Below are 55,520 nucleotides of genomic sequence, written 5' to 3'. Positions count from 1 at the left end.
ATGTGATGGCGACCCGGGTCGCGCGCCTGGCCTCCTGGTGCGTGTCCTGGCCGGAGCTGCGCCACGAGGGCGACGCCGACTACTACAAGGCACGCGTGGACAAGGCGGTCGCGAAGCGGACCGCCCAGGCCTCGGCTCCGGTCGAGAAGAACAAGCCGCGGCCGCCAGTCGAGTGCGCGATACCGCTGCGGGCCTACCGGGGCGTCGGCGGATGGTACGTCGCCGAGGTCGCGCTCGCGCAGGGATGGGAGCTGCGGCCGACGGACGTGCGCAAGGAAGTCCGGTTGTGGTGGTCGGCCGCCTCGAAGGCCGCATGAGTTCGTTCCCGGGGATTTGCCCAGCCGTGTGAAGGCTGGTGAAGATCTCGGGGTGACCCTGACAAGACCCGTCGCCGTCCTTGTGCTGACGGCACTGGCCGCGCTGATCCCTCTGCTCGGGCCGTCCACCGCGCTGCACGGCACCGGGGAGGCCGCGGCGCCCGGCGCGGGTGGCACGGCCCTGCTGCGCACGGCGCTGTTCGCGGCCCTGTGCGTACCGCTCGGCGAACTGTTCGTGAACCGGCTGGCGCGTTCCGTGCCGGGTGCGTTCGTGAACGGGCCGGCGCGTTCCGTGCCGGGTGCGGAGGACGCCGCCGGCCGGCCGGTCGTGCCGCGGAGCTGGTCAGCGTTTGCGGCCGTCGCGGGCTTCGTCGCCGCCCTCGGGCTCGCCTCGGTCGTGGCGACGGGCTATCTCGTCCCCGACAGCCTGTCGGACATCGACGTCGGCGGGCTCTACGCGTCCCGGGACGGCAAGCTGGCCCTGCTGGAGGTCAACGCGTTCCTCGTGGCCGGGCTGTGTGCCGTCTCGAGCCGGCCGGCCACGCAGCTGTGGCCGCTGGGCGCCGTGGTCGTCGCCGAGGCCCTGCGGGCGCACCCCGCGACCGAGCACACCTCGCTGACCGGCTCCGGGCTGACGCTCCTCCACCTGACCTGTGCGGCACTGTGGACGGGCGGCCTGCTGCACGCGCTGCGGTCCCTGCGGCTGTGGCACGGCCGGTACGGCACACAGGCGGGCGCGGCCCTGCTGGGTCTCTACGCGCGCGTGGCAACCGTTCTGCTCGCCGTCATCACCGCGACGGGCGTGTGGAGTTCGCTGCGCCGGATGCCGCCGGAGACGGTCCTGGAGCAGCTGACGACGACGGCGTACGGGCGGACCCTGCTCGCCAAGGTGCTCCTCGTGGCCGCCGTCGTCGCCCTCGCCCTGTGGGCCCGGCGGCGGCTGCTCCGGGCGGCCGACCCGCTGACCGCCTGTGCGCCGGCGCGGGCGGAGGTGGTCGCGCTGGGCCTGGTGGTCGCCGTGTCCGGGCTGCTGACGGCCCTTCCGCTCCCGATCCGCTGGTGACCCCTCGGCCGCTGAGCCTCAGACGGCGCGCATCTCTCCGTACGTCGCGGCCGGTGCCCTGCGCGCGTTGAGTGCCCCGAGCGTGCCGCCGGCCAGCAGAGCCTGGGCGGCGACGTACGTGAGCATGATCCAGAAGTCCGGCGCGGGCGGCTGCGGCCAGTCGGCGACGCCGGTCGCGATCAGTGTGTCGGACAGCAGGAAGAGCGCGCCTCCGAGTCCGGTGAAGAGGCCGAGCCGGAGGGCCGCGCGGTACGCCATGGCCGTGAGCAGGAGGCTGTACCCGGCGACGGGCAGGCGCAGGTCCGCGGGCAGGTCCGGCCACAGCAGCGCGACGGTCGTGACGAGGGCGGTGGCGTAGCCCAGGGCCAGGAGGGCCGCACGCGCGCGTGGGACCGCGTACCGGCTGCCGTGCCGTGCGAAGAGGACGAGGTAGCAGACGTGGCCCGCCGCGAAGCAGCCCATGCCGGCGAGGAAGGCCGGCTCGGCGTCGGACAGCAGCAGCACGTCCCCGCCCCAGCCGAACAGCAGGGCGGCCACGAGGGGCCGGGGCGCCCGGCGCAGGACGGCCCAGAGCGCCAGGAGCGGCATCAGCAGCGGCTTGGCGACGGCGTGCCCGGCGTCGAAGCCGGCCGCGAGTGAGGCGAGGTCGACGACGACGGCGAGACCGAAGGCGCCGAGGAAGAGCCGGGAGTGGCTCACGCCGACGCGCTCTCGGTGGTCGTACGGGTTGTGGACACCGGCGCCGCGGCCGGCGCGGGCCCCCACCCCGGCCCCCGGAACACGCGCCCCGCGCGCTCACGCCAGTCGCGCGCCGCCTTCAAGTCCTTCGCGATGGACACGTACTCGTGCGTCGCCACCTTCAGCGGGTTGTACGTGTCGATGTTCTTGGTCAGTCCGTACACGGGCCGCACGGTCTCGGCGACGAAGGACCCGAACAGCCGGTCCCAGACGATGAGGATGCCGCCGAAGTTGCGGTCGAGGTAACCGCCCTGGGAGGCGTGGTGGACCCGGTGGTGCGACGGGGTGTTGAACACGAACTCGAACCAGCGGGGCATCTTGTCGATCCGCTCGGTGTGGATCCAGAACTGGTAGACGAGGTTCGCGGAGGAGCAGAACGCCAGCGCGGCCGGGTGGACTCCGGCGGCGATGAGGGGGACGTAGAACGGCCACACCGTCAGGGACGTCCAGGGCTGGCGCAGCGCGGTGGTGAGGTTGAACTTCCGGCTGGAGTGGTGGACGACGTGGCAGGCCCACAGGATGCGGATGACGTGGTGGCCGCGGTGGGACCAGTAGTAGAAGAAGTCCTGCGCGAGCAGCATCAGCGGGACGGTCCACCACAGGACGGGCACGCGCAGGGGCGTGAGTTCGTAGAGGGCCGTGTAGACGGCGACGATCGGGATCTTCCAGACGAAGTCGAAGACGAGACTGCCGAGCCCCATGCCGACGCTCGTCGCGGCGTCCTTCGCCTCGTAGCCCGCAGCGTCCTCGTCGGGGTGGAGGCGGTAGCTGACCACCTCGACCACGGTGAGCAGCACAAATGCGGGTATCGACCACAGCACGACATCGGGCAGGTTCGGCATGCCTGAACCGTAGGGCGGCCGTCCCGTCCCGGCCAGACGTTGTTACCGACAAGTATTACCGACGGTACGCGCTTGCTTCTTGGCGATCTCCACCAAACGATGCGGCACGAAGGCTCCTGAGCCTCGGTCAGACGTACGCCTCACGAACGGACAGACCGGACAAGGCGCCTGAGGGGGTATCGGAAGGGCGGAGCGCGCGCACCTGGCGGACGGCGGTGTCAGTCGCGGCCCGTATCCTCAGTGACCATGCTGGAAGACCTGACGACCGCAGCGTTCTCTCCCACGGCGTGGCCGGCCGCGTATCCCAAGGGGTACGCGGTCGTTGACGTGGAGACCACGGGCCTCGCCCGGGACGACCGCATCATCTCGGCGGCCGTCTACCGGCTGGACGCGCGCGGCGAGGTCGAGGACCACTGGTACACGACGGTCAACCCGGAGCGCGACCCCGGCCCCGTGTGGATCCACGGACTGACGAGCGAGGCGCTCGAGGGCGCGCCCCTCTTCCAGGACATCGCCGAGGAGTTCACGGCCCGGCTCGAGGGGCGGGTGCTCGTCGCGCACAACGCCGTCTTCGACTGGCAGATGATCGCCCGGGAGTACGCGCGCGCGAAGTGCGAGGCGCCGGTGCGGCAGCGGCTGTGCACCATCGCGCTCTCCAAGGAACTGGGGCTTCCGCTGCCCAACCACAAGCTGGAGTCGCTCGCCGCGCACTTCGGCGTCGTCCAGCGGCAGGCGCACCACGCGCTGGACGACGCGCGCGTGCTGGCGGAGGCGTTCCGCCCCAGCCTCAGGGCCGCGGCGGCGAGCGGCGTACGGCTGCCGCTGCACGAGTGCCGGCCGCTGACGGAGTGGTCGGACCGCCCCGCCACGCCCCGCATCGGACAGCAGGCCGGACCGCGCGGCTACGGCGGCTACCGCCAGAGCAGTTGGCGCCCCTCCCGGAAGCGCCCGGCCTGCCCCTACCCCAACCCGGGGCGCTACGAGACGGGCGGGCGGCTCAAGCAGGGCATGCGGGTCGCCTTCTCCGGCGACACCTCGACCGAGCGGGAGCTGCTGGAGGACCGGGCGACCGAGGCCGGGCTGCATGTGGCCACCAGCCTGTCCCGGCTGACCAGCCTGCTCGTCACGAACGATCCGGACTCGGGCTCGTCCAAGGTGGTCAAGGCCCGGCAGTTCGGCACGCCGATCGTGGACGAGGCGGCGTTCGGGCAACTCCTCGCGGATGTGGAGCCGGCGGCGGAGGGGTGACCGTACGACAGGCGGGACCGTACGGGAGGGGGGACCGTACGAAGAGGCGACCGTACGGACGGGTGATTGGCGGGCGACTCGCCCGGCGGCCACTCGCCCCGGCCGGGGCGACGGCTCACCCTGTGGCGCATGGCGACCTGTGAGGTATGTGGCAATCAGTACGGAATGACCTTCGAGGTGCACGCACAGGGGGCGGTGCACGTCTTCGACTGCTTCGCCTGCGCGATCCACCGCATGGCCCCCATCTGCGAGCACTGCCGGGTCCAGATCATCGGCCAGGGCGTCGAGGTCGAGGGCCACTGGTTCTGCGGAGCCCACTGCGCCCGCGCGGAGGGAAAGGTGGGAATTGTCGACAAGGTCTGAACCCGTACCCGCCTGAATGCACCCCACGACCGAGTTGTACGGTCGTGGGGTGTACCGCTTCCTGATGTCCCGGCAGTGGGTGATCCTGACGCTGATCGCCCTGCTTCTCATCCCCACGATGATCAGGCTGGGCATCTGGCAGATGCATCGCTACGAGGAGCGCACCGCCCGGAACCAGCTGGTCACCGACGCGCTGGCGGCCGAGCCGGTGCCCGTGGAGAAGCTCACCGCGCCCGGGCACACCGTCACCAGCACCGAGCGGTACCGGACCGTGACCGCGAAGGGCCGCTTCGACACGGAGGACGAGGTCGTCGTCCGCCGCCGCACCAACTCCGACGACGAGGTCGGCTACCACGTGCTGACGCCGTTCGTCCTCGACGACGGCAAGGTCCTGCTGGTCAACCGAGGCTGGATCCCCTCGGACGGCCCGAGCCAGACCACGTTCCCGAAGGTCCCCGCCCCGCCGGACGGCGAGGTGACCGTCGAGGGGCGGCTGATGCCGAGTGAGACGACCGCGGCCAGCGGGATCAAGGACCTCAAGGGCCTGCCGGACCGGCAGATCATGCTGATCAACAGCGAGCAGGAGGCCCGGCGCCTGGACGCGCAGGTGCTCGGCGGCTACATCGCGCAGACGGCGCCCGAGCCCAAGGGCGACGTCCCCGAGCTGCTCGGCGACCCCGGCAAGGAGGACGCGGCGCTGAACTACGCGTACGCCATCCAGTGGTGGTTGTTCTCCGCCGCCGTCCCGGTCGGCTGGGTGGTCCTGGCCCGCCGCGAGGCCCGCGACCGGGCGCAGGCGGCAGGCCGGGAAGCCGACGCGAGTGAGACGGAGCCGGCGGCGGTGTGACCTCCGCCGGCCTCCCCCGGCCGCGTCAGCAGCAGCGACCCTGCCGGCACTCCTCCCGGTGCGACCGGTTCAGTACCTCCGTCAGTTCCCGCACGTACCAGCGCACCGCCCGTGCCCAGCGCACCGCCCTCACGTACGGGCTCCCGCCAGCGGCTCGTCCGGCACATCCGGCACGTCGAGGCGGGACTCGACGTACGGCGCCTCGGTGACCGGAGTCGAGCCCGGGGCCCGTATCGCCCGTACGCAGACCACCGCCGCGTTGCCGATCACGACGGCGACCAGCAGCAGGAACAGGGCGATCAGCACCCCGTCGACCGTGGAGTTGGTGACCACGGTGTGCATGTCGCCGAGGTTCTTGGCGGGCGGCAGCACCTGACCGGCGTCGAGGGCGTCGGCGTACCGCGCGCGCTGGGCGAAGAAGCCGATCTTCGGGTCGGCTGAGAAGATCTTCTGCCAGCCCGCGGTGAAGGTGATGGCGACGACCCAGGCGAGCGGAACGCCCGTGACCCACGCCCAGCGCAGCCGGCCGGACTTGATCAGGATCGTGGTGCAGACGGCGAGGGCGATGGCGGCGAGGAGCTGGTTCGCGATGCCGAAGAGCGGGAAGAGCTGGTTGATCCCGCCGAGCGGGTCGGTGGCGCCGGTGTAGAGGAAGTAGCCCCAGGCCGCCACGACGAGGGCGCTGCACACCCAGATGCCCGGCTTCCAGTTGACCCGGCCGACCGGCTTCCACACGTTGCCGAGCATGTCCTGGAGCATGAAGCGGCCGACGCGGGTGCCCGCGTCCACCGTCGTCAGGATGAACAGCGCCTCGAACATGATGGCGAAGTGGTACCAGAAGGCCTTCATCCCGGCGCCGCCGAAGACCCCGGAGAAGATCTCCGACATGCCGACGGCCAGGGTCGGGGCCCCTCCGGAGCGGGCGATCAGCGTCTGTTCCTCCACGGCCTTGGCGGCCTGGGTGAGCTGGTCGGGGGTGATGGTGAAGCCGAGACCGGCGACGGCGTGGGAGGCCGACTCGGCGGTCGTGCCGAGGAGGGCCGCCGGGGCGTTCATGGCGTAGTAGAGGCCCGGTTCCAGGGTCGCCGCGGCGATCAGCGCCATGATCGCGACGAACGACTCCATCAGCATGGCGCCGTAGCCGATCATCCGGACCTGGGACTCCTTCCGGATCAGCTTCGGGGTGGTCCCGGAGGAGACCAGCGCGTGGAAGCCGGACAGCGCGCCGCAGGCGATGGTGATGAAGAGGAAGGGGAACAGCGCCCCGGCGAAGACGGGCCCTGCGCCCGACGAGGCGAAGTCGCTCACCGCGTCCGTGCGCAGGACCGGCGCCGCGACGACCACGCCGACCGCGAGGAGGGCGATGGTACCGATCTTCATGAAGGTGGACAGGTAATCGCGCGGCGCGAGCAGCATCCACACCGGCAGGACGGAGGCGACGAAGCCGTAGCCGACGAGGCAGAACACCAGGGTCGTGGGACTGAGCGTGAAGGCGGAGGCCAGCGAGGATTCCTGGATCCAGCTGCCGCCGACGATGGCGAGCAGCAGCAGGACCACGCCGATCAGGCTGGTCTCGACGACCCGGCCCGGGCGGATGACGTGCAGCCAGAAGCCCATGAACAGGGCGATGGGGATGGTCATCGCGACGGAGAAGGTGCCCCAGGGGCTGTGGGCGAGGGCGTTGACGACGACCAGCGCCAGGACCCCCAGCAGGATGATCATGATGGCGAACACGGCGATCAGGGCGGCGGCGCCGCCGGCCCGGCCGATCTCGTCGCGGGCCATCTGCCCGAGCGACGTGCCGTCCCGGCGCATCGACAGGAACAGCACGACCATGTCCTGCACCGCGCCCGCGAAGATCACCCCCGCCACGATCCACAGGGTCCCCGGCAGGTAGCCCATCTGGGCCGCGAGCACCGGCCCCACCAGTGGTCCGGCGCCGGCGATGGCGGCGAAGTGGTGCCCGAGCAGCACCCGGCGGTCGGTGGGGTGGTAGTCGACACCGTCCTCGAGTCGTTCGGCGGGGGTGGCCCGGCGGTCGTCCGGCTGCAGGACGCGTCGGGCGATGAACCGGGAGTAGAAGCGGTAGGCGATGGCATACGACCCGAGTGCGGCGATCACCAGCCAGACCGCGGAGATTCGCTCGCCGCGGGCCAGGGCGAGGACGCCCCAGGCGACCGCGCCGAGGAGGGAGACGGCCGTCCAGAGCAGAATCGGCCGCTTTCTGAACTTTTCCTGCCTTTCTGGGCTGGATTCCGGCACTCCTGGTCCGGATTCGGGCAGGGCTGATGCGGGCATGGCGGCTCCTCACCTCGACGGGTGTGCACAACGGGGGTGCGGTTCAGGGAGTGCGGATCAGCGGTGTCGATCCGTCAGCGCGTACGCCGCGAGCAGGCACAGGCCGCAGCCCGGCACCCACGCGAGCTGGTACCAGTAGAAGAACGGCGTCCCCGCGAGCCGCGGACCGGCACCGGCGTACAGCGGAACCCACAGCAACCCGGCCGCGGGTGCGAGCAGCAGCAGGGCGACGGCGACGCGCCGTAGCCGGGGGTGCCCGGTGCGTGCCATGACCTGTGCTCCTCTCCCGCTCGCTGTCGGTCTGTGCAAGAGTTGCGCACTCGCCGGAAGTGGTTGACAGCACGTTCGAGAAAGATTTCCCGCCGGTTTCCTGTCCTCCGGACGGGCCGTCCGCGCAACTCTCGCGCGAGGGCACAGGCACACCAAGGACGGTGACCCATGGCTGACGGCGCCATGACCGCGACGTTCCTCGCCGTGATCGGCGGGGCGTCGCTGCTCGCCGTCACCGCGCGGCGGCTGCGCCCGGTCGACCGGCTGCCCTCCCTGGAGGGCTGGGCCCTGGCCGACCGCTCCCTCGGCCCCGGCTGGACCTGGCTGCTGCTGGGCGGCACGATCTTCACCGCGTACACCTTCACCGCCGTCCCCGGACTGGCCTACGGCAACGGCGCGCCCGCCTTCTTCGCCGTGCCGTACACGGTGATCGTCTGCCCGCTCGCCTTCGTGCTGCTGAGCCGGCTGTGGAGCGTGGCCCGGCGGCACGGCTACATCACCGCCGCCGACTTCGTGCGCGGCCGGTACGGGTCGCCGCCGCTGGCCCTGGTGGTGGCGCTGACCGGGATCCTCGCCACGATGCCGTACCTGGCGCTGCAACTGCTGGGCATCAGGGCGGTCCTGACGGCCGGGGGCGTGTACCCGCGGGGCGCTGCCGGGGACCTGGTGCTGGTCGGGCTGTTCGCGGGGCTCGCGGTGGCGACGTACCGGCACGGGCTGCGGGCGCCGACGGTCATCTCCGCGCTGAAGGCGGTGGCGGTGTTCGTCTCCCTCACCGCGGTGACCTGGCTGGTCCTGGCACGGCTGGGCGGACCGGGCCCGGTCTTCGAGGGCGCGGCGCAGCGGCTGGGCGGCCCGGCGCTGTTGTTGTCCCCCGCGCAGCAGCCGGCCTATGCCTCGCTCGCCCTCGGCTCCGCCCTCGCGCTGCTGATGTACCCGCACGTGCTCACCGCCGGTTTCGCCGCCGACGGGCCGCGCACCCTGCGCAAGGTCTCGGTGGCGCTGCCCGCCTGGACCGGGCTGCTCGCGCTGTTCGGGTTCCTCGGCATCGCCGCCCTGGCGGCGGGGGTGCGGGCGCCGCGCGGCGGTGCCGAGGCGGCCGTGCCGATGCTGGTGGACCGGCTGATGCCGGCGCCGCTGGCGGGCCTGGTGTTCGCCGCGATCACCGTGGGGGCGCTCGTCCCGGCGGCGGTGATGTCGATCGCCGCGGCCACCAGTTTCGTCCGCAACGTGTACGTCGAGTACGTCCATCCGACGGCCACGCCGAAGCGGCAGGTGCGCATCGCCAAGGCGGTCTCGCTCACCGCGAAGGTGGGGGCCGTGGCGTTCGTGTTCGGGCTGCGCGACCAGGACGCCGTCAACCTCCAGTTGCTCGGCGGCGTGTGGATCCTGCAGATCTTCCCGGCCGTCGCCGTCGGGCTGTTCACCGGGTGGCCGCACCCGCGGGCGCTGCTCGCCGGGTGGGCCGTGGGCATGGCGTCGGGGACGTACCTGGTGGTGCGCGAGGGGTTCTCCCCGATCGTGCCGCTCGGCACGGGCGCCCGGCCGCTGGAGATCTACGCCGGGCTCGCCGCCCTGCTGCTCAACCTGACCGTCGTGGTGGCCGGCACCGCGATGCTGACCCGCCTCGGTGTCCCGCGGGCCGCCGACACGACCGACCTGCCGTCCCGCCTGACCGTCCGGCGACGCCCGGAGACCGGAGCGAAGAACCCGTGAGACGCAGACAGAACCCCACACTGCCACCGGCACCGGCACCGGCACCGGCACCGGCCGAGCCCCTCGCTCCCCCGGCCGGCGACTCCGCCGACCCGGAGCGCGAGGCAGGTGTCGCCCATCTCTTCGAGCTGCACTACTCCTCGATGCTGCGCCTGGCCGTGCTGCTCGGCGCCGACGACCCGGAGAACGTGGTGGCCGAGGCGTACTACCAGATCTACCGCAAGTGGCGGCGGCTGCGGGACGCGGCCGCGGCGGAGGCGTATCTGCGCTCCACCGTCTGCAATCTGACGCGGATGCGGATCCGGCATCTCCAAGTCGCCCGCAGACACGAGGAGAACACGCCGGACGACACGGTCGCCTCCGCCGAGCACGCCGCGCTGCTGCGGGACGACCAGCGCGTGCTGATCGACGCGCTCCAGCAGCTGCCGCCCCGGCAGCGCGAGGCGCTGGTGCTGCGGCACTGGCTCGGTCTCAAGGAGAGCGAGATAGCCGCCGCGATGGGCATATCCGGCGGTTCGGTCAAGACGCACACGGCGCGCGGCATCGCCGCCCTGACCCAGGCGATGGAGGCCCGGCGATGACGCATCGAGACGCGACTCCGTCGCACGGCACCAGTGGCGACCGGGCCGGTCACGGCCGCACCGAGGAGGAACTCCGGGAGGCACTTCGAGTGCTGGCGGGCGGGGTGCTTCCGGATCCCGACGCGTATCGCACGGCACGCGGTGAGTGGCTGCGGCGCGAGCGCCGGCGGCGGCTCGTGCTCGCCGTGCTGATCGCAGTCGTCTTCACACTGGCCACCCTGATCGGCCTGTGGGTGCTCAACCAGGCCCCGTCGGATCCGGGGGTGATTTTCTCGGGCACGCGCGCTCCCGTCGCCGACGGCACGTCACTCCCCCGGCTCTCGCCCTGATTGCCGCGCCGACTTGCCGGGAACCCGCACTCCGTGGACCCGAGCATCGAGGACTACGCACTCATCGGCGACGAGCAGACCGCCGCGCTGGTCGGCACGGACGGATCCGTGGACTGGCTCTGCCTGCCCCGCTTCGACTCGGCCGCCTGCTTCGCCAAGCTGCTCGGCGACGAGGACAACGGCTACTGGCGCATCGCTCCCGTGGGGGCGGACCGGTGCACCCGGCGCGCCTACCGCCGCGACACCCTCGTCCTTGACACCGAGTGGGAGACCGGGCGGGGGACGGTCCGCGTCACCGACCTGATGCCCCAGCGCGACCGGGCACCCGACCTCGTGCGCGTCGTCGAGGGCCTGGACGGCGAGGTGACGCTCCACAGCGTCCTCAAGCTGCGCTTCGACTACGGCTCGATCATCCCCTGGGTACGCCGGGCCGACGGCCACCGCGTCGCCGTCGCCGGACCCGACTCGACCTGGCTGCGCAGCGAACCGGAGGTGCGCAGCTGGGGCGAGGACTTCGGGACCCACGCGGAGTTCACGGTCCGCAAGGGCGAGAAGGTCGCGTTCGTCCTCACCTGGCACCCCTCCCACGAGGAACGCCCGCCGCTCGTCGACCCGTACGAGTCGCTGCGGCACAGCGTCGAGGACTGGCAGGCCTGGGCGGCGCGCTGCCGCTACGACGGACCGTACCGGGACGCCGTCGTCCGCTCCCTGATCACCCTCAAGGCGCTCACCTACGCCCCGACCGGGGGCATCGTCGCCGCCGCGACCACCTCACTGCCCGAGGAGCCGGGCGGGGTGCGCAACTGGGACTACCGCTACTGCTGGCTGCGCGACTCCACTCTCACCCTGGGCGCGCTGCTGGCCGCGGGCTACCAGGAGGAGGCGGAGGCCTGGCGGAACTGGCTGCTGCGCGCTGTCGCCGGTGACCCGGCGGACCTCCAGATCATGTACGGCGTGGCGGGCGAGCGGCGGCTGCCCGAGTTCGAGCTGCCGTGGCTGTCCGGCTTCGCCGGGTCCGCCCCCGTGAGGATCGGGAACGACGCCGTGAACCAGCTCCAGCTGGACGTCTACGGCGAGGTCATGGACTCCCTGTCGCTGGCCCGCGAATCGGGCCTGTCCGCCCAGCCGGACGTGTGGGCGTTGCAGACGGCCCTGATGGACTTCCTGCGCGTCCACTGGCGGCAGCCGGACGAGGGTCTGTGGGAGGTGCGCGGCGGACGGCGCCAGTTCGTGCACTCGAAGGTGATGGTGTGGGTCGCCGCCGACCGTGCCGTACGCACCCTGGAGCGCCATCCGGAGCTGGACGGCGACCTGGACGGCTGGCGCGCGCTGCGCGACGACGTGCACCGCGAGGTGTGCGACAAGGGCTACGACCCCGAGCGCAACACGTTCACGCAGTCCTACGGATCGCGCGAACTGGACGCCGCGCTGCTGCTCATCCCGCGCGTCGGCTTCCTGCCGCCCGACGATCCCCGGGTGATCGGCACCATCGACGCGGTGCGCAAGGAGCTGGACCACGGCGGCTTCCTGCGCCGCTACAGCACCACCGACTCGGACCAGACGGAGATCGACGGACTGCCCGGCTCCGAGGGCACCTTCCTGGTGTGCTCGTTCTGGCTCGCGGACGCCCTGCACATGACGGGCCGGACGAAGGAGGCCCGGGAGCTGTTCGAGCGGCTGGTGGGACTCGCCAACGACGTCGGCCTGCTGTCCGAGGAGTTCGACCCGGTCACCGGCCGGCAGCTCGGCAACGTCCCGCAGGCGTTCAGCCACATCGGCCTGGTGAACACCGCCATGGCCCTGTTCGGTGAGGACGGGGCAGGATAGGGAGCATGGATCTTGGACTGAAGGACCGGGTGTACGTCGTCACAGGGGCCACGCGCGGCCTCGGCAACGCCACCGCGCGCCAGCTCGTCGCGGACGGGGCGAAGGTGGTCGTCTCGGGGCGGGACGAGAAGAACGTCGCCGAGGCGGCGGCCGGGCTGGGCCCGAACGCGGTCGGGGTGGCCGTCGACAACGCCGACCCCGACGCGCCGGCCATGCTGATCGGGGCCGCGCGGGAGCACTTCGGGCGCTTCAACGGTGTCCTCGTCAGCGTGGGCGGGCCTCCGGCCGGGTTCGTCTCGGACAACACGGACGAGCAGTGGCAGACGGCGTTCGAGTCGGTGTTCCTGGGTGCGGTGCGGCTGGCGCGCGCCGCCTCGGCCGAGTTGGAGGCCGGGGGTGTCATCGGGTTCGTGCTGTCCGGGTCGGTGTACGAGCCGATTCCCGGGCTGACGATCTCGAACGGGCTGCGGCCGGGGCTGGCCGGGTTCGCCAAGTCGCTGTCCGACGAACTGGGGCCGCGGGGAGTTCGCGTGGTCGGTTTGCTGCCCGGGCGCATCGACACGGACCGCGTGCGCGAGCTGGACGCGTTGTCGGCGGATCCCGAGGCGACCAGGGCGGCGTCGGAGTCGCGTATTCCGTTGCGGCGGTACGGGGCGCCCGAGGAGTTCGGGCGGGTGGCGGCGTTCCTGCTGTCTCCGGCGGCTTCCTATCTGACCGGGGTCATGGTGCCGGTGGACGGCGGGGCGCGGCACGGGTTCTGAGCGCCGTTCTCGTCTGCGGCTTCGTGGGGGGGCTCGTCGCGCAGTTCCCCGCGCCCCTGAGGACGTCAACTCACTCTCTCTGCATGGTGCCGGACGCCTCTCAGGCGTACCTCCGCCGGCAGTGACGCGAGGCCCGCCGATGATCTGGCGTGGGTCAGGGCTCCGGCCGTCAGGTCGTGCAGGACCGTGCCCGGGTCCACGTTCGGTTCCAGGGCGAGCCGTACGCGCGCCTCGGGGGCGCTGCGACGGCCCCTCAGATGGGCGTGGGCCCGGTCGACGCCGTCGATCCGGGCCGCCTCCTCGGTGAGGGCGTTCTCCAGAGCCCGGCCGCGCAGCAGGGCGCCCTCGCCGTCGCCGGTGTCCACCAGGACCTCGGCGAGTCGGCGCCGGCGCAGTACCGCGACCAGCCACCACAGGGCGAGCAGCATCAGTACGGCGAGGACGGCGATGACGACCGGCCACCACCAGCCGTCGTCCCTCCAGCGGGTGCGTTCGGCGTCGCTCAGCAGCACGTCGTGACGGCTGTGGTGGATCCACCAGGAGGGTGCCGGAGCGCCGAGGCCGACGGCCAGCACGGAGCCGCCCAGCACCAGCAGGACGAGGCCGACGAGCCCCAGGAACACGCGGTTGACGACCCTGAGCATCGCGGTCACTCCTTCCGGCCGGGCCGCCGCACGCGCACCGACAGCGCGGGCGGCCGGGAGAGTCCAAGTCCGCGGATCGCGTCGGTGAGCACGGCGTCCAAGTCGGTTCGTACGTCGTCCAGTTCACGGAAGTGGGACACGGCGCGGGCCTTCGCCCGCCTGCGGCGCACCCGCACCTGTGCCGACTGCACGCCGGCCACCTCCATGGCCCGGTCGCGCAACGCGGTCGCGGCGGCGTCCCGGTCCAGTCCGGCGCGTACGTCGGGGTGCGTCCGCCGCATCGGGAGCACGTGCCGCAGGCCGGGCGTGGCGGCCAGGGCCAGCAGCCAGAGCCCGAGAACGGCGGCGACCCCGGCCCCGACGAGCACCCAGGTGTCGTCGAGGGGCCGTTCGGCGAGCTGGCGGGCCAGCTCCCGGCGCCAGCTCATGACGGGCCGGTCGGCGCGCACGGAGGCGATGTCGTAGAGGAACAGTCCGGCGAGTCCGAGGAGCAGCAGGGCGACGATGCCCGCCGGGATGCGGCGTGCCGACCAGAAGCGGCCTTCGCGGCCGCCCTCGCTCTCGCTCTCGGGTACGGGCGGGGTTCCGTCCCCGGCCGCCTGTGCGGACCGGTCGGGTCCGGTGCCGGTCTCCCGCTTCTGGAGGACGGGCAGCCACTGGGTGGTGTTCTCGGGCTCGGGCGGTTCGGTGCCCCGGGGTCCGCTCATCGCGTCCTCCCCTGTACCGCGCCGGGACCGGCGGCCAGGTGCAGCCGCTCCACCTGGACGACGACCTCCGGCACCTGCATTCCCACCAGGGCGCCTACCCGTTCGACCACTCGGCGACGCACTTGGCGGCAGCGCGCGCCGACGTCGCACGGGTAGTCGAGTTCGACGTGGACCCGGACATGCGCGACCTCGTGACGGACGACGACGGTGGCGGACGGACGGTCGGCGTCGGGCGGCAGCGTTCCGACGGCTTCGAGGGCCGCCTGCGAGGCGATCTTCGCGACGACGCGGTCGGCGATCCGGGTGGCGCCCCGCTCCCCCGGCGGGACGACGGTCAGAGGTCTGTCGAGCTCACCGGCCCCCGCGCTCACGGCCGTCACCGCCGCCGTTCACGGGCACGGAAGAAGTCGCCGAAGTCCATGTCCCCCTCCAGGAACCGGCCGACGACGAATCCGACGGCGCCCAGCGCCGCCACCAGCAAGAAGGCCCCGAATCCGCCGAAATACCCGGCGAATGCCAGTGCCATGCCGGCGATCATGCCGACGACGGCCATGCTCATGCTGCGCTCCTCAGCTCCTCGGTCGCTGCGCTCTGCGGGGCGGGTGGCTCACTGGATCCGGCGCTCCGGTTCCTCTTCCTCCTCGTCCGGCAGCTTCACGTCGCTCACCGCGATGTTGACCTCGACGACCTCGAGACCCGTCATCCGCTCGACGGCGGTGATGACGTTCTCCCGTACGTCCCGGGCCACATCGGCGATCGCCACGCCGTAGACGACCACGATCTCCAGATCGAGGGCGGCCTGCACCTCGCCGACCTCGGCCTTCACCCCGCGCGTCACCGACTTCGCGCCGCCCGGCACACGGTCGCGCACGGCTCCGAAGGTGCGGGACAGGCCGCTGCCCATGGCGTGCACGCCGTCGACATCGCGTGCGGCGAGTCCGGCGATCTTCTCCACGACGCCGTCCGCGATGGTCGTCCGCCCCCGGGATCCGGGGTCTCCCCCGCCGCGCTTGGTCAGCGGACTCCTGCGCGCCGCCGACGTCTCGGTCTCCCCGCCCCGGTTCTCGGTCATGTCAGTCATCGCCGTGTGTCCTTTTCGGTTGTCGTCCTTCGACCACCGTAAGCACGGTTGCGTGGATACGCGCCTTTGATGCGGCAAGCTGGAGGAATGACGGCCGACCGGTGGACGCAGGCAGTGAGACATCAGCTGGGCCTCGGCAGGCTGCTGCCGCTGGGTGATGCGCGGGACGGCGCGTGGATCGCCGAGCGGGCGGCCGAGGCGGTGCTACGGCGCGCGGCGGGGGACGCTCCGGGCGTGCGCCTCGACACGCTCCGCGTCGCGCTCGCCGATCCGGCGGAGACCGGGAGTTCTGCCGTGCCGGCCCCGCCGAGCGGTCTGCCGCCCGGCCCGCTGCGGGTGACGGCGGAGTTCGCGGCCACGGCCTCGCAGCCGCTGCCGACGACGGCGTCCCTGCTGCGGGCGACGCTGGCGACGGCCGCGACGCAGCGGCTCGGTCTGACGGTGACGGAGGTGGATCTGCGCGTCACGGGCCTGCTGGACGAGGAGACGGAGCCGCCCGGGCCCGCCGCGCCGCTCCCCGAGCCGCCGCACGCCGCCGAGGCCGGGGGCGACGACGAGAGACGTGTCGCCGCCGCCGCGCTCAAGGTCCCGGGCGTACTCCGGCTGACCGGCGCGCTGGGCCACCCCGTGCACATCGAGGAACTCCCGGGTGACACCGCCCTGCCGCACCGCCACGTCCGACTGGAACTCGCGGTGCGGGAGGACCACCGTGCCCGGGACGTGGCCCGCGAGGTCCGCACAGCGGTGCGAGCGGCACTGCAGGACCACCCGACGGTGGCGGTCCTGGTGAGCGGGATCGGCTGAGCGGGCGTCACCCGGCGGCAACTCCCCGGGGGACGCCCGCGATCCGGAGTGATCCGGCCGGATCAGTCCCCGATGCCCGCGAGGTCTCGCAGGCGGCGGGCCTGGGACTGGCGTTCCGCGGTGCGCTGGTCCTCGAAGGTGCGGTCCTGGGCGCCGCGCAGCAGTGCCTTGGTCTCGACGACCGCGTCGCGGGGCGCGGCGAGCACGGCCGACACGAGGTCGCGGACCGTGTCGTCGAGCTGGTCGGCGGGCACGGCCACGTTGGCCAGCCCGGTGTTCACGGCCTCGTCGGCCGTGACGAAGCGCCCGGTCACGCAGATCTCCAGCGCGCGGGCGTATCCGACGAGTCCCACCAGCGGGTGCGTGCCCGTCAGGTCGGGCACGAGTCCGAGGCTGGTCTCGCGCATGGCGAACTGCACGTCGTCGGCGACGACGCGCAGATCGCAGGCGAGGGCGAGCTGGAAGCCCGCCCCGATGGCATGCCCCTGGACGGCGGCGACGGAGACGATGTCGCTGCGCCGCCACCAGGTGAACGCCTCCTGGTACTCGGCGATGGTCGCGTCCAGCTCGGCGTCACCGCCCCGCGCGAGGTCGATGAACGACGGTTCCCCGTCGAAGCCCTCGGGCGTGAACGCCTGCCGGTCGAGACCGGCCGAGAAGGACTTGCCCTCGGCCCGCAGCACCACGACACGGACGGAGCCCGGCAGCTGCCGCCCGGCCTCGGTCAGCGCCCGCCACAGAGCGGGGCTCTGCGCGTTGCGCTTGGCCGGGTTGGTCAGCGTCACCGTGGCGATCGCGTCGTCGACGGTGAGCCGTACGCCGTCCTTGTCGAGTACGGGAACGAGGTCCTTGTCGGGCGAAGCCATGGACGCCTCCGAGGTGTGCGGTCAGCTAAGTGACTGCACAGTAACCACCCGGTCGATCAGCCGACCGACCGGGTGGCCACCATCGGAGCCGAGGGGCCACCCGGGGATCAGGCCGTGGCCTTCTTGCCCCGCGTCGCCCCGCCACGCCCTCGCAGCGTGACACCCGACTCACTGAGCATGCGGTGCACGAAGCCATACGAGCGGCCGGTCTCCTCGGCCAACGCCCGGATGCTCGCACCGGCGTCGTACTTCTTCTTCAGGTCTGCCGCGAGCTTGTCGCGCGCGGCGCCGGTCACCCGGCTGCCCTTCTTCAGAGTCTCGGCCACCCGTGCCTCCTCATGGGAAGTGCGCTCTGGTCTCCTCATGATCACCCCTCCGGGCTCCGATGGCCACCCATTCGGCAAGGTCCGTGAGACAAGGTTGTGACGACGGGAGCGCGTCCCCACAAACGGAATACGGAATTCCGAGGAGTGGTGTCCGTACACCCGAACGGATTCCCACGGGAAAGGCCAGGTCAGAAAGGCGTCGCGGCCGAGCCCGGAAGAATCGGGGGCTCGGCCGCGAAATCGATGTAGGACACACCTCGGTACGAGGAGATCTCACACAGATGATGGATCACCGCTAGGCCGAATGATCCATACGCCGTTGATCACGCATTCGATCAAACCGCACTGACTCTCAGGCCAGGGCGACGAGGTCCGCGTAGTCGGCACCCCACAGGTCCTCGACGCCGTCCGGCAGCAGGATGATCCGCTCCGGCTGGAGCGCCTCGACGGCGCCCTCGTCGTGCGTGACGAGGACGACCGCGCCCTTGTAGGTGCGCAGCGCGCCGAGGATCTCCTCGCGGCTGGCCGGGTCGAGGTTGTTGGTCGGCTCGTCGAGGAGCAGCACGTTCGCCGAGGACACCACGAGCGTGGCGAGGGCGAGGCGGGTCTTCTCGCCGCCGGAGAGGACACCGGCGGGCTTGTCGACGTCGTCGCCGGAGAACAGGAACGAGCCGAGCGTCTTGCGGACCTCCACCAGGTCCAGGTCGGGGGCGGCCGAGCGCATGTTCTCCAGGACCGTGCGCTCCGGGTCGAGGGTCTCGTGCTCCTGCGCGTAGTAGCCGAGCTTCAGGCCGTGGCCGGGGACGACGGCGCCCGTGTCGGGCTGCTCGACGCCGCCCAGCAGCCGCAGCAAGGTGGTCTTGCCGGCGCCGTTGAGGCCGAGGATGACGACGCGGCTGCCCTTGTCGATGGCCAGATCGACGTCGGTGAAGATCTCCAGCGAGCCGTACGACTTCGACAGGCCCTCGGCCATCAGCGGGGTCTTGCCGCAGGGCGCGGGCTCGGGGAAGCGCAGCTTGGCGACCTTGTCGGACTTCCGCTCGGCCTCCAGGCCGGCCAGCAGCTTGTCCGCCCGGCGGGCCATGTTCTGCGCGGCGACGGTCTTGGTGGCCTTGGCCCGCATCTTGTCGGCCTGCGAATGCAGCGCGGAGGCCTTCTTCTCGGCGTTCTGCCGCTCGCGCTTGCGGCGCTTCTCGTCGGCCTCGCGCTGCTGCTGGTAGAGCTTCCAGCCCATGTTGTAGACGTCGATCTGGGCGCGGTTGGCGTCCAGGTAGAACACCTTGTTGACGACCGTCTCCACCAGGTCGACGTCGTGGGAGATCACGATGAAGCCGCCGCGGTAGGTCTTGAGGTAGTCGCGCAGCCAGATGATCGAGTCGGCGTCGAGGTGGTTCGTGGGCTCGTCGAGCAGCAGCGTGTCCGCGTCGGAGAACAGGATCCGGGCCAGCTCGATACGCCGGCGCTGACCGCCGGAGAGCGTGTGCAGGGGCTGGCCGAGCACCCGGTCGGGCAGGTTCAGCGCGGCGGCGATGGTGGCGGCCTCGGCCTCGGCGGCGTACCCGCCCTTGGTGAGGAACTCCGTCTCCTGCCGCTCGTACTGCTTGAGGGCCTTCTCGCGGGTGGCGCCCTGGCCGTTGGCGATGCGCTGCTCGTTGTCGCGCATCTTGCGGATCAGTACGTCGAGGCCGCGCGCGGAGAGGATGCGGTCGCGGGCGAGGATGTCGAGGTCGCCGGTGCGGGGGTCCTGCGGGAGGTAGCCGACCTCGCCGGAGCGTGTGATGGTGCCGCCGGCGGGCATGCCCTCCCCCGCCAGGCACTTGGTGAGGGTGGTCTTCCCCGCGCCGTTGCGGCCGACCAGGCCGATGCGGTCGCCCTTGGCGACGCGGAAGGTGGCGTTTTCGATGAGGACGCGGGCACCGGCGCGCAGCTCGATACCGGAGGCGGAGATCACGGACAGACTCCAGGGCGGATACGGGGGCGGGATGGGCGGCTGAGGACGTTCCCGCCGTCTAATGCGCGAGGAGAAAGGCCATGGGGGACAGTCTAACGGGGCGGTGCAACCACTTTTTCTGCGTGCGGGTGTTCGGTTCGTCTCGCCGTGCTCGTCTCGCCGGGTCGTTGTCAGTGGTGGGTGCCAGACTGGGCAGCAGAACCGGATCATCGGATTTCCGGCGACCGAGCACAAGGACCGAGCACAAGGGAGTGATCGGTATGGCAGGCACGTCCGGCGGGCGTCCGAGCATCTACCCCACACTGCTGTACGCCGACGCGAAGGCGGCCGTCCGGCAGCTCACGGAGGCCTTCGGCTTTACGGAGCTGTCCGTGTTCGAGGGCGAGGACGGCGCGGTGATGCACGCCGAACTGGTGCAGGGCAACGGCGCGGTGATGATCGGCAGCAAGGGCACCGGCAGCGTCTTCGACAAGGCGATGAAGGACGCGGGGACGACCGGGGTGTACGTCGTCGTGGACGACGTGGACGCGCACCACCGCCGCGCCGTGGACCACGGCGCGGAGATCCTGATGCCCCCGACGGACCAGGACTACGGCTCGCGGGACTACATGGCCCGGGACCTCGAGGGCAACGTGTGGAGTTTCGGGACGTACGCGCCGGAGATACCGGGCTGACGGCCCGCTCCGGCGCGTCCGGCTAACTGCCTCCGGTGTGCACCTGGAAGGCGGCCCGGCGTACGGCCTTGGCCAGGGCCGGGTCGGGGTGTGCCGCGGCGAGGGCGACCAGGACCTGCACGGTCCGCGGGTGCCCCACGGCGCGCACCTCGTCCAGCAGCATCGGGACGGTCGGCTGCACGGCGGACTCCAGGTGGCGCACGAGGAGAGGCGCCTCACCGTGGTCGGCGACGGCGGCGGCGGTGTCCACCCACAGCCAGGTCGCCTCCTCCCGGGTGAGGACCTCGTGGGCGTCCTCGGGGTCCGTCCCGTCGTGCTCGGCCAGCCACAGCAGCGCGTACGGCCTGAGCGTCGGCTCGTCCAGCACGGCGCGGACGTCCGGCTCGGCGGGGGCGCCGACCACGCGCAGCGCCTCGAAGGCGAGGCCGCGCAGCAGAGCGTCCTCGCCACGGGCCGCGGCCAGGAGCTCGGTGACGGCGCTGCCGACGGTGCGGGCGGCGAGCCAGGCCCGGTACTCGGCGCGGGCCGCGTTCGGGCGCAGCTGGGCGCAGCCGCGGAGCATGTCCTCGGCCGCCTGCTCGATGTTCCCGGCGGGGCTCTGCGCGGCGACGCAGATCTGCTCCAGCTTGACCCAGACGGCCCAGCTGCCGAGCGGGGTGAGCGTGGCGTGGCCGTCGCCGTAGGTGAGGGCTCCCACGGAGGCGAGGGCGCGCAGGGCCCAGTCGAGGAGCGGGGCGAGGGGGGCGTCGGTGGGCGCCGGTGCGGCCGGCGGCTCGGGCTGCGGGCCGTAGGGGATCTCGCAGCGTGCGGTGCGCAGCTCGGTGACGCGCTGCTCCAGGAGGTCGAGGAGCTGCTCCACGGGGACGGGCCCGGCGGACAGCTGGAGGAAGGAGAGCACCTGCGGCATGGCCGAGACGACCTCGGCGACGGCGGCGGGCTCGTGGTCCTCGGGTTCCGGACAGGCCAGCGACCAGGCGTCGAAGAGGGCGACCCAGCCCCGCAGGACGGCACTGTCGTCGCGGTCCCAGGCGCGCAGCCGCCAGCCGGGGCGGGCGCTGTCGCCGTGCACCTCGACGAGACCGGCGAGCCGGGCGGTGTCCCAGTCGGCCCTGACCTGATCCGGGGTCAGGCCCAGCTCCTGGGCGGCCCGTTCGGCGGTCGCGGCGGAGAGAGTGGCCTTGCCGTCGGCGGTGGCGCTGCCCCGGCCGGGGCCGAGCTCGGTGTCGGCCCAGCGGGCGACGCGGGCCGCGTCGGCGAGACCTGAGCGTGCCATTCTGGCCAGCTCCGCCGGTGCCGGGGTGCCCTCCGGGGGGCGCGGTGCGGGGCGGCGCGAGCGCCGCTGGTTCATCGCTCTGGGGGCGGCGGCCAGGGGTCGCGGGCGGACGAGTCGAAGCCTGGAGTCGCGCGGGATACGGGACGTCACGAGGGCAGTCTTCCGGTTGACGGTCCGAAAACCCAAACGGAATGTCACGGCGGGCGACGGGGATGGCCAACGCACGGGGTCCCGTGAGTGGTCGAGGGCCGCAAACAGGCCAGTGGTACGACGCTAAACGGAATCCTCGCGACCGGTCTGCGCGGAGTGGGGCGGGGTGTGGTTGCGACGGGGCGAAGGGGGCGTGAACGGGAGGTGTGGAGGCCGGTGTGCGCGGCCAGGGGTCAGATGAGAGGTGTCAGGAAGCGCCGCAAGGCTTCCTCGTAGCCTTGCGGGTCGGCGTTCCACATCGCCGAGTGGGGCGCGTTGCCGACGGTGCGGAAGGCGACCATGTCGGGGCGGGCGTCGGCGAGCCGGCGGGAGAGCTGCCAGGGGGCCACCGTGTCGTCGGGTCCGTGGAGGACGAGTGCCGGGACCCGGAGTGCGGCTGCGGGGGATGCGCCGGGGACGCGGTCGCCGTGCAGACCGGTGCGGCCCTGTGCGGCGCGGACCGCCAGGGGCAGCAGCGCGCCCGGGGTGCGGCGGGCCGCGGCGAGGGCGCGCAGGGTGGTCTCCCAGCTGAGCACCGGGGAGTCCAGGACGAGCCCGGAGACGCGGTCGCGCAGCCCCGACTGCGCGGCGGCGTGCAGGGCCATGGTGGCGCCGGTGGACCAGCCGTGCAGAACGACCTGGCGGGCGCCGGAGCGCACGGCGTAGCGGATCGCCGCGTCGAGGTCGCGCCACTCGGTCTCGCCGAGGTGGTTCAGGCCGTCGGGCGGGCGGGGTGCGCCCAGGTCGCCGCGGTAGGCGAGGGCGAGCACGGGGAAGTGGTTGCGGTGCAGGAACCCCATGACGTTCATGGCGAGTTCCCGGGTGGTGCCGAGGCCGTGCACGGCGATCACCCAGGTGTCCCGGGCGCCGGGCACGAACCAGGCGGGCAGGGGGCCGAGTTCGCCGGGGATGTCGACGTCGGCGTGTTCGATGCCGAGGGCGGCGCTCGGATTGCCGACGTAGACGTTCGGGGTGAGCCAGGCCCTGTCGCCGGGTTCCAGGGTGCCGTGCGTGACGCTCTCCAGGCGGCGTACGACGGTGTCGGCGGTGTCCGAGGCGCCGGCCAGGACGGGTCCGACGACCGCGTGGGAACCGTCGCCGGACAGGCCGTAGCGGCCGGGCCGCAGGGCGGCCAGGTCCCGGGTGAGGCTGATCTGCCCCGCGGCGGTGCCGTGCACGGTGAGCCGGGGCTCGGTGGGCAGGGGCCTGCCGGGAGACGCCTTGAGCGCGGCGTCACTGGCGAACCGTCCGGCGGCCACGGCGGCCGCACCGAACCCGATCACGGCGGTGACGGCAGCGGCCGTCGCTCTGGCAGTGCGCACAAGCTCCAGTGTCCCGGCGGACCGGGCGACGGACCAGTGGGCGGCAGCGGCGGGGTGACGGGCCCCGGGGGGGCAGCGCAGGGCCGGGCGGGCCGTACCGTGCGTCCGGGCGGACGTCAGCCGCGCTGCCCGTAGCCCCGCAGTCGTTCCTGGACCTCCGCCAGCTGCTCCTCCGACAGCAGGCTCGGGGACAGGCCCGGGACCGATGTGGCGGTCAGCCACAGGCGGCACATCCATTCCAGCTGGGCCGTGCGGTCGTAGGCCTGGTCCAGGGACGCGCCGTAGGTGACGGTGCCGTGGTTCTGGAGGAGGCAGCCGGAGCGGTCGGCGAGGGCGCGGAGCATGTTCTCGGCCAGCTCGGCGGTGCCGTACGTGGCGTACGGGGCGACCCGGACGGGTCCGCCGAGCGCGGCGGCCATGTAGTGGATCAGCGGCAGCTCGCTCACGAGCGTCGAGACGGCCGTCGCGTGCACGGCGTGGGTGTGGACGACGGCACGGGCGCCGGTCGTGCGGTAGACCGCGAGGTGCATGGGCAGCTCGCTGGTGGGGACGAGCGTGCCGAGGACCTGCCGGCCGTCGAGGCCGACGCCCGTCACGTCGTCCGGCTGCAGCCGGTCGTAGGGGACGCCCGAGGGCGTGACCAGGACCGTGTCCCCGACGCGCACCGAGACGTTCCCGGACGTGCCGACGACGAGCCCGTCGGAGACGGTCCGGCGGGCGGTCGTGACGAGTTCCTCCCAGGCGCGCGCCTCCTCGGGGTGCGCGCCTCTGCGCCGCGACTCCCCCACGTCTCGCGTGTCCCGCCCGTCGCCTCGCTGCTCAGCCATGCGCCGATCCTGCCAGGCGGTCCCTCAACGCGCCGCAGGGCGGGTCCACTTCAGGCCGGAGCCGTGTATACGAAAAGGTGCATACCACCCAGCCTCCAGGGCGGAACCCTGAGCATCGATTGCGGACACCCCTGCGCCCCTCTCAGTTCATCTTCCGTTCACTCGGGTTACCTACGGTCGACGAGCCAACGACCTCGAACGATTGCCTGGGTAAATGGAAAGCTTCTCGCTGATCCTCGCGATTGTGGTGGTAACCGCACTCGCGTTCGATTTCACGAACGGTTTCCACGACACCGCGAACGCGATGGCCACGACCATTTCCACGGGCGCCATGAGGCCCAAGGTCGCCGTCGCCATGTCCGCCGTCCTCAACCTGGTCGGCGCCTTCCTGTCGGTGGAAGTCGCCAACACGATCTCCAAGGGTCTCGTCGACGAGACCGGCATCCGTCCCGAGGTCATCTTCGCCGCCCTGGTCGGCGCGATCCTCTGGAACCTGCTGACCTGGCTGGTCGGCCTGCCGTCGAGTTCCTCGCACGCCCTGATGGGCGGGCTGATCGGCGCCACGATCGCCTCGGCGGGCGTCGGCGCGGTCCACGGCGACGTGCTGGTCACCAAGGTCCTGATCCCGGCGATCGCCGCCCCGCTGGTCGCGGGCATGGCGGCGATGCTCGCGACCCGGCTGACGTACTCCCTCGGCAAGAAGGCCGACGGCAAGGCCTCCGAGAAGGGCTACCGGGCCGGCCAGATCGCCTCCGCGGGTCTGGTCTCCCTGGCCCACGGCACCAACGACGCCCAGAAGACGATGGGTGTCATCACCCTCGCCCTGGTCGCCGGCGGCGCCGTCGCCCCCGACTCCGACCCGCCCATGTGGGTCATCCTCTCGGCGGGCATCGCCATCGCGCTCGGCACGTACCTGGGCGGCTGGCGCATCATCCGCACCATGGGCAAGGGCCTGACCGACCTCCAGCCGCAGCAGGGCTTCGCCGCCCAGACCAGCGCGGCCACGGTCATCCTGGCCTCCTCGCACATCGGCTTCTCCCTCTCCACCACCCACTCCGTCTCCGGCTCGGTGATGGGCGCGGGGCTCGGCCGCAAGGGCGGTGTCGTCCGCTGGTCGACGGCGACGCGGATGTTCGTCGCGTGGGGCCTGACGCTGCCGGCGGCGGCCCTGGTGGGCGCGCTCGCCGAGTACGTCACCGGCTTCGGCAGCTGGGGCACCGCGGTGGTGGCCGTCTTCCTCGTCGCCTCCAGCGCGGCGATCTGGAAGCTCTCGCGGCGTGAGGTCGTCGACCACACCAACGTCAACGACGCCGACGAGGCGGAGCCGGCCGGTGTGGTGACCACGGCGATGGCCGCGGTGACGCCGCCGCCGGCCGGCACGGCGACGGAGGACCCGGTGCCGTCGTTCCCGGCCCAGGCCGCCGCCGAGCGGACGCCCTCGACGACGACCACCGTCTGACCCCGCCGACCGGTAACAAGGAAGAGTCTCCGATATGAAGATCGACTGGGCGGCCCTCGGCTCCGTCTTCGGCGTCAGCCTCGTGGTCACCGTGGCCCTGGTGGGCCTGTTCACCCTCGGCATCACCGGCCTGTCCCGCCGCGAACGGGCGGTGGCCCAGGGCGGCTCCGCGGGCCTCGCGGTCACCGGCGCGTACGCGTGCTTCGCCGCGTGCGCGGCGGCTGTGGGATACGGGATCTATCTGATCGTGGCCTGACGGCCCGACCGCACGAGGTTCCCGCCGGGCGGGACAGGACTTCGGTCCTGTCCCGCCCGGTCGTCGTGTGCCAGGGGGTGGTGGTGTGGGCTTCTGCACACTCTCCCCTCGCAGGTCAACGGCAAGTTGACGGCTGAACCCGGCCGTGGTGGACTGCCGGGGCCATTAACGGCGGCAGGAGAGGAAGCCGGTGGAAGTCCGGCGCGGTCCCGCCACTGTCACCGGGGTAGCAATCCCCGGGAGCCAGGAACTCTCACCGCCGGTCTAGTCGAACCAGGGCGTGGACACCCTGAGTGAGGACATATCGCCATGCGCGGCTGCCGATCGAGGTTCAGTACCCCACCCCTGACCACTCCTGCGGCCGGCTGAGCCCATGGGTGCCGGTCGCGTCTTCGCGTACGGCGCCGCCGCCGGTCTGATCGGTGACCTGCTGCTCGGCGATCCCCGCCGGGGGCATCCGGTCGCCGTGTTCGGACGGGCCGCGGGCGCCGTGGAACGGGTGTTGTGGCGGGACCACCGGGGGTGGGGCGCCCTGCACACCGCGGTGTGCGCCGGAGGAGCCGTCGCGCTCGGGGGCGTCGCCGCGCGTGCCGTGCGGAACTCCGCCGTCGCCTCCGTCGCCCTGACCAGTGCCGCCACCTGGGCCGTGGTCGGGGGGACTTCACTCGCGCGGGAGGCACAGGCCATCGGGCGTGCCCTGGAGGCGGGGGACGTCGACGGCGCCCGGGCGCGGCTGCCGCATCTGTGCGGGCGGGATCCGCAGGCGCTCGACGCCGACGGGATCGCCCGGGCCGTGGTCGAGTCCGTCGCCGAGAACACCTCCGACGCGGTCGTGGGGGCGCTCGTGTGGGGGGCCGTCGGCGGTGTGCCGGGGCTCCTCGGGTTCCGGGCCGTCAACACCCTCGACGCCATGGTCGGGCACAAGTCGGCCCGGTACCGGCGCTATGGGTGGGCCTCCGCCCGGCTGGACGATCTCGCGGGCTGGCCGGGGGCCCGGCTGACCGCCGTGCTCGCGACCCTGGCAGGCGACGATCCACAGGGAGCCGTACAGGCCTGGCGGGCCGACGCCGCCAAGCATCCGAGCCCCAACGCCGGGCCCGTGGAGGCCTCGTTCGCGGGGGCGCTCGGGGTACGGCTGGGCGGGACCTTGTCGTACGGCGGGCGCGTCGAGCACCGGCCCGTGCTCAACACGGCCGGGCGCGCCGTCGCCACCCGGGACATCGAACGGGCCGTACGGCTGTCCAGGCGTGTCGGCTGGCTCGCGCTCGGCGTCTGTGTCGCCGCGCGCCGCATCGCGAAAGGGCGTACGTCATGACGGGCGGTGGGCTTCTGGTCGCCGGTACCACCTCCGACGCGGGCAAGAGCGTCGTGACCGCCGGGATCTGCCGATGGCTGGTGCGGCAGGGCGTCAAGGTCGCGCCCTTCAAAGCGCAGAACATGTCCCTCAACTCCTTCGTCACGAAGGAAGGCGCCGAGATCGGGCGGGCGCAGGCCATGCAGGCGCAGGCCTGCCGCGTCGAGCCGACCGCGCAGATGAACCCGGTGCTGCTCAAGCCCGGAGGCGAGAGCAGCAGCCAGGTCGTGCTGCTGGGCAAGCCGGTCGGGGAGCTCAGCGCACGCGGCTACCACGGCGGACGGCAGCAGAAGCTGCTCGGGACCGTGCTGGACTGCCTGGAGCAGTTGCGGGGCACGTATGACGCGGTGATCTGTGAGGGGGCGGGCAGTCCGGCCGAGATCAATCTGCGGCGGACCGACATCGTCAACATGGGGATCGCCCGGGGCGCCGGGCTCCCCGTGCTCGTCGTCGGCGACATCGACCGGGGCGGTGTGTTCGCCTCGTTCTTCGGGACGGTCGCGCTGCTGTCGCCCGAGGACCAGGAGTGCGTCGCCGGGTTCCTCGTCAACAAGTTCCGGGGGGACGTCTCCCTGCTGGAGCCGGGGCTCGACATGCTCCAGCGCCTCACCGGGCGGCGGACGTACGGCGTCCTGCCCTTCCGGCACGGGCTGGGGATCGACGAGGAGGACGGGCTGCGCGTCTCCCTGCGGGGGACGGTCCGGGAGTCCGTCGTCGCCCCGCCGGTCGGCGAGGACGTGCTGCGCGTCGCCGTGTGCGCCGTTCCGCTCATGTCCAACTTCACCGACGTCGACGCGCTGGCCGCCGAACCCGGTGTCGTCGTGCGGTTCGTGGACCGGCCGGAGGAACTCGCCGACGCCGACCTCGTCATCGTGCCCGGGACCCGGGGGACCGTCCGTGCGCTGGAGTGGCTGCGGGAGCGGGGGCTCGCCGAGGCCCTGGTCCGCAGGGCCGCCGAGCAGCGGCCCGTCCTCGGGATCTGCGGCGGTTTCCAGATCCTCGGCGAGCACATCGAGGACGACGTGGAGAGCCGCCGGGGTCATGTCGACGGGCTCGGGGTCCTGCCCGTGCGGGTGCGGTTCGCCCGCGAGAAGACCCTCACGCGGCCGGAGGGCGAGGCCCTCGGGGAGCGCGTCGAGGGGTACGAGATCCACCACGGGGTCGCCGACGTGACCGGAGGGAACCCCTTCTTGGACGGCTGCCGGGTCGGCCAGGCCTGGGGCACGCACTGGCACGGCTCGCTGGAGTCGGACGGGTTCCGGCGGGCCTTCCTGCGCGAGGTGGCGGCCGCCGCGGGGCGCCGCTTCGTGCCGGCGCCGGACACCTCGTTCGCCGCGCTGCGCGAGGAGCAGTTGGACCGGCTCGGCGACCTGATCGAACAGCACGCGGACACGGACGCGCTGTGGCGACTCATCGAGTCGGGCGCGCCGCGAGGACTGCCCTTCATTCCACCGGGAGCGCCCGCATGAGCACTGTGTTGTTGTTGTCGACCGCCGACACGGACCTGCTGGCGGCCCGGGCCGCCTCCGGTGCCTCGTACCGGATCGGCAACCCGACCCGCGTGGACGTCCAGGAGGAGCTTCCGGCCCTGCTCGACGGCGCGGACATCGCCGTCGTACGGCTGCTCGGCGGCAAGCGGGCCTGGGAGGACGGGCTCGCCGCGCTGAAGGCCTCCGGTGTCCCGACCGTGCTGCTGGGCGGCGAGGCGGTGCCCGACGCGGAGCTGATGGCCGAGTCGTCGGTGCCGGCCGGTGTCGTGGCGGAGGCGCTGAAGTACCTCGTGGAGGGCGGGCCGGACAACCTCACCGAGCTGGCGCGGTTCCTGTCCGACACCGTGCTGCTCACGGGCGAGGGTTTCGCCGCGCCGCAGCGGATGCCGGAGTACGGCGTCCGGGGCGAGCGCGCGCAGGTCGAGGGCCGGCCGACCGTCGGCGTGCTCTTCTACCGGGCGCACGAGCTGAGCGGCAACACCGCCTTCGTGGACACCCTGTGCGACGCGATCGAGGCGCGGGGCGCCAACGCGCTCCCCGTGTACTGCGGTTCCCTGCGCGGGGCCGACGCGGGGCTGTACGAGATCCTCGGCCGGGCGGACGCCCTCGTCGCCACCGTCCTCGCCGCCGGCGGCACCCACGCCTCGCAGGCCTCGGCGGGCGGTGACGAGGAATCCTGGGACATCGGCGCCCTCGCGGAGCTGAACGTCCCCGTGCTGCAAGGACTGTGCCTGACGACCTCACGGCGCGTCTGGGAGGCGTCGGACGCCGCCCTGTCCCCCATGGACGCCGCGATGCAGGTGGCGATCCCGGAGTTCGACGGGCGGCTGATCACCGTGCCGTTCTCGTTCAAGGAGCAGGGCGCGGACGACGTGCCCGTGTACGTCGCCGACCCGGAGCGGGCCGCGCGGGTCGCCGGGATCGCCGTACGGCACGCGCGGTTGAAGCACAAGGCGAACGCCGAGAAGAAGCTCGCGCTCGTCTTCACCGCGTACCCGACCAAGCACTCGCGGGTCGGCAACGCCGTCGGGCTGGACACCCCGGCCTCGGCGGTGCGGGTGCTGGACGCCCTCAGGGACGCCGGGTACGGCCTCACCGAGTACCCCGCGGGCGGCGACGAGCTGATCCACCGGCTCATCGCGGCCGGCGGGCACGACGTGGAGTGGCTGACGGACGAGCAGCTGGCCGCCGCGCCCGCGCGGGTGCCGCTGGCGGACTACCGGGCCTGGTTCGACCAGCTCGACCCGGAGCTGCGGGACGCCATGACCGAGGCGTGGGGCGAGCCGCCGGGCAGCCTCTACGTCGACGGGGACGACATCGTGCTGGCATCCCTGCAATTCGGGAACGTCGTGGTGATGATCCAGCCGCCGCGCGGCTTCGGGGAGAACCCGATCGCGATCTACCACGACCCGGACATGCCGCCCTCCCACCACTACCTGGCGGCCTACCGCTGGCTGGAGAACAGTTTCGGCGCGGACGCGATCGTGCACATGGGCAAGCACGGGACGCTGGAGTGGCTCCCCGGCAAGGGACTCGGGCTCAGCGCCGGGTGCGCCCCGGACGCCGTGCTCGGGGAACTGCCCCTGATCTACCCGTTCATCGTCAACGACCCCGGCGAGGGCACCCAGGCCAAGCGGCGCGGGCACGCCACGGTCGTCGACCACCTCGTGCCGCCGATGGCCCGCGCCGACACCTACGGCGACCTGGCCAAGCTGGAGCAGCTCCTGGACGAGTACGCGCTCGTCTCCGACCTGGACCCGGCGAAGGCCCCGGCCGTGCGCGCGCAGATCTGGACCCTCGTCAAGGCCGCCGAGCTGCACCACGACCTGCACGTCGACGAGCAGCCGGACGACGAGGCGTTCGACGAGTTCGTCATGCACATCGACGGCTATCTGTGCGAGATCAAGGACGTGCAGATCCGCGACGGCCTGCACGTCCTGGGCGGTGGCCCGGTCGGTGAGCCGCGCGTCAACCTCGTGCTGGCGGTGCTGCGCGCCTCGCAGGTGTGGGGCGGGCAGGCCGACGCGCTGCCGGGGCTCAGGGCGGCGCTGGCGGAGCACTTCGGGCTGGTGGAGAAGGAGCTGCTGGCCGAGCCGGGCGCTCCGCTGAAGGTGCCGGCGGAGCTGACGGGCCTGGTGGCGGGGCCGGCCCGCACCGCCGCCGACGCGATCGACCTGCTGGAGCAGCTCTGCCGGCGGATCGCGGAGGGCATGGAGGAGCGCGGCTGGGCGGTCGCCGAAGTTCCGGCGCTGGTCCGGGGGGTGCTCGGCGGGGAAGTCCCCGACGCGGTGGCGGTACTGGAGTTCGCCTGCACGGAGGTCGTGCCGCGTCTGGCCAGGACCACCGACGAGATCGGGCACATCCTGCGGGCGCTGGACGGCGGTTACGTCCCGGCGGGTCCCTCCGGTTCGCCGACCCGCGGCCTGGTCAACGTCCTGCCGACGGGACGCAACTTCTACTCCGTCGACCCCAAGGCGATTCCGTCCCGGCTGAGCTGGGAGGTCGGGCAGTCGCTCGCGGACTCGCTGGTGCAGCGGTACCTGACCGACACCGGTGAGTACCCGAAGTCCGTCGGCCTGACGGTGTGGGGCACCTCGGCCATGCGCACCCAGGGCGACGACATCGCCGAGATCCTGGCGCTGCTGGGCTGCCGGCCGGTGTGGGACGACGCCTCGCGCCGGGTGACCGGGTTCGAGGTGATCCCCCCGGAGGAGCTCGGCCGGCCGCGCATCGACGTGACGGTCCGCATCTCCGGCTTCTTCCGAGACGCGTTCCCGCACGTGGTCGGGCTGATCGACGACGCCGTACGCACGGTCGCCGAGCTGGACGAGCCCGCCGAGCAGAACTACGTCCGGGCGCACGCCGACGAGGACACCGCCGAGCACGGCGACCGGCGCCGGGCGACCGCCCGGATCTTCGGCTCCAAGCCGGGGGCGTACGGGGCCGGCCTGCTGCCACTGATCGACGCCCGCAACTGGCGCTCCGACGCGGACCTCGCCGAGGTGTACGCGGTGTGGGGCGGCTACGCCTACGGGCGGGGGCTCGACGGGCGGGCCGCGCGCGGGGACATGGAGACGGCGTTCCGGCGGATCGCGGTCGCCGCGAAGAACGTCGACACGCGGGAGCACGACCTCGTCGACGCCGACGACTACTTCCAGTACCACGGCGGCATGGTCGCCATGGTCCGCCATCTGACGGGCGCGAGCCCCGAGGCGTACGTAGGCGACTCGGCCACCCCGGACCAGGTGAAGACCCGCACGCTGGGCGAGGAGACCCACCGGGTGTTCCGCGCCCGGGTGGTCAACCCGCGCTGGATGGCGGCCATGCGGCGGCACGGCTACAAGGGTGCCTTCGAGATGGCCGCGACGGTGGACTACCTGTTCGGGTACGACGCCACGGCCGGGGTCGTGGACGACTGGATGTACGAGAAACTCAGCGCCGAGTACGTCTTCGACCCGGAGAACCGGGAGTTCATGAAGACGTCCAACCCGTGGGCGCTGCGCGGCATCACCGAGCGGCTGCTGGAGGCCGCCGACCGCGGACTGTGGGCGGAGCCGGACGCTCAGACGCTGGACCGGCTGCGTGCCACGTACCTGGAACTCGAAGGCGACTTGGAAGGTGACGACAAGTGAGCACCCCGTTCCCGTTCACGGCCGTGGTGGGCCAGGACGACCTGCGGCTGGCGCTGCTGCTGAACGCCGTGTCGCCGGCGGTCGGCGGTGTGCTGGTGCGCGGTGAGAAGGGCACCGCCAAGTCGACGGCCGTGCGGGCGCTGTCCGCGCTCATGCCTCAGGTGGACGTCGTCCCCGGCTGCCGCTTCTCCTGCGACCCCGCCTCCCCCGACGCCGCCTGCCCCGACGGGCCGCACGCTCCGGGAACCGCCGGCCAGGCCCGTCCGGCCCGGATGGTCGAACTGCCCGTCGGTGCCTCCGAGGACCGGCTGGTGGGCGCGCTGGACATCGAGCGGGCGCTGTCAGAAGGCGTGAAGGCCTTCGAGCCGGGCCTGCTGGCCGCCGCGCACCGCGGCATCCTCTACGTGGACGAGGTCAACCTCCTCCACGACCACCTGGTCGACCTGTTGCTGGACGCGGCGGCGATGGGCGCCTCATACGTGGAGCGCGAGGGCGTCTCCGTACGGCACGCGGCCCGCTTCCTGCTCGTCGGCACCATGAACCCCGAGGAGGGCGAGCTGCGGCCGCAGTTGCTCGACCGGTTCGGGCTGACCGTCGAGGTCGCGGCCTCGCGGGAGCCCGACCAGCGGGTCGAGGTCGTCCGGCGGCGGCTCGCCTACGACGCCGATCCCGACGGCTTCGCGACCCGGTGGGCGGACGAGGAGGCCGACGTACGGGCGCGGATCGTCGCGGCACGGGAGCTGCTGCCGTCCGTGCGGCTGGGCGACGCGGCGCTGCGGCAGATCGCGGCGACCTGCGCGGCCTTCGAGGTCGACGGCATGCGCGCCGACATCGTGATGGCCCGCACGGCGACGGCGCTGGCGGCCTGGGCGGGGCGTACGGACGTGCTCGCCGAGGACGTACGGCAGGCCGCGCTGCTCGCGCTGCCGCACCGCCGGCGGCGCAACCCCTTCGACGCACCCGGTCTTGACGAGGACAAGCTGGACGAGACGCTGGAGGAGTTCTCCGGGGACGACGACCCGGACCCGGATCCCGATCCCGATCCCGACCAGGGGCCGGACGGGCCCGGCGGGCAGCCGGAGCCCGAGGACGGGCCGCAGGGTGACGACACCGGCGCCACGCCCGAGGCCGGGGAGAACGGGCAGCCGCAGCCGTCGGGTGCCGGTGAGCAGTCGGCCGTACGGGCGGCCGAGCCGTTCCGTACCAAGGTGCTGAGCGTGCCCGGGATCGGCGAGGGCGCCGCCGGGCGGCGTTCGCGGGCGCGGACCGAGCACGGGCGCACGACCGGCTCCCGTCGGCCCCGGGGCACGCTCACCAAGCTGCACCTGGCGGCGACCGTGCAGGCCGCGGCGCCGCACCAGCGGGCGCGCGGACGGTCCGGGCCGGGTCTTGTCGTGCGCCGGGACGATCTGCGGCAGGCGACCCGCGAGGGGCGCGAGGGCAACCTCGTGCTGTTCGTCGTGGACGCCTCCGGGTCGATGGCGGCGCGGCAGCGGATGAGCGCCGTGAAGGGGGCCGTGCTGTCGCTGCTGCTGGACGCCTACCAGCGGCGGGACAAGGTGGGTCTGGTGACGTTCCGGGGTTCGGGCGCGGACGTCGCGCTGCCGCCGACCTCGTCCGTGGACGCGGCGGCGGCCCGGCTGGAGTCGCTGCCGACCGGCGGGCGGACGCCGCTCGCCGCCGGGCTGCTGCGCGCGCACGACGTGCTGCGGGTGGAGCGGCTGCGGGATCCGGCGCGGCGGCCGCTGGTCGTGCTGGTGACGGACGGGCGGGCCACCGGAGGTCCGGAGCCGGTCGCCCTGGCCGGGCGGGCGGCACGGCTGTTCGCGGCCGAGGGTGTCGCGTCCGTCGTCGTGGACTGCGAGTCGGGGCCGGTGCGGCTGGGGCTCGCCGGGCAGCTCGCCGGCGAACTGGGCGGCACCGCCGTCACGCTGGACGAGCTGCGGGCCGACTCGATCGCCGGGCTGGTCAGGGATGTACAGGGGAATTCGAGGAGGGCCGCGTAATGCCGCAGGGACAGCCGAGTGTGATTCCGGACGATGGTCTGACGACCCGGCAGCGCCGGAACCGGCCGCTGGTGGTCGTGCACACGGGCGTCGGCAAGGGCAAGTCGACGGCCGCCTTCGGGCTCGCGCTGCGGGCCTGGAACCAGGGCTGGCCGATCGGGGTGTTCCAGTTCGTCAAGTCGGCGAAGTGGAAGGTCGGCGAGGAGAACGCGCTGCGCGTCCTCGGCGCCTCTGGTGAGGGCGGGTCCGTCGCCTGGCACAAGATGGGCGAGGGCTGGTCCTGGGTGCAGCGCGACGCGCAGCTGGACAACGAGGAGAAGGCCCGGGAGGGCTGGGAGCAGGTCAAGCGGGACCTGGCGGCGGAGACGTACCGGCTGTACGTGCTGGACGAGTTCGCCTACCCGATGCACTGGGGGTGGGTGGACACGGACGAGGTCGTGGACGTCCTGCGGAACCGGCCCGGTACGCAGCATGTGGTGATCACCGGGCGCAACGCTCCCGAGAAGCTCGTGGACTTCGCCGACCTCGTGACCGACATGTCGAAGGTGAAGCACCCGATGGACGCGGGGCAGAAGGGGCAGAGGGGCATCGAGTGGTGATGTCCTCGTCCGTGCCCCGGCTGGTCGTCGCCGCGCCCTCGTCGGGCAGTGGCAAGACCACCGTCGCCACGGGGCTGATGGCCGCGTTCGCCGCGCGGGGGCTCGCCGTGTCCCCGCACAAGGTCGGGCCGGACTACATCGACCCCGGGTACCACGCGCTCGCGACCGGGCGGGTGGGGCGCAACCTCGACGCGTATCTGTGCGGTCCTGAGCTGGTCGGGCCGCTGTTCCTGCACGGGGCGCGCGGGTGTGATCTCGCCGTCGTCGAGGGCGTGATGGGGCTGTACGACGGGGCCGCCGGGGAAGGGGAGCTGGCCTCGACGGCTCATGTCGCGAAGCTGTTGCGGGCGCCGGTGGTGCTGGTCGTCGACGCGTCGTCGCAGTCGCGGTCGGTGGCGGCGCTGGTGCACGGGTTCGTCTCCTGGGATCCGGAGGTGCGGGTCGGGGGCGTGATCCTGAACAAGGTCGCGTCGGACCGGCACGAGGAGATGCTGCGCGAGGCCATGGAGCAGGTGGGCGTGCCCGTGCTCGGGGTGTTGCGGCGGGCTCCGCAGGTGGACACGCCGTCGCGGCATCTGGGGCTGGTGCCGGTCGCCGAGCGGCGGGCGGAGGCCGTGGAGGCGGTTGCGGCGATGGCCGCGCAGGTCTCCGACGGTTGTGATCTGGACGCGTTGGCGGGGCTGGCCCGCAGTGCGGGGGCGTTGTCGTGCGAGGCCTGGGACGCGGCTGCGGCCGTGGCTTCCCCGCCCCCGCCGCCCCTACCCTCCCCCAAGCTCTCGGCTTCGCCCGAGCAGGGGGGACCCCCATCGTCCTCCAGGGGCTCCGCCCCTTCGACCCCGCCGGGGGGCTCCGCCCCCCGGGGCCCCCGCGGGGGCTTTGCCCCCTGCACCCCCACCGGGGCTGCCGCCCCGGACCCCCATCGGCCTGAACGGCCTCGTCCTCAATCACCGGACAGGCTGGTTGTTGCTGTCGCCGGTGGTTCCGCGTTCACCTTCTCCTACGCCGAGCACACCGAGCTGCTCGCCGCCGCCGGCGCCGACGTCGTGCCCTTCGATCCGCTGCGGGACAAGGAACTGCCCGAAGGGACGCGCGGGTTGGTGATCGGGGGCGGGTTCCCCGAGGTGTACGCCGCCGAGCTGTCCGCCAATGAACCTCTGCGCAAGGCCGTTGCCCATCTGGCGGAGAGCGGTGCGCCCGTGGCCGCCGAGTGTGCCGGGCTGCTGTATCTGTGCCGGGAGCTGGACGGGCAGCCGATGTGCGGGGTGCTGGACGCCGGGGCGCGGATGACCGGGCGGCTGACCCTGGGGTACCGGGACGCGGTGGCCGTCGGCGACAGTGTGCTCGCGGCGGCGGGGACACGGATGCGGGGGCACGAGTTCCACCGGACCGCCGTGGAGCCCGGGGCGGGGGCCGAACCCGCCTGGGGCCTCAAAACCCCTCAGCGGCGCGTCGAGGGGTTCGTACGGCGCGGTGTGCACGCGAGCTATCTGCACACGCACTGGGCCGCGGAGCCCGGTGTCGCCCGTCGGTTCGTGGAGAGGTGCCGGACGTCATGAGCAGCAGGCTGGTCGGTGTCGGGGTCGGGCCGGGGGATCCGGAGCTGGTGACCGTCAAGGGCGTGAACGCCCTACGGGAAGCCGAGGTCGTCGTCGTGCCCGTGATGGACACGGGCGAGCGCGGGCGCGCCGAGGCGACCGTGCTGCACTACGTGCCCGAGGAGAAGGTCGTCCGGGTCGTGTTCGCGCTGAACGAGCGGAGTGACCGGGCGCGGCGCGAGGCGGCCTGGGACGCGGCGGGCGAGCGGGTGGCCGAGCTGCTGCGCGGGCACGGTGCCGTCGCCTTCGCGACCATCGGGGACCCCAACGTGTACTCCACGTTCACCTATCTCGCGCAGACCATCGCCGAGCTGGTGCCGGGGACCGTCGTCGAGACCGTGCCCGGGATCACCGCCATGCAGGACCTCGCCGCGCGGTCGGGCGCCGTGCTGACCGAGGGGACCGAGCCGCTCACGCTCGTGCCCGTCACGGCGGGGTCGGCCGTGCTCAAGGAGGCCCTCGCCGGGCCCGGCACGGTCGTCGCCTACAAGTTCGGGCGGCAGGCGCACGAGGTCGCCGACGCACTGCGGGAGACCGGGCGGATCGGTGACGCCGTGTGGGGGTCGGCGCTGGGGCTGACGGAGGAGTCGATCCGGCCGGCCGCCGAACTCGACGGCACTCCCCTGCCCTATCTGTCGACGCTCATCTCCCCCGCCCGGCGCGACGGCGGGCGGGGCGGAAAGCTCTGACCCGCCCGTGCGCCAACCCGCCCACCGGAACCCCCTGTACGAGAGGACCAACCCATGGCCGACGCCCCCACGGGCAAGGTGACCTTCGTCGGTGCCGGCCCCGGCGCCGCCGACCTGCTGACGTTCCGTGCCGCACGGGCCATCGCCGAGGCCGACGTGGTGATCTGGGCGGCGAGCCTGGTCCAGGCGGAGGTTCTCCAGCACGCGCGCGAGGACGCGGAGATCCTCGACTCGGCGGCCCTGTCCCTGGAGGACGTCGTGGCCGTGTACGAGCGGGCGCGCGAAGAGGGGCTGAAGGTGGCCCGGATCCACTCCGGTGACCCCGCCCTGTGGGGCGGCACCCAGGAGCAGCTCGACCGGTGTGCCGAGATCGGCCTGGCGACCGAGGTCGTGCCCGGGGTGTCCGCCTTCTCCGCCGTCGCCGCGCTCGCGCAGCGCGAACTGACCATTCCCGAGGTCGCGCAGTCCGTCGTCCTGACCCGGCTCGGCGGCGGCAAGACGCCCATGCCACCCGGTGAGGAGGTCCGCGAGTTCGCCCGGCACGGCACCACCATGGCGATCTTCCTCTCCGCCGCCCGCAGCGGGCAGCTCGTGCGGGAGCTGCTGGAGGGCGGTTATCCGACGACGACCCCGGTCATGGTCGCGTACCAGGCGACCTGGCCGGAGGAGCTGATCGTGAAGTGCACGGTCGGCACGCTGGAGGAGACGGTCAAGGAACACAAGCTCTGGAAGCACACCCTGTTCCTGGTCGGCCCGGCGCTCGACGCGCACGGCACGCGCTCGCACCTGTACCACCCGGGTCACTTCCACGGCTACCGCAAGGCCGACCCGGAGGCCCGCAAGGCCCTGCGCGAACGGGGTGCCCGCACATGATCGCGCGGTCTGTCGAAGAGGACGCAGGAATCGCAGAAGGAGTCGCTCAGTGATCGGCCTCATTTCCGCCACCGCGGCGGGAGCGGCCGCGCGGGACCGGCTGGCCGCCGCGTGGCCGGACCGCACGCGCGTGTACGAGGGTCCCGTCGGGGACGCCGTACGGGCCGCGTTCGCGCAGTGCGAGCAGCTCGTGTGCTTCCTGGCGACGGGGGCGGTGGTGCGGCTGGTGGCTCCGCTGCTGGCCGGCAAGACGGCGGACCCGGGCGTGGTGTGCGTCGACGAGGGCGGGCGGTTCGCGGTGTCCCTGGTGGGCGGACATGCGGGCGGGGCCAATGAACTCGCCCGGGAGGTCGGGGAGTTGCTGGGCGCCGAGCCGGTGGTGACCACGGCGACCGACGCCGTGGACCTGGCCGGTCTCGACACCCTCGGCCTGCCCGTGGAGGGCGATGTCGCCGGGGTCTCGCGGGCGTTGCTGGACGGTGAGGCGGTGGCGCTGCCGGCCGAGGTGGCCTGGCCGCTGCCGCCGCTCCCGGTGGCCGCGGAGGGGTCGTACACGATCCGGCTGACCGACCGGCTCGTCGAGGCGGCCGAGCGGGAGGTGGTGCTGCGTCCGCCGTCGCTGGTCGTCGGGGCCGGGGCGTCGAAGGGCGCTCCCGTCGAGGAGGTGCTCGGGCTGATCGAGGGCGCCCTGCGGGAGGCCGGGCTGTGCGCGGCGTCGGTCGCCGAGCTGGCCACCGTCGACGCCAAGGCCGGGGAGCCCGGCCTCGTCGAGGCCGCGCGGCGGCTCGGTGTGCCCCTGGTGACGTACTCCGCCGGGGAGTTGGCCGCCGTCGACGTGCCCAATCCGTCCGACGCGCCGCTCGCCGCCGTCGGTACGCCCTCGGTCGCGGAGGCCTCGGCACTTCTGCGTGGCGGCGAACTCCTGGTCCCCAAGCGGAAGTCCGCCATGGCGACCTGTGCCGTCGTACGGCGCCCGGGGCGCGGACGGCTCGCGGTGGTCGGGCTCGGGCCGGGTGCCCGGGATCTGCTGACACCGCGTGCGAGGGCGGAACTCCGGCGCGCTTCCGTGCTCGTCGGGCTCGACCAGTACGTCGACCAGATCCGCGATCTGCTGCGGCCCGGCACCCGGATCCTGGAGTCGGGCCTCGGGGCCGAGGAGGAGCGGGCGCGCACGGCCGTCGAGGAGGCCCGCGCGGGGCGGGCCGTCGCGCTGATCGGCAGCGGGGACGCGGGCGTGTACGCCATGGCCTCCCCCGCGCTCGCCGAGGCCTCCGACGACATCGACGTGGTCGGTGTGCCCGGCGTGACGGCGGCGCTGGCGGCCGGGGCGATCCTGGGCGCGCCGCTGGGCCACGACCACGTGTCGATCAGCCTGTCCGACCTGCACACGCCGTGGGAGGTCATCGAGCGGCGGGTACGGGCGGCGGCCGAGGCCGACCTCGTGGTGACGTTCTACAACCCGCGTTCGCGCGGCCGCGACTGGCAGCTGCCCAAGGCGCTGGGCATCCTCGCCGAGCACCGGGCGTCGACGACGCCGGTCGGTGTCGTGCGCAACGCCTCGCGGCCGGACGAGTCCGCCCGGCTGACGACGCTGGCCGCGCTCGATCCGGCGACGGTCGACATGATGACGGTCGTCACCGTGGGCAACACCGCGACCCGGGAGATCGCCGGGCGCATGGTGACGCCGCGCGGCTACCGCTGGCAGGAGGAGCCCGAGTGAACCGCGTCGTCCACCACCCCACGTCCGCCGAGGAGAACCTGTGACCACGCCGCCCGCCCTGCTGATCGCCGGCCACGGCACCCGTGACGACGCCGGAGCCGAAGCGTTCCGCGACTTCGTGCGGGAGCTGGCGGCCCGCCACCCGGAACTGCCCGTCGCGGGTGGCTTCATCGAGCTGTCCCCGCCGCCGCTGGGCGACGCCGTCGCCGAGCTGGTGGAGCGGGGCGTACGGCGGTTCGCCGCCGTGCCGCTGATGCTGGTGTCCGCCGGGCACGCCAAGGGCGACATCCCGGCGGCGCTGGCCCGTGAGAAGGAGCGGCACCCGGGGATCTCGTACACGTACGGGCGCCCGCTGGGACCGCACCCGGCGCTGCTGAACGTGCTGGAGCGGCGGCTGGACGAGGCGCTGGGCGGCGGCGCGGGGCGCAGGCCGGGTGACCGGGCCGATGTGACGGTGCTGCTGGTGGGGCGCGGATCGACGGACCCGGACGCCAACGCCGAGGTGTGCAAGGCGGCGCGGCTGCTGTGGGAGGGGCGCGGGTACGCGGGGGTCGAGACGGCGTTCGTGTCGCTGGCGGCGCCGGACGTGCCGAGCGGACTCGACCGGTGCGCGCGGCTGGGCGCCCGCCGGATCGTGGTGCTCCCCTACTTCCTGTTCACCGGCGTCCTGCCGGACCGGGTGAGGCTCCAGACCGAGGGCTGGGCGGCGGCGCACCCGGAGGTCGAGGTGCGCTCGGCCGACGTCATCGGGCCGGAGCCGGAGCTGCTGGACCTGGTGTGGGAGCGGTACGCGGAGGCCGTCGAGGGCGATCTGCGGATGAACTGCGACTCGTGCGTGTACCGCGTCGCGCTGCCGGGCTTCGAGGACAAGGTGGGGATGCCGCAGCAGCCGCACTTCCACCCGGACGACGACGGCCACCACCACGAGCACGGGCACGGCCACCACCACGGGGCGCACTCCCATGCCCACTGACGGCGGCCACGATCTGCGGCACCACGGCGACGCGGAGGTCCGGGACGACGGCGGCTCGCTCGTCGACCTCGCCGTGAACGTCCGCGCGGACACGCCGCCGGCGTGGCTGCGGGAGCACATCGCCGCGTCGTTGGGCGATCTGGCGGCTTACCCGGACGGGCGGGCCGCGCGCGCGGCGGTGGCTGCGCGGCACGGCCTGCCGGTGGAGCGCGTACTGCTGACGGCGGGGGCGGCGGAGGCGTTCGTGCTGCTGGCGCGGGCGCTGAAGGTGCGCCGGCCGGTCGTGGTCCACCCGCAGTTCACGGAGCCGGAGGCCGCTCTGCGGGACGCGGGGCACACGGTCGACCGGGTGCTGCTGCGGGAGGAGGACGGCTTCCGGCTGGACCCGGCGGCCGTCCCCGAGACCGCGGACCTGGTGGTGATCGGCAATCCGACGAACCCGACGTCGGTGCTGCACCCGGCGGAGGTGATCGCCTCTCTCGCCCGGCCCGGGCGGCTGGTGGTGGTGGACGAGGCGTTCATGGACGCGGTGCCGGGCGAGCGGGAGTCCCTCGCGGACCGCGTCGACGTGCCCGGGCTCGTGGTGCTGCGCAGCCTGACCAAGACGTGGGGGCTGGCCGGGCTGCGGATCGGGTACGTGCTGGCGGCGCCGGAGACCATTGCGGACCTGGAGCGGGCGCAGCCGCTGTGGCCGGTGTCGACGCCGGCGCTGGCCGCGGCGCGGGCGTGCGTGGGGCCACGGGCGCTGGCGGAGGCGGCCCACGCGGCGCACCGCATCGCCGCGGACCGGGCCCACCTGCTGACCGGCCTGGCCCGCTTCGCCCCGGCCGGGCTGCGGGTGGTCGAGCCCGCGCAGGGCCCGTTCGTCCTGATCCGGCTTCCGCACGCGGCGGCCGTACGCGCCCGGCTGCGCGGCCTCGGCTACGCCGTGCGGCGCGGGGACACCTTCCCCGGCCTGGACGGGGAGTGGCTGCGGCTGGCCGTGCGGGACCGGGCGACGGTGGACGGGTTCCTGCGGGCGCTGGAGCGTGCGGTGGCGGGCTGACGCGGTGGCGGGCTGACGGCTCACCGTCGGGCGGTCCCGGCCGTCTCCCTCGCGATCGGTGTGCCGTCCTCGGGGCGGCGGGTCAGCAGGACACTGGTGACGGCGACCCAGAGCCCGGCGGCCGTGAAGGCGAAGAAGCCGACCCACGGGATGAAGATCAGTACGCCGATCACGACGGCGGCCAGGGCCAGCCAGCGGGGCAGCGGGCTGACGGTGGCCAGGCCCGCGCCCAGCAGCATCAGGCCCATTCCGCCGACGAAGGGGATGTAGAAGTTCTCGTTGAAGGCGTTGAGGGCCTGCAGCGCGGGACCGGAGGCCGTCGGCTCGTCGGCGAGGTCCACCAGGGCCAGGGTCAGCCCGGCCCCGGTCAGCAAGCCGATGGCGAGCAGCAGTCCGCCGCCGAGAACCACCCGGTGCAGCCAGCCGCCGCTCGCCGGGACGTCCCGCACGACACGGGCCAGGTGGGCATCCGGGTGCGACGGCGTGCCGCCCAACCGCACGGAGGGGCCGGAGATCTGCCCGGCGGCGTGCCGGAAACACGCCTCCCCCCGCCCGCCGCGAGCAGGTTGACCGCACCGTCCAGGAAAATATGGAGGCCGCCGCCCGTCTCCGCCAGGCCCGCCTCGCCGGGTACTCCCCGCGGTCTGACGCCGGCGCGCGCGGCAGACGGCTCGGCCGGAGGCCGGGCGACGGCAGGCCGGGTGTCCTGCCCGGCGTCGCCCGCGCGGCTACCCGACCACGCGTCCGTTCAGCACCACGCGGCGCGGTGCCGCCAGCACGCCCACGTCCTTGCGCGGGTCCTCGTCGTAGACGACGAGGTCGGCCGGGGCGCCCTCGTCCAGGCCGGGGCGGCCGAGCCAGGTCCGGGCCGTCCAGGTCCCCGCGGCCAGGGCCTCGACGGGCGGGATGCCCGCGGTGACCAGCTCGGCGACCTCGGCCGCCGCGAGGCCGTGGGCGAGTCCGCCGCCGGCGTCGGTGCCGACGAAGACCGGGATCCCGGCGTCGTAGGCGCTGCGCACGGTGTCGTAGCGGCGTTCGTGGAGCCGGCGCATATGGGCCGACCAGCGGGGGAACCGGGCCTCGCCGCCGTCGGCGAGCTGCGGGAAGGTGGCGATGTTGACCAGGGTCGGGACGATGGCGACGCCCCGCTGCGCGAACAGCGGGATGAGGTCCTCGGTCAGGCCCGTCGCGTGCTCGATGCAGTCGATGCCCGCCTCGACGAGGTCCTGGAGGGAGTCCTCCGAGAAGCAGTGCGCGGTGACCCGGGCGCCCAGCCGGTGCGCCTCGGCGATGGCCGCCTCCACCGCCCCGCGCGGCCAGCAGGCCGACAGGTCGCCGAGGTCGCGGTCGATCCAGTCGCCGACCAGCTTGACCCAGCCGTCGCCGCGCCGGGCCTCCTGGGCGACGTAGGCGACCAGGTCGTCCGGCTCGATCTCCCAGGCGTAGTTGCGGATGTAGCGGCGGGTGCGGGCGATGTGCCGCCCGGCGCGGATGATCTTCGGCAGGTCGTCGCGGTCGTCGATCCAGCGGGTGTCGGAGGGCGAGCCCGCGTCGCGGATCAGCAGCGTGCCCGCGTCCCGGTCGGTCAGCGCCTGCTTCTCGGCGACGTCCCTGGGGACCGCGCCGTGCCGGTCGAGTCCCACGTGGCAGTGCGCGTCGACGAGGCCGGGCAGGGCCCAGCCCCTGACGGTACGGACGTCGCGGGCGCCGGCGGGACGGTCGTAGGAGATCCGGCCGTCGACGACCCACAGCTCGTCGCGGACCTCCTCGGGTCCGACGAGCACCCGTCCCTTCACGTGCAGCACCGTGCGATCGCTCATGTACGGCACCTTAGTGAGCCGCTAGTCGGCCTTGCCCACCTGGTCCGAGGTCTCCTCCTCCACCTCGGCCATGGCGGGGTCGAGGAGGCGGGAGAGGAAGTGGCGCGTGCGGTCGTGGCGCGGGTTGCCGATGACCTGCTCGGGGGTGCCGTCCTCGACGATCACGCCGCCGTCCATGAAGACGACCCGGTCGGCGACCTCGCGGGCGAAGGTCATCTCGTGGGTGACGACCATCATCGTCATGCCCTCGTCGGCGAGCATGCGCATCACCGCGAGGACGTCTCCGACCAGTTCGGGGTCCAGCGCCGAGGTCGGCTCGTCGAACAGCATCACCTCCGGCCCCATGGCCAGGGCCCGGGCGATGGCGACGCGCTGCTGCTGGCCACCGGAGAGGGAGGAGGGGTAGGCCGCCGCCTTCTCGGACAGGCCCACGCGCGCCAGGTTCTCGGCGGCCACCTTCGCGGCCGCCGCCTTGTCGCGGCGCAGCACCCGCCGCTGCGGCAGGGTGAGGTTCTCGGTCACTGTCAGGTGCGGGAACAGGTTGAACTGCTGGAAGACCATGCCGATGCGGCGGCGTGCCGCGTCGATGTCGACGTCCGGGTCGGTCAGTTCGGTGCCGCCGACGAACACATGGCCCTTGGTCGGCTCCTCCAGCAGGTTCACGCAGCGCAGCAGCGTCGACTTGCCGGAGCCGGACGGGCCGATGACACAGACCACCTCGCCCCGGCCGATCTCCAGGTCGATGCCGCGCAGCACCTCGTTGGCGCCGAACGACTTGTGCAGCGCGCGTACCTCGATCTCGGGTCGGCTCATTTCACGGCCTCCTGGGCCTTCGCCTCCATGCGGCGTACGACGAAGCCGAGCGGGATCGTGACCAGCAGGTAGCACAGTCCGGCGACCAGGATCGGCGTGGAGTTGGCGGTCTGGCTGGCCAGGTCGCGGCCGTACTTGGACAGTTCGCGCTCCTCCAGCGTGACGCCGAGGAAGAGCACCAGCGAGGAGTCCTTGAACAGCAGCACCAGTTCGTTGGTGAGCGGCGGGAGGATGACGCGGAAAGCCTGCGGGATGATGATGGAGATCATGGCCCGCGCGGGCGAGAAGCCGAGCGAACGGGCCGCTTCCATCTGCCCCTTGGGCACGGCCTGGATGCCGGCGCGGATCGTCTCGGCCATGTAGGCGGCGGCCACCAGGCCGAGCGCCAGGGCGACCTTGCCGTACGTGCCGCCGATGATCTCGGTGCCGGGGAAGGCCAGCGGTACGGCGACGCCGATGAAGATGAAGATCAGCAGGGCGGGCAGGCCGCGGAAGATCTCGATGTAGATCCCGGCGAGCCAGCGGTACGGCCCCACGGAGGACAGCCGCATCAGCGCGATCACCATGCCGAGGGCCAGTCCCACGGCGAAGCCGGTCACCGTGTAGAGCACGGTGTTCTTCAGCGCCAGCTCGATGACGTCCGGGAACATGCGCTCGGCGATGTCCGCCTGCGCGAACTGGTTGCGGAGCCGGTCCCAGTCGGCGGAGACCGCGAAGGCGATCACGGCCGCGACGAAGACGGCGTACTGGACGCCGCGCGAGAGGCTGCGCTTCTGCCGCCGGGTGAGACCCTTCTTCTTCGGCTGGACTTCGGGCGTGGCCGTGTCCGTCATGAGGCGGCCGGCGACGCGGCGGACTCGTCGTACGGGCCGATCCACTGTTCGTACAGCTTCTTGTACGTGCCGTCGGCCTTGGCGTCCTCGATCGCCTTGTTGATGGCGGCGAGGAGCTTGGTGTTGCCCTTCTTCACCGTGAAGCCGTACTGCTCGCCGGTGTTGATCTGCTCGGCGACCTCGAAGGCGTCGGCGTTGGCCTTGTCCTTCAGCCAGCCCTGGACGACGGGGTAGTCGATGACGACGGCCTGGACCTGGCCGGTGCGCAGACCGTTGAGGACGGCGTCGGAGGACTCGAAGGAGACCGGGTCGAGGCCCTTGCTCTTGGCGTAGTCCTCACCGGTCGTCTGCGCCTGGGCGCCGAGCTTCTTGCCCTTGAGGCCGGCGAAGGAGGAGATGCCGCTCTTCTTGTCGACCAGTACGGCCTGGGTGGCGTTGAAGTACGGGTCGGAGAAGTCGACGTTCTTCTTGCGCTCCTCGGTGATGGTCATGCCGGCGGCGGCGAGGTCGCACTGGCCGGCGTTGAGGGAACCGCCGGTCTTGAAGTTCTCGAAGGGCTGGTCGACGATGTCCTGCTTCACGCCCAGGTCCTTGGCGACCAGGTCGATCAGGGACACGTCGAAGCCCTGCACCTTGCCGTCGATCTCCGACTGGAACGGCGGATACGGCAGGTGGGTGCAGGTGGTGAGCTGGCCCGCCCTGACGAGTTCGACGCCGCCCGCGGCCGTCTTCTTGCCGCTGCCGCCGTCGTCGGTGGAGGTGCAGCCGGCCACGAGCAGCAGCCCGGCCGTCGCGGTGGTGGCGGCCAGGACGCGGGTCCGGTGCCCGAGGAGCGTGTTCACGGCGGGCCTTCCTGTGAGGGACGTACAGCTTCAGATTATAAGGACAACTTTGAGGCTCTCAAGTCAAACCGATGGCTACAGGGCGGTTGCACCTAAGAAATCGCCAGTCGGAATGGTGGGGTTCAGGCCGGTTACTCTCGTCACCTCTACCCCGTGAGCGAGAGAGAGCACCGCCATGACACACCCGTTCCTGGACCTGGTCCCGCTGAGTGCCGCCCACTTCGCGTCCATCGAGGACCGTGTGGCACGGCTGCTGCGCACCGAGCAGGACGTCGTGATCATGCAGGGCGAGGCACTGCTGCCGCTGGAGGGAGCGATCCGTGCGGCGGCCGGTCCGGGCACGACGGCCCTGAACGTGATCACGGGCCCGTACGGGCAGACCTTCGGCGACTGGCTGCGGGACTGCGGGGCGACGGTGGTCGACCTGGCGGTGCCCTTCCACACGGCGGTCACGGCCGAGCAGATCCGGCAGGCCTTCGCCGAGCACCCGGAGATCGACTTCGTGTCGCTGGTGCACGCGGAGGCGGCGACCGGCAACACCAATCCGGTCGCGGAGATCGGCGCGGTGGTGCGGGAGCACGGGGCCCTGTTCTACCTGGACGCGGTGGCGTCGATCGGCGCCGAGCCGGTGCTGCCGGACGCGTGGGGCGTGGATCTGTGCGTCATCGGGGCGCAGAAGGCGATGGGCGGGCCGGCCGGGGTGTCGGCGGTGTCGGTGAGCGAGCGGGCCTGGGCGCGGATGTCGGCGAACCCGCGGGCGCCGCGCCGGTCGTACCTGTCGCTGCTCGACTGGAAGCAACGGTGGATCGACGGCGGCCGCACGGCGCTGCCGCACGCTCCGGCGCAGCTGGAGATGCTGGCGCTGGAGGCGTGCGTGGAGCGGATCGAGGCGATCGGGCTGGACGCGGTGATGGCCCGGCACGCCTCCGCGGCGGCGGCCACGCGGGCCGGGGCGGTGGCGCTCGGCGGCGGCATGGAGCCGTACGTGCACGAGGCCCGGGACGCGGCGCCGGTCGCCACGACGCTCCGGGCGCCGTCCGGGGAGGTGGCGTCGGAGCTGGTGGCCAGGGCGCTCCAGGCGGATCCGGCGGCGCCGCTCGCCGCCGGCGGGGGCGCACTGGCCAAGGAGATGATCCGGGTCAACCACTACGGGCCGGACGCGACGCCGGGGGCCGTGCGGTCGAGCCTGGCGGCGCTGGGGGCCGCGCTCTCCGAGGCGGGACTGTCGGTGGACGTGGCAGGGGCACTGCGGGCGGCCGAGGAGGCGTGGCGGGAAACCCTCTAGGAGCCCACAGTTGCCGGTGGCCCGTGCCAAGCTCCAAGCTCCCTCCATGACCACAAACACCCCCGCCGACACCCCGATCACCCTTCCCGACGGCCGCCCCGTCCCGCATCTCACCGGTGACGAGCGGGCCATGCTGGAGAGCTGGCTGGACTTCCACCGGGCCACCCTGGAGCTGAAGTGCGCCGGGCTGGACGACGCGCAGGTGCGGACGGCGTCGGCCGAGCCGTCCGAGCTGACGCTGCTCGGGCTGGTGCAGCATCTCGCCGAGGTCGAGCGGAACTGGTTCCAGCGGGTGGCCGCCGGGCTCGACGTGCCACCGGTGCACGAGGACGGCACCGGCTACACGCTGGACCCGGGGCGGGGGCTCGACGAGGCGCTCGGGATCTGGCGGCGGGAGATCGCGCGGGGGCGGGAGCTGTGCGCGGGGCTGCCGCTGGACCACGTCGGGCGGGTCGCCGAGGGCCCGGTGCCCGGGATGGAGGTCAGCATGCGCTGGGTCCTGATCCACATGATCGAGGAGTACGCCCGGCACAACGGTCACGCCGATCTCCTGCGGGAACGTATCGACGGAGTGACCGGGGCTTGAATTAAACGTGTTTCCGACGCGACCCACATGTAAGCTGGCACACAATTAGGAATTCTTTCAAGAACAGCTTCCCGTATTCTTCTGCCCGCTTTCTCCGATCCTAAACCCAAAGATTTTGAGGACACCTGGAGAAGGAATTCGGGCAGATCTCGTGGCGATTACACGGCTGTGACGCGTTACACACCGTGACTACTTTGCCCGGTATTACCCGGACAATATCGGGCATACCGCTGCCCTTTTGCGTGAAGCCTCGCGCTCGCGCGATAACACAGGCGCGGCTCATACGTAACCCCTCTCGGCGATGCAATTTCGAATTTCGCTGGGTAAGTTCAATTCGCATGACTGCCGTACAAGCAGATCCGCAAATCGACCGCCCCACGGTGGCTGACGGAGCCGCGCTCTGGCGGATGGCGAAGGACTCGAAGGTTCTCGACCTGAACTCGTCCTACAGCTATCTGCTGTGGTGCCGCGACTTCGCGGCCACGTCGGCCGTAGCGCGTGACGAGCACGGCGAGCCGATGGGTTTCATCACCGGGTACGTGCGGCCGGACAGCCCGCACACCCTGCTGGTCTGGCAGGTGGCGGTGGACGAGGCGCACCGCGGGCGCGGGCTGGCCGCCACGCTGCTCGACGGTCTGGTCGCCCGGACCGCCACCGAGCGCGGGGTGACGACGGTGGAGACCACCATCACCCCGGGCAACACCGCCTCGGAGCGCCTGTTCACGTCGTTCGCCGAGCGGCACGGCGCCCGGCTGGAGCGCGAGGTGCTGTTCGACACGGCCGTGTTCCCCGACGGGCCGCACGACCCCGAGGTCCTGTACCGCATCGGCCCGCTGGCCCCCTGACTTTCCGCCCGACTCCCGCAGACTTCCCCCACGCACCGAGGAGCGATTCGTCGTGACCATCACCCAGCCCGACCTGAGCGTCTTCGAGACCGTCGAGTCCGAGGTACGCAGCTACTGCCGCGGCTGGCCCACCGTCTTCGACCGTGCGGTCGGCAGCCGCATGTACGACGAGGACGGCCATGAGTACCTCGACTTCTTCGCCGGAGCGGGGTCACTGAACTACGGGCACAACAACCCCGTCCTGAAACGCGCCCTGATCGACTACCTGGAACGCGACGGCGTCACGCACGGGCTCGACATGTCGACCACCGCCAAGCGCACGTTCCTGGAGGCCTTCCAGAACCTGCTGCTGCGGCCGCGCGACCTGCCGTACAAGGTCATGTTCCCGGGCCCGACCGGCACCAACGCCGTGGAGGCCGCGCTGAAGCTGGCGCGGAAGGTGAAGGGGCGCGAGTCGATCGTGTCCTTCACCAACGCCTTCCACGGCATGTCGCTGGGCTCGCTGGCCGTGACCGGCAACGCCTTCAAGCGGGCCGGCGCCGGTATCCCGCTGGTGCACGGCACGCCCATGCCGTTCGACAACTACTTCGACGGCACCGTCGAGGACTTCCTGTGGTTCGAGCGGCTGCTGGAGGACCAGGGCTCCGGCCTGAACAAGCCGGCCGCCGTGATCGTCGAGACCGTGCAGGGCGAGGGCGGCATCAACGTGGCCCGGCCCGAGTGGCTGCGCGCCCTGTCCGAGCTGTGCGAGCGGCAGGACATGCTGCTGATCGTCGACGACATCCAGATGGGCTGCGGCCGTACCGGTGCCTTCTTCTCCTTCGAGGAGGCGGGCATCACGCCGGACATCGTCACCGTCTCGAAGTCGATCAGCGGCTACGGCCTGCCCATGTCGCTGTGCCTGTTCAAGCCGGAGCTCGACGTGTGGGAGCCCGGCGAGCACAACGGCACCTTCCGCGGCAACAACCCCGCCTTCGTCACGGCGACCGCGGCCCTGGAGGCGTACTGGGCCGACGGCTCCGCGATGGAGAAGCAGACCCGCAAGCGCGGTGAGCAGGTCGAGCAGGCCATGATCTCCATCACCGAGGAGAACCTGGCCGACGTCAAGGAGTACCGGGGCCGCGGCCTGGTGTGGGGCCTGGAGTTCCACGACAAGGACCGCGCGGGCAAGGTCGCCAAGCGCGCCTTCGAACTCGGCCTGCTCATCGAGACGTCCGGGCCGGAGAGCGAGGTCGTGAAACTGCTCCCCGCCCTGACCATCACGCCCGAGGAACTGGACGAGGGCCTGTCGACGCTGGCCCGCGCCGTCCGCGAGACCGCCTGACCGAGCAACCGGCACCACCCCAATTAGGAGGCATCGCAGCACCGTGATTGTCCGTTCGTTCAAGGAGATCGAAGGTACCGACCGGCACGTGAAGTCGGCGTCCGGCACGTGGGAGAGCAAACGCATCGTCCTCGCCAAGGAGAAGGTCGGCTTCTCCCTGCACGAGACGATCCTGTACGCGGGTACGGAGACGTCGATGTGGTATGCGAACCACATCGAGGCCGTCGTCTGCGTGGAGGGCGAGGCCGAGCTGACCGACCGCGAGACCGGGAAGTCGTACACCATCACGCCCGGCACGATGTACCTCCTGGACGGGCACGAGAAGCACACGCTGCGGATCAAGAAGGACTTCCGCTGCCTCTGCGTCTTCAATCCGCCCGTGACCGGACGGGAGGACCACGACGAGAACGGCGTTTACCCGCTGCTCACCGAGGAGGTGTGACGTTTCATGACCGCCATCACCGACACCACCACCGGTATCCCCGACCTGTACCCCAGTCGTGGCGCCACCGAGGTGCTCACCCCGCGCCAGGACCCGGTCGTCTGGGGCGCCCCCGACGCGCCCGGCCCGGTCGCGCCGGCCGACCTGCTGTCCTTCGAGCGTGACGGCTTCCTCGCCATCGACGAGCTGATCACCGACGACGAGGTCGCCGTCTACCGGAACGAGCTCAACCGGCTGGTGAACGACCCGGACATCCGTGCCGACGAGCGGTCGATCGTCGAGCCGCTGTCCAAGGAGATCCGCTCGGTCTTCGAGGTGCACAAGATCAGCGAGGTGTTCGCCAAGCTGGTGCGGGACGAGCGGGTCGTCGGCCGGGCGCGGCAGATCCTCGGCTCGGACGTCTACGTCCACCAGTCGCGGATCAACGTCAAGCCGGGGTTCGGCGCCAGTGGCTTCTACTGGCACTCGGACTTCGAGACGTGGCACGCCGAGGACGGTCTGCCGCGGATGCGCACGGTGTCGGTCTCGATCGCGCTGACCGAGAACTACGACACCAACGGCGGGCTCATGATCATGCCGGGGTCGCACAAGACGTTCCTCGGGTGCGCGGGGGCCACGCCGAAGGACAACTACAAGAAGTCGCTGCAGATGCAGGACGCGGGCACGCCGTCCGACGAGGCGCTGACCCAGCTGGCCGCACAGCACGGCATCAAGTTGTTCACGGGCAAGGCCGGTTCGGCGACGTGGTTCGACTGCAACTGCATGCACGGTTCCGGCGACAACATCACGCCGTTCCCGCGCAGCAACGTGTTCATCGTGTTCAACAGCGTGGAGAACACGGCGGTGGAACCGTTCGCGGCACCGGTGCGGCGGCCGGAGTTCATCGGTGCACGGGACTTCACGCCGGTGCGGTGACCGTGTGACCAAGCTGCCGGGTGGGGCCTCCTCGTGTGGGACGGGAGGCCCCACCCGGTTTTTCATGCCTTCATGCCTTCAGGGCGTCCAGGAGCCGGTCGACGTCCGCCGCCGTGTTGTAGAGGTGGAACCCCGCCCGCAGGTTCCCCGCCCGGTCGGACACCTGGATGCCCGCCCGGCTCAGCTCGCCCTGCCGGTGGCCGAGCCCCGGCACGGACACGATCGCCGAGCCCGGCGCGGGCACCGGCGCGTGGCCCAGCTCGGCGAGCCCGACGCGGAAGCGGTCCGCGAGGGCCACGTCGTGGGCGTGCACGACGTCGACGCCGATGTCCTCCAGCAGCTCCAGGGAGGCGCGCAGCCCGGCGTAGCTGAAGAGCGAGGGGCTGATGTCGAAGCGCCGTGCGGAGTGGGCGAGTTCCTCGACGGGGCCGTAGCAGCTGTCCCAGGGCACCTCACCGGCGACCCAGCCGGCGAGCAGCGGCGTGAGCCCGCCGAAGTCCTGCGGGACGACGAAGAACGCGGCCCCGTGCGGTCCCAGGAGCCACTTGAAGCCGACGGCGGCGAGGAAGTCGTCCGCGTCGGCCTCCATCGGCAGCCAGCCGGCCGACTGGGAGGCGTCGACGTAGGTGCGGGCCCCGTGCGCCCGGGCGGCCTCGCGCACGGCCGGCAGGTCGGCGAGCCGGCCGTCGGCGGACTGGACGGTGCTGACCGCGACGAGCGCGGTGCCGGGGCGGACGGACTCGGCGAGCCGCTCCAGCGGCACGGCGCGCACCTTGAGGTCGCCGCGCGCGTGGAACGGGTTCACCAGGGAGGCGAAGTCGGCCTCCGCGGTGAGGACTTCGGCGCCCTCGGGCAGCGAGGCGGCGATCAGCCCGCCGTACTCGGCGACCGAGGCGCCGGTGGCGACCCGCTCGACCGGCACACCGGCCAGCCGGGCGAAGGACGCGCGGGCGGCCTCGACGTCCTCGTACAGGGGACCCAGGGGCGTGCCCTCCGTGCGCATTCGCACCGCCTGCTGTACGGCGGTGACGGTACGGGCGGGCAGGAGCCCGTTGCTCGCGGTGTTGAGGTAGGTGTGCTTCGGGGCGAACTCGGCACGGACGAGGTTCTCGAAGGTCTCCATGGAACCACTCTGCGTCCCCTGGATCTCCCCGTCCATTGCCGATTTCTGCGTGATGCCGCTAAGAGGCGCTTATACATACGCGCCGACCTGCGTTTTCAGCGCTGGGGCACCGCACAGCCGTCCGGCCCGCAGGCCTCCGCGTCCCCGCTGTCGACGATCGTCAGGGGCGAGCGCTCGCCGTACGCCTGGGCCAGGGCCTGGGCGAAGACCTCCACGGGCTGGGCACCGGAGACGCCGTACGTGCGGTCGAGCACGAAGAACGGCACCCCGCTCGCGCCGAGCTGCGCGGCCTCGCGCTCATCGGCGCGGACGTCGTCGGCGTAGGCGCCGGGGTCGGCGAGCACCGCGCGGGCGGCCTCCGCGTCCAGCCCGGCGGCCACGGCGAGTTCCACCAGCCGCTCGTCGTCGTTGAAGACGGAGCGCTCCTCGGCGAAGTTCGCCCGGTACAGCAGGTCGAGCAGCCGCTCCTGGCGCCCCTGCTCCTTGGCGAAGTGGAGCAGGCGGTGCATGTCGAAGGTGCTGCCGTGGTCGCGGCCCCGAGTGCGGTAGTCCAGGCCCTCGGCGGCGGCCTGCGCGCCCAGGTTGTCCTCACCGGCCTCGGCCTGGGCCTCGCTCATGCCGTACTTCCTGGTGAGCATCGTGATCACGGGCTGGATGTCGTCCTTGGCCCGGCCCGGGTCCAGCTCGAAGGAGCGGTGCACCACCTCGACCTCGTCACGGTGCGGGAAGTCCCGCAGCGCCTTCTCGAAGCGGGCTTTGCCCACGTAGCACCAGGGGCAGGCGATGTCGCTCCAGATCTCGACGCGCATGTCTTCGGCTCACTCCAGCTCGTACGGGGTGCGGAGACTCCCTCCGCCGAGTTGGTGAACATTCAAGCAGCCGTGTTCATTCCGCGGCCGGGCGGAACCGCATCGTCAGGTGGTGATCCCCCGGCTCGGACGGTTCCGGCACCCACCCCTGCCGCCGGTAGAACAGCTGCGCCCGCCGGTTGTCGACGTGCACGTCGAGGACGGCGGTCCGCCGGCCGTCGGCCTGCCACTCCTCGACGCAGGCCGCATGCAGGGCGGTGCCGACGCCGCGGCCCCAGTGGTCGGGGTCGACGTGGAACTGGAACAGCTTCACCGTGTCCGCCGCGGCGCCCTCGGGAGTGCGGAAGGAGGCCAGGCCGACGATGCGCCCCGCCTCCACGACGCACAGCACTCGCCCGTCCGGCCGCGCGAGGGCGCTCCGCCAGGCGGCGGGCCAGTCGGTGCCGTCCTGCGGCACTCCGTCGGGGTAGTAGGTCGCCCGGGCCCGCCCGTGCAGTGCGACGACGTCCTCCACCTCGGCGGGCAGGACGGTACGGATCATCACCACGCCTCAGCTGCCGTCGCGCAGGTCGTTCGGCCAATGGGGCCTGAACTCGATGTGGTCGTACGTCACCACGCAGCCCTCCCCCATCGGCGACTGGGTCATGAAGCCGATCAGGGCCGCGCCCGTCTCCTTCTCGTCGCCGAGGGTGAAGAGACGGACGAAGGTCCAGCGCTCGCCGTCGCGGGAGGCGTGGAAGGCGAAGGCGCGGCCGGTGCGGCTCACCCGGAGCCAGACGGAACTGCCGTCGACGGTGAAGGCGTTGGCGTCGTCGGAGTGCCCCCGGGTGACCACCGTGCAGACGGTGGGCACGTCCGGGGAGTACTCCAGACAGAGCTTGGCCCAGGCGCGCTCGCCGACATGAACGTAGAGCACCCCGGCGTCGAAGGCCGCACCGAACCCGACCGTGACCCGCGCGATCAGCTGAAAATCCCCTTCGGGCGCCCCCAGCAGCCGCGGCGCGTCGGAGGCGGGGTCCAGCCCTTCCCCCGTGGGCGGCACAAACCGATCCTGCCGCGCCCCGGCCCACCCGGTCAGCACCCCACCCTCATAGGACCAATGCGCCTCGGGCCCGTAAGAGCGCAGGGGGAAAGGAAGTTCGGGAAGTTCGAGATCCATTCGACCAAGTCTTTCAGGTCCGACCTTCAGGGGCGCGGGGAACTGCGCGACAAGCCACAACGAACCGGCAGCCCGCAACTCACCGCACCCCCAACGGCGCTACCGCTCCAAGCGCCCGTTGAACCTACGCGGCAACCCCAACGGATTCTCATCCCGCAGCTCCGCAGGAAGCAGGGCCTCAGGCGCGTTCTGATAAACAACCGGCCGCAACCACCGCTCGATCGCCGTACCGCCCACCGACGTGGACGTAGACGTCGTCGCCGGGTACGGCCCCCCGTGATGCTGAGCCGGCGCGACGGCAACCCCCGTCGGCCACCCATTCACCAGCACACGCCCGGCCAGCGGCGTCAGCTCCTGCAGAAGCTCCGCGCCCCGGCCCTGCCCCGCGGCCTCCTCCTCGGACAGCTGCACCGTCGCCGTGAGGTTGCCCGGCAGCCGCGACAGCACGGCCTTCACCTCGTTCTCGTCCTCGTAGCGGGCCACCACCGTGACCGGCCCGAAGCACTCCTCCAGGAGCAGGTCGTGCTCGCCCTCCTGCGCCAGCCTGCTCGCCGGCACCGTGAGGAAGCCCGCGCTGACGGTGTGCTCGCCGCCCGCGCCCGGGGTGACCGGGGAGTCGACGTCGGGCAGCTGGGCCCGCTCGGCGACGCCGGCGACGAAGTTGTCACGCATGCGGTGGTCGAGGAGGACCCCGGCGTCGGTGTCGCTGACGGCGTCGGTCAGCGACTTCAGCAGGGCGTCACCGGCGGCGCCGGACGGCGCGAGGACCAGGCCCGGCTTCACACAGAACTGGCCGACGCCCAGCGTCATCGAGCCGGCGAGGCCCGAGCCGATCGCCTCGGCCCGCTCGGCGGCCGCGGCCTCGGTGACGACGACCGGGTTCAGCGAGCCCAGCTCGCCGTGGAACGGGATCGGCACGGGTCGCGCGGCGGCCGCGTCGAACAGCGCACGCCCGCCCCGCACGGAACCGGTGAAGCCGGCCGCCGCGACCAGCGGGTGCTTGATCAGCTCGACGCCCGCCTCGAAGCCGTGCACCAGACCGAGGACACCCTCGGGGATGTCGTGCCGGGCGGCGGCGCGGCGCAGCACCTTCGCGACGTACTCGGACAGGGCCGGGTGGTCCGGGTGGGCCTTGACGACGACGGGGCAGCCGGCCGCGAGGGCGCTCG

General features: G+C 72.4%; 56 protein-coding genes and 1 riboswitch (2 of these 57 cut by a window edge). Of the genes, 31 read left to right on the top strand and 25 right to left on the bottom strand.

Features of this window, described 5'->3' with window-relative positions:
- Both ABZ192_RS05920 and ABZ192_RS05915 read left to right on the top strand, forming a co-directional pair.
- Nucleotides 1–317: the 3' portion of a hypothetical protein gene (locus ABZ192_RS05920; RefSeq protein ID WP_356923285.1), read on the top strand. The gene continues 214 nt to the left of window position 1, outside the view; only the last 317 of its 531 coding nucleotides appear in the window; its start codon lies beyond the left edge, outside the window; it ends in the stop codon at nt 315–317.
- 52 nt (nt 318–369) lie between these two features.
- Complete coding sequence (locus ABZ192_RS05915) at nt 370–1,380, top strand: CopD family protein (protein ID WP_356923284.1); 1,011 nt, start codon at nt 370–372, stop codon at nt 1,378–1,380.
- Nucleotides 1,381–1,398: 18 nt separating this feature from the next.
- On the opposite strand, the gene ABZ192_RS05910 is transcribed toward ABZ192_RS05915, so the two are convergent.
- Nucleotides 1,399–2,079, bottom strand: coding sequence for a lysoplasmalogenase (locus tag ABZ192_RS05910; RefSeq protein ID WP_356923283.1), 681 nt, complete (start codon nt 2,077–2,079; stop codon nt 1,399–1,401).
- Complete coding sequence (locus tag ABZ192_RS05905; RefSeq protein ID WP_356923282.1) at nt 2,076–2,960, bottom strand: sterol desaturase family protein; 885 nt, start codon at nt 2,958–2,960, stop codon at nt 2,076–2,078. Before ABZ192_RS05905 ends, ABZ192_RS05910 begins: the two co-directional genes overlap by 4 nt.
- Nucleotides 2,961–3,206: 246 nt before the next feature.
- On the opposite strand from ABZ192_RS05905, the gene ABZ192_RS05900 reads away from it, so the two are divergent.
- The 3 genes from ABZ192_RS05900 to ABZ192_RS05890 all read left to right on the top strand — a co-directional run bounded on the left by ABZ192_RS05900 (nt 3,207) and on the right by ABZ192_RS05890 (nt 5,418).
- Nucleotides 3,207–4,208 carry a DEDDh family exonuclease gene (locus tag ABZ192_RS05900; protein WP_356923281.1) on the top strand — a complete coding sequence of 334 codons (1,002 nt, stop codon included), beginning with the start codon at nt 3,207–3,209 and terminating at the stop codon, nt 4,206–4,208.
- A 129-nt stretch (nt 4,209–4,337) separates the two neighbouring features.
- A complete protein-coding gene (locus ABZ192_RS05895; RefSeq protein ID WP_082319948.1) occupies nt 4,338–4,571 on the top strand; it encodes a hypothetical protein in 234 nt (77 codons plus the stop codon).
- A 49-nt stretch (nt 4,572–4,620) separates the two neighbouring features.
- Complete coding sequence (locus tag ABZ192_RS05890; protein WP_356923280.1) at nt 4,621–5,418, top strand: SURF1 family protein; 798 nt, start codon at nt 4,621–4,623, stop codon at nt 5,416–5,418.
- A 129-nt stretch (nt 5,419–5,547) separates the two neighbouring features.
- Here ABZ192_RS05890 and ABZ192_RS05885 read toward each other — a convergent pair whose 3' ends face one another.
- On the bottom strand, nt 5,548–7,716 hold the full coding sequence (locus tag ABZ192_RS05885; protein WP_356923279.1) for a carbon starvation CstA family protein: 2,169 nt from the start codon (nt 7,714–7,716) through the stop codon (nt 5,548–5,550).
- Nucleotides 7,717–7,773: 57 nt separating this feature from the next.
- Entirely contained in the window at nt 7,774–7,986 is a 213-nt protein-coding gene (locus ABZ192_RS05880) for a DUF3311 domain-containing protein (RefSeq protein WP_086852193.1), read from the bottom strand.
- 168 nt (nt 7,987–8,154) lie between these two features.
- Here ABZ192_RS05880 and ABZ192_RS05875 point away from each other — a divergent pair, with 168 nt between their 5' ends.
- Genes ABZ192_RS05875 through ABZ192_RS05855 form a run of 5 tightly spaced genes read left to right on the top strand, consistent with a single transcriptional unit; the run spans nt 8,155 to nt 13,200 of the window.
- Nucleotides 8,155–9,702, top strand: coding sequence for a sodium:solute symporter (locus ABZ192_RS05875; RefSeq protein WP_356923278.1), 1,548 nt, complete (start codon nt 8,155–8,157; stop codon nt 9,700–9,702).
- Nucleotides 9,699–10,283, top strand: a complete 585-nt coding sequence (locus tag ABZ192_RS05870) for a sigma-70 family RNA polymerase sigma factor (RefSeq protein ID WP_356923277.1) — start codon at nt 9,699–9,701, stop codon at nt 10,281–10,283. Before ABZ192_RS05875 ends, ABZ192_RS05870 begins: the two co-directional genes overlap by 4 nt.
- A complete protein-coding gene (locus ABZ192_RS05865) occupies nt 10,280–10,612 on the top strand; it encodes a hypothetical protein (RefSeq protein WP_356923276.1) in 333 nt (110 codons plus the stop codon). Before ABZ192_RS05870 ends, ABZ192_RS05865 begins: the two co-directional genes overlap by 4 nt.
- Before the next feature lie 33 nt (nt 10,613–10,645).
- Nucleotides 10,646–12,439, top strand: coding sequence for a glycoside hydrolase family 15 protein (locus ABZ192_RS05860; RefSeq protein WP_356923275.1), 1,794 nt, complete (start codon nt 10,646–10,648; stop codon nt 12,437–12,439).
- A gap of 5 nt (nt 12,440–12,444) precedes the next feature.
- Nucleotides 12,445–13,200 carry an SDR family oxidoreductase gene (locus ABZ192_RS05855; protein ID WP_356923274.1) on the top strand — a complete coding sequence of 252 codons (756 nt, stop codon included), beginning with the start codon at nt 12,445–12,447 and terminating at the stop codon, nt 13,198–13,200.
- Nucleotides 13,201–13,265: 65 nt separating this feature from the next.
- Here ABZ192_RS05855 and amaP read toward each other — a convergent pair whose 3' ends face one another.
- From amaP to ABZ192_RS05830, 5 genes are read right to left on the bottom strand one after another with little or no spacing between them, the layout of a single operon-like run.
- Nucleotides 13,266–13,853 carry an alkaline shock response membrane anchor protein AmaP gene (amaP, locus tag ABZ192_RS05850; RefSeq protein WP_356923273.1) on the bottom strand — a complete coding sequence of 196 codons (588 nt, stop codon included), beginning with the start codon at nt 13,851–13,853 and terminating at the stop codon, nt 13,266–13,268.
- Nucleotides 13,850–14,551, bottom strand: a complete 702-nt coding sequence (locus ABZ192_RS05845) for a DUF6286 domain-containing protein (RefSeq protein ID WP_356923272.1) — start codon at nt 14,549–14,551, stop codon at nt 13,850–13,852. Before ABZ192_RS05845 ends, amaP begins: the two co-directional genes overlap by 4 nt.
- Nucleotides 14,548–14,931, bottom strand: coding sequence for a hypothetical protein (locus tag ABZ192_RS05840; RefSeq protein ID WP_356923271.1), 384 nt, complete (start codon nt 14,929–14,931; stop codon nt 14,548–14,550). Before ABZ192_RS05840 ends, ABZ192_RS05845 begins: the two co-directional genes overlap by 4 nt.
- Nucleotides 14,928–15,110, bottom strand: coding sequence for a hypothetical protein (locus tag ABZ192_RS05835; RefSeq protein WP_356923270.1), 183 nt, complete (start codon nt 15,108–15,110; stop codon nt 14,928–14,930). The genes ABZ192_RS05840 and ABZ192_RS05835 overlap by 4 nt, the downstream gene beginning before the upstream one ends.
- Before the next feature lie 48 nt (nt 15,111–15,158).
- On the bottom strand, nt 15,159–15,632 hold the full coding sequence (locus ABZ192_RS05830) for an Asp23/Gls24 family envelope stress response protein (RefSeq protein WP_086561225.1): 474 nt from the start codon (nt 15,630–15,632) through the stop codon (nt 15,159–15,161).
- 87 nt (nt 15,633–15,719) lie between these two features.
- On the opposite strand from ABZ192_RS05830, the gene ABZ192_RS05825 reads away from it, so the two are divergent.
- Nucleotides 15,720–16,436 (top strand): nucleopolyhedrovirus P10 family protein, encoded by a 717-nt coding sequence (locus ABZ192_RS05825; RefSeq protein WP_356923269.1) that lies wholly within the window; start codon nt 15,720–15,722, stop codon nt 16,434–16,436.
- Nucleotides 16,437–16,498: 62 nt separating this feature from the next.
- Here the strand turns inward: ABZ192_RS05825 and ABZ192_RS05820 are convergent, their stop codons facing one another.
- From ABZ192_RS05820 to ABZ192_RS05810, 3 genes are all read right to left on the bottom strand, one after another.
- The gene (locus ABZ192_RS05820; RefSeq protein ID WP_356923268.1) at nt 16,499–17,302 is read right to left on the bottom strand and encodes an enoyl-CoA hydratase/isomerase family protein; all 804 of its coding nucleotides are present in this window, start codon (nt 17,300–17,302) and stop codon (nt 16,499–16,501) included.
- A 107-nt stretch (nt 17,303–17,409) separates the two neighbouring features.
- Nucleotides 17,410–17,628 carry a helix-turn-helix domain-containing protein gene (locus tag ABZ192_RS05815; RefSeq protein WP_010037790.1) on the bottom strand — a complete coding sequence of 73 codons (219 nt, stop codon included), beginning with the start codon at nt 17,626–17,628 and terminating at the stop codon, nt 17,410–17,412.
- Between the two features lie 352 nt (nt 17,629–17,980).
- A complete protein-coding gene (locus ABZ192_RS05810; RefSeq protein WP_356031146.1) occupies nt 17,981–19,579 on the bottom strand; it encodes an ABC-F family ATP-binding cassette domain-containing protein in 1,599 nt (532 codons plus the stop codon).
- A 260-nt stretch (nt 19,580–19,839) separates the two neighbouring features.
- On the opposite strand from ABZ192_RS05810, the gene ABZ192_RS05805 reads away from it, so the two are divergent.
- Nucleotides 19,840–20,253: a VOC family protein gene (locus ABZ192_RS05805; RefSeq protein ID WP_356923267.1), complete on the top strand. Its 414-nt coding sequence runs from the start codon at nt 19,840–19,842 to the stop codon at nt 20,251–20,253.
- Nucleotides 20,254–20,275: 22 nt separating this feature from the next.
- On the opposite strand, the gene ABZ192_RS05800 is transcribed toward ABZ192_RS05805, so the two are convergent.
- From ABZ192_RS05800 to ABZ192_RS05790, 3 genes are all read right to left on the bottom strand, one after another.
- Nucleotides 20,276–21,601, bottom strand: a complete 1,326-nt coding sequence (locus tag ABZ192_RS05800) for a hypothetical protein (RefSeq protein ID WP_356923328.1) — start codon at nt 21,599–21,601, stop codon at nt 20,276–20,278.
- Between the two features lie 308 nt (nt 21,602–21,909).
- Complete coding sequence (locus ABZ192_RS05795; RefSeq protein ID WP_356923266.1) at nt 21,910–23,037, bottom strand: alpha/beta fold hydrolase; 1,128 nt, start codon at nt 23,035–23,037, stop codon at nt 21,910–21,912.
- 116 nt (nt 23,038–23,153) lie between these two features.
- Complete coding sequence (locus ABZ192_RS05790; protein WP_356923265.1) at nt 23,154–23,864, bottom strand: class II aldolase/adducin family protein; 711 nt, start codon at nt 23,862–23,864, stop codon at nt 23,154–23,156.
- A 214-nt stretch (nt 23,865–24,078) separates the two neighbouring features.
- On the opposite strand from ABZ192_RS05790, the gene ABZ192_RS05785 reads away from it, so the two are divergent.
- The 13 genes from ABZ192_RS05785 (at nt 24,079) to cobC (ending at nt 41,555) form a co-directional block, all read left to right on the top strand.
- Entirely contained in the window at nt 24,079–25,323 is a 1,245-nt protein-coding gene (locus ABZ192_RS05785; RefSeq protein ID WP_356923264.1) for an inorganic phosphate transporter, read from the top strand.
- A 34-nt stretch (nt 25,324–25,357) separates the two neighbouring features.
- Nucleotides 25,358–25,579, top strand: coding sequence for a hypothetical protein (locus tag ABZ192_RS05780; RefSeq protein ID WP_059422310.1), 222 nt, complete (start codon nt 25,358–25,360; stop codon nt 25,577–25,579).
- A 140-nt stretch (nt 25,580–25,719) separates the two neighbouring features.
- Nucleotides 25,720–25,854: riboswitch (cobalamin riboswitch) on the top strand.
- A gap of 98 nt (nt 25,855–25,952) precedes the next feature.
- The gene (locus ABZ192_RS05775; RefSeq protein ID WP_356923263.1) at nt 25,953–26,894 is read left to right on the top strand and encodes a cobalamin biosynthesis protein; all 942 of its coding nucleotides are present in this window, start codon (nt 25,953–25,955) and stop codon (nt 26,892–26,894) included.
- Nucleotides 26,891–28,402 carry a cobyric acid synthase gene (locus tag ABZ192_RS05770; RefSeq protein WP_356923262.1) on the top strand — a complete coding sequence of 504 codons (1,512 nt, stop codon included), beginning with the start codon at nt 26,891–26,893 and terminating at the stop codon, nt 28,400–28,402. Before ABZ192_RS05775 ends, ABZ192_RS05770 begins: the two co-directional genes overlap by 4 nt.
- Nucleotides 28,399–32,055: a cobaltochelatase subunit CobN gene (gene cobN, locus ABZ192_RS05765; RefSeq protein WP_356923261.1), complete on the top strand. Its 3,657-nt coding sequence runs from the start codon at nt 28,399–28,401 to the stop codon at nt 32,053–32,055. The genes ABZ192_RS05770 and cobN overlap by 4 nt, the downstream gene beginning before the upstream one ends.
- Nucleotides 32,052–34,061, top strand: coding sequence for a putative cobaltochelatase (locus ABZ192_RS05760; RefSeq protein ID WP_356923260.1), 2,010 nt, complete (start codon nt 32,052–32,054; stop codon nt 34,059–34,061). The genes cobN and ABZ192_RS05760 overlap by 4 nt, the downstream gene beginning before the upstream one ends.
- Nucleotides 34,061–34,660 carry a cob(I)yrinic acid a,c-diamide adenosyltransferase gene (gene cobO / locus ABZ192_RS05755; protein ID WP_020272829.1) on the top strand — a complete coding sequence of 200 codons (600 nt, stop codon included), beginning with the start codon at nt 34,061–34,063 and terminating at the stop codon, nt 34,658–34,660. Before ABZ192_RS05760 ends, cobO begins: the two co-directional genes overlap by 1 nt.
- Entirely contained in the window at nt 34,660–36,216 is a 1,557-nt protein-coding gene (locus ABZ192_RS05750) for a cobyrinate a,c-diamide synthase (RefSeq protein ID WP_356923259.1), read from the top strand. The genes cobO and ABZ192_RS05750 overlap by 1 nt, the downstream gene beginning before the upstream one ends.
- Nucleotides 36,213–36,944, top strand: coding sequence for a precorrin-2 C(20)-methyltransferase (gene cobI / locus ABZ192_RS05745; protein ID WP_356923258.1), 732 nt, complete (start codon nt 36,213–36,215; stop codon nt 36,942–36,944). Before ABZ192_RS05750 ends, cobI begins: the two co-directional genes overlap by 4 nt.
- 54 nt (nt 36,945–36,998) lie before the next feature.
- A complete protein-coding gene (gene cobM / locus ABZ192_RS05740; RefSeq protein WP_356923257.1) occupies nt 36,999–37,817 on the top strand; it encodes a precorrin-4 C(11)-methyltransferase in 819 nt (272 codons plus the stop codon).
- A gap of 49 nt (nt 37,818–37,866) precedes the next feature.
- Nucleotides 37,867–39,537, top strand: a complete 1,671-nt coding sequence (cobJ, locus tag ABZ192_RS05735) for a precorrin-3B C(17)-methyltransferase (RefSeq protein WP_356923256.1) — start codon at nt 37,867–37,869, stop codon at nt 39,535–39,537.
- A 40-nt stretch (nt 39,538–39,577) separates the two neighbouring features.
- On the top strand, nt 39,578–40,510 hold the full coding sequence (locus ABZ192_RS05730) for a sirohydrochlorin chelatase (protein WP_356923255.1): 933 nt from the start codon (nt 39,578–39,580) through the stop codon (nt 40,508–40,510).
- Nucleotides 40,500–41,555, top strand: a complete 1,056-nt coding sequence (gene cobC, locus ABZ192_RS05725) for an Rv2231c family pyridoxal phosphate-dependent protein CobC (RefSeq protein ID WP_356923254.1) — start codon at nt 40,500–40,502, stop codon at nt 41,553–41,555. Before ABZ192_RS05730 ends, cobC begins: the two co-directional genes overlap by 11 nt.
- 20 nt (nt 41,556–41,575) lie before the next feature.
- Here cobC and ABZ192_RS05720 read toward each other — a convergent pair whose 3' ends face one another.
- From ABZ192_RS05720 to ABZ192_RS05700, 5 genes are all read right to left on the bottom strand, one after another.
- Nucleotides 41,576–42,049 carry a hypothetical protein gene (locus tag ABZ192_RS05720; protein ID WP_356923253.1) on the bottom strand — a complete coding sequence of 158 codons (474 nt, stop codon included), beginning with the start codon at nt 42,047–42,049 and terminating at the stop codon, nt 41,576–41,578.
- Between the two features lie 234 nt (nt 42,050–42,283).
- On the bottom strand, nt 42,284–43,375 hold the full coding sequence (locus ABZ192_RS05715; RefSeq protein ID WP_356923252.1) for an amidohydrolase family protein: 1,092 nt from the start codon (nt 43,373–43,375) through the stop codon (nt 42,284–42,286).
- A 21-nt stretch (nt 43,376–43,396) separates the two neighbouring features.
- Nucleotides 43,397–44,188 (bottom strand): amino acid ABC transporter ATP-binding protein, encoded by a 792-nt coding sequence (locus ABZ192_RS05710; protein ID WP_356923251.1) that lies wholly within the window; start codon nt 44,186–44,188, stop codon nt 43,397–43,399.
- Nucleotides 44,185–45,021, bottom strand: a complete 837-nt coding sequence (locus ABZ192_RS05705; RefSeq protein WP_356923250.1) for an amino acid ABC transporter permease — start codon at nt 45,019–45,021, stop codon at nt 44,185–44,187. The genes ABZ192_RS05710 and ABZ192_RS05705 overlap by 4 nt, the downstream gene beginning before the upstream one ends.
- On the bottom strand, nt 45,018–45,863 hold the full coding sequence (locus tag ABZ192_RS05700; RefSeq protein WP_356923249.1) for a transporter substrate-binding domain-containing protein: 846 nt from the start codon (nt 45,861–45,863) through the stop codon (nt 45,018–45,020). Before ABZ192_RS05700 ends, ABZ192_RS05705 begins: the two co-directional genes overlap by 4 nt.
- Nucleotides 45,864–46,038: 175 nt before the next feature.
- Between ABZ192_RS05700 and ABZ192_RS05695 the strand changes: the two genes are divergently transcribed.
- The 6 genes from ABZ192_RS05695 to thpD all read left to right on the top strand — a co-directional run bounded on the left by ABZ192_RS05695 (nt 46,039) and on the right by thpD (nt 51,260).
- Nucleotides 46,039–47,148, top strand: coding sequence for an aminotransferase class V-fold PLP-dependent enzyme (locus tag ABZ192_RS05695; protein WP_356923248.1), 1,110 nt, complete (start codon nt 46,039–46,041; stop codon nt 47,146–47,148).
- A gap of 46 nt (nt 47,149–47,194) precedes the next feature.
- Nucleotides 47,195–47,734 (top strand): DinB family protein, encoded by a 540-nt coding sequence (locus tag ABZ192_RS05690; protein WP_356923247.1) that lies wholly within the window; start codon nt 47,195–47,197, stop codon nt 47,732–47,734.
- Nucleotides 47,735–48,072: 338 nt separating this feature from the next.
- Nucleotides 48,073–48,579: a diaminobutyrate acetyltransferase gene (ectA, locus tag ABZ192_RS05685; RefSeq protein ID WP_356923246.1), complete on the top strand. Its 507-nt coding sequence runs from the start codon at nt 48,073–48,075 to the stop codon at nt 48,577–48,579.
- Between the two features lie 52 nt (nt 48,580–48,631).
- A complete protein-coding gene (gene ectB / locus ABZ192_RS05680; protein ID WP_356923245.1) occupies nt 48,632–49,903 on the top strand; it encodes a diaminobutyrate--2-oxoglutarate transaminase in 1,272 nt (423 codons plus the stop codon).
- A 43-nt stretch (nt 49,904–49,946) separates the two neighbouring features.
- Nucleotides 49,947–50,345: an ectoine synthase gene (locus tag ABZ192_RS05675; RefSeq protein WP_059422332.1), complete on the top strand. Its 399-nt coding sequence runs from the start codon at nt 49,947–49,949 to the stop codon at nt 50,343–50,345.
- Nucleotides 50,346–50,360: 15 nt separating this feature from the next.
- Nucleotides 50,361–51,260, top strand: coding sequence for an ectoine hydroxylase (gene thpD, locus ABZ192_RS05670; RefSeq protein ID WP_356923327.1), 900 nt, complete (start codon nt 50,361–50,363; stop codon nt 51,258–51,260).
- Nucleotides 51,261–51,330: 70 nt separating this feature from the next.
- Here the strand turns inward: thpD and ABZ192_RS05665 are convergent, their stop codons facing one another.
- The 5 genes from ABZ192_RS05665 to ABZ192_RS05645 all read right to left on the bottom strand — a co-directional run.
- Complete coding sequence (locus ABZ192_RS05665; RefSeq protein WP_356923244.1) at nt 51,331–52,383, bottom strand: aminotransferase class V-fold PLP-dependent enzyme; 1,053 nt, start codon at nt 52,381–52,383, stop codon at nt 51,331–51,333.
- A gap of 95 nt (nt 52,384–52,478) precedes the next feature.
- Nucleotides 52,479–53,192, bottom strand: a complete 714-nt coding sequence (locus ABZ192_RS05660) for a DsbA family oxidoreductase (RefSeq protein WP_356923243.1) — start codon at nt 53,190–53,192, stop codon at nt 52,479–52,481.
- Nucleotides 53,193–53,268: 76 nt separating this feature from the next.
- Nucleotides 53,269–53,733 carry a GNAT family N-acetyltransferase gene (locus tag ABZ192_RS05655; protein ID WP_356923242.1) on the bottom strand — a complete coding sequence of 155 codons (465 nt, stop codon included), beginning with the start codon at nt 53,731–53,733 and terminating at the stop codon, nt 53,269–53,271.
- Nucleotides 53,734–53,742: 9 nt separating this feature from the next.
- The gene (locus ABZ192_RS05650; protein ID WP_356923241.1) at nt 53,743–54,351 is read right to left on the bottom strand and encodes a DUF1349 domain-containing protein; all 609 of its coding nucleotides are present in this window, start codon (nt 54,349–54,351) and stop codon (nt 53,743–53,745) included.
- A 99-nt stretch (nt 54,352–54,450) separates the two neighbouring features.
- Nucleotides 54,451–55,520, bottom strand: partial view of an aldehyde dehydrogenase (NADP(+)) gene (locus tag ABZ192_RS05645; RefSeq protein WP_356923240.1) — the 3' portion only. It continues 460 nt past the right edge of the window; only the last 1,070 of its 1,530 coding nucleotides appear in the window; its start codon lies beyond the right edge, outside the window — the gene reads right to left on this strand; the stop codon is at nt 54,451–54,453.

The sequence above is a fragment of the Streptomyces sp. NPDC006235 genome (assembly GCF_040613735.1).
Classification (GTDB): Bacteria; Actinomycetota; Actinomycetes; order Streptomycetales; family Streptomycetaceae; genus Streptomyces.
The sequence above is the reverse complement of the archived record's forward strand: the minus strand, read 5'-3'. Positions and strand labels throughout refer to the sequence as shown.

Bases quoted from the DNA above. Each gene is read 5' to 3' on its own strand.
- ABZ192_RS05905 (WP_356923282.1), bottom strand. From the start codon at position 2,960: ATGCCGAACCTGCCCGATGTCGTGCTGTGGTCGATACCCGCATTTGTG.
- ABZ192_RS05900 (WP_356923281.1), top strand. From the start codon at position 3,207: ATGCTGGAAGACCTGACGACCGCAGCGTTCTCTCCCACGGCGTGGCCG.
- ABZ192_RS05895 (WP_082319948.1), top strand. From the start codon at position 4,338: ATGGCGACCTGTGAGGTATGTGGCAATCAGTACGGAATGACCTTCGAG.
- ABZ192_RS05885 (WP_356923279.1), bottom strand. From the start codon at position 7,716: ATGCCCGCATCAGCCCTGCCCGAATCCGGACCAGGAGTGCCGGAATCC.
- ABZ192_RS05880 (WP_086852193.1), bottom strand. From the start codon at position 7,986: ATGGCACGCACCGGGCACCCCCGGCTACGGCGCGTCGCCGTCGCCCTG.
- ABZ192_RS05875 (WP_356923278.1), top strand. From the start codon at position 8,155: ATGGCTGACGGCGCCATGACCGCGACGTTCCTCGCCGTGATCGGCGGG.
- ABZ192_RS05865 (WP_356923276.1), top strand. From the start codon at position 10,280: ATGACGCATCGAGACGCGACTCCGTCGCACGGCACCAGTGGCGACCGG.
- ABZ192_RS05855 (WP_356923274.1), top strand. From the start codon at position 12,445: ATGGATCTTGGACTGAAGGACCGGGTGTACGTCGTCACAGGGGCCACG.
- ABZ192_RS05845 (WP_356923272.1), bottom strand. From the start codon at position 14,551: ATGAGCGGACCCCGGGGCACCGAACCGCCCGAGCCCGAGAACACCACC.
- ABZ192_RS05835 (WP_356923270.1), bottom strand. From the start codon at position 15,110: ATGAGCATGGCCGTCGTCGGCATGATCGCCGGCATGGCACTGGCATTC.
- ABZ192_RS05830 (WP_086561225.1), bottom strand. From the start codon at position 15,632: ATGACTGACATGACCGAGAACCGGGGCGGGGAGACCGAGACGTCGGCG.
- ABZ192_RS05825 (WP_356923269.1), top strand. From the start codon at position 15,720: ATGACGGCCGACCGGTGGACGCAGGCAGTGAGACATCAGCTGGGCCTC.
- ABZ192_RS05820 (WP_356923268.1), bottom strand. From the start codon at position 17,302: ATGGCTTCGCCCGACAAGGACCTCGTTCCCGTACTCGACAAGGACGGC.
- ABZ192_RS05805 (WP_356923267.1), top strand. From the start codon at position 19,840: ATGGCAGGCACGTCCGGCGGGCGTCCGAGCATCTACCCCACACTGCTG.
- ABZ192_RS05800 (WP_356923328.1), bottom strand. From the start codon at position 21,601: ATGAACCAGCGGCGCTCGCGCCGCCCCGCACCGCGCCCCCCGGAGGGC.
- ABZ192_RS05790 (WP_356923265.1), bottom strand. From the start codon at position 23,864: ATGGCTGAGCAGCGAGGCGACGGGCGGGACACGCGAGACGTGGGGGAG.
- ABZ192_RS05785 (WP_356923264.1), top strand. From the start codon at position 24,079: ATGGAAAGCTTCTCGCTGATCCTCGCGATTGTGGTGGTAACCGCACTC.
- ABZ192_RS05780 (WP_059422310.1), top strand. From the start codon at position 25,358: ATGAAGATCGACTGGGCGGCCCTCGGCTCCGTCTTCGGCGTCAGCCTC.
- ABZ192_RS05775 (WP_356923263.1), top strand. From the start codon at position 25,953: ATGGGTGCCGGTCGCGTCTTCGCGTACGGCGCCGCCGCCGGTCTGATC.
- ABZ192_RS05770 (WP_356923262.1), top strand. From the start codon at position 26,891: ATGACGGGCGGTGGGCTTCTGGTCGCCGGTACCACCTCCGACGCGGGC.
- cobN (WP_356923261.1), top strand. From the start codon at position 28,399: ATGAGCACTGTGTTGTTGTTGTCGACCGCCGACACGGACCTGCTGGCG.
- cobO (WP_020272829.1), top strand. From the start codon at position 34,061: ATGCCGCAGGGACAGCCGAGTGTGATTCCGGACGATGGTCTGACGACC.
- ABZ192_RS05750 (WP_356923259.1), top strand. From the start codon at position 34,660: ATGTCCTCGTCCGTGCCCCGGCTGGTCGTCGCCGCGCCCTCGTCGGGC.
- cobI (WP_356923258.1), top strand. From the start codon at position 36,213: ATGAGCAGCAGGCTGGTCGGTGTCGGGGTCGGGCCGGGGGATCCGGAG.
- cobM (WP_356923257.1), top strand. From the start codon at position 36,999: ATGGCCGACGCCCCCACGGGCAAGGTGACCTTCGTCGGTGCCGGCCCC.
- cobC (WP_356923254.1), top strand. From the start codon at position 40,500: ATGCCCACTGACGGCGGCCACGATCTGCGGCACCACGGCGACGCGGAG.
- ABZ192_RS05715 (WP_356923252.1), bottom strand. From the start codon at position 43,375: ATGAGCGATCGCACGGTGCTGCACGTGAAGGGACGGGTGCTCGTCGGA.
- ABZ192_RS05710 (WP_356923251.1), bottom strand. From the start codon at position 44,188: ATGAGCCGACCCGAGATCGAGGTACGCGCGCTGCACAAGTCGTTCGGC.
- ABZ192_RS05705 (WP_356923250.1), bottom strand. From the start codon at position 45,021: ATGACGGACACGGCCACGCCCGAAGTCCAGCCGAAGAAGAAGGGTCTC.
- ABZ192_RS05695 (WP_356923248.1), top strand. From the start codon at position 46,039: ATGACACACCCGTTCCTGGACCTGGTCCCGCTGAGTGCCGCCCACTTC.
- ABZ192_RS05690 (WP_356923247.1), top strand. From the start codon at position 47,195: ATGACCACAAACACCCCCGCCGACACCCCGATCACCCTTCCCGACGGC.
- ectA (WP_356923246.1), top strand. From the start codon at position 48,073: ATGACTGCCGTACAAGCAGATCCGCAAATCGACCGCCCCACGGTGGCT.
- ABZ192_RS05665 (WP_356923244.1), bottom strand. From the start codon at position 52,383: ATGGAGACCTTCGAGAACCTCGTCCGTGCCGAGTTCGCCCCGAAGCAC.
- ABZ192_RS05660 (WP_356923243.1), bottom strand. From the start codon at position 53,192: ATGCGCGTCGAGATCTGGAGCGACATCGCCTGCCCCTGGTGCTACGTG.
- ABZ192_RS05655 (WP_356923242.1), bottom strand. From the start codon at position 53,733: ATGATCCGTACCGTCCTGCCCGCCGAGGTGGAGGACGTCGTCGCACTG.
- ABZ192_RS05650 (WP_356923241.1), bottom strand. From the start codon at position 54,351: ATGGATCTCGAACTTCCCGAACTTCCTTTCCCCCTGCGCTCTTACGGG.